The sequence below is a fragment of the Actinokineospora sp. NPDC004072 genome (assembly GCF_053604195.1).
On record NZ_JBSGHB010000009.1, the window covers coordinates 159,125 to 216,795 of the forward strand.

Below are 57,671 nucleotides of genomic sequence, written 5' to 3' on the forward strand. Positions count from 1 at the left end.
CTGCTGCCCAGGGGCAGGCGGCTGCTGCCCAGGGGCAGGCGGCTGCTGCCCAGGGGCAGGCGGCTGCTGCCCAGGGGCAGGCGGCTGCTGCCCAGGGGCAGGCGGCTGCTGCCCAGGCTGTCCGGGGCTCCCGGGCCATTGCGGGGACTGCTGCTGCCCGGGATGGCCGAGGCCCGCGGGCGGCTGGCCAGTACCCATGGGCGGCTGCTGACGGGGATGGCCAGCACCAGCGGAAGGCTGGCCCGGATGACCTGCTCCGACTGGACGTTGCCCGGGGTGGCCTGCACCAGGGACGGGTTGGGCCGGGGGGGCTGTGCCGGGGGCGGGCTGACCCGGATGGGCTGCGCCTGCGGGTGGTTGGCCGGTGCCTGCGAGGGGTTGGTTTGCGCGGGCGGGAGGTTGGCCAGCGTGGGGCGCAGGGGACTGCTGCCCGGCGTGGGGTGGGGAGGGCTGCTGGCCAGCGTGAGGCGCGGGGGGCTGCTGGCTGGCATGGAGTCCGGGGGACTGCTGGCCGGTATGGGGTGCGGGAGGCTGTTGACTGGTGTGAGGCGTCGGGGGCTGCTGGCCCCGGTGGGGTGCGGGGGGCTGCTGGCCGGGGTGGGTCGTGCCTGGGTGTGGTTGCTGGGTTGGGGGACCGGCAGCGAGGGGCTGCTGGTTCGGGTGGCCTGCGGCGAGGGGCTGCTGGGTTGGGGGGTGGGTGGGGTGGCCCGCGGGCGGCTGCTGGGGTGGCCGTCCGGGGTGGGTGGGTGGTTGTTGGGTTGGGTGGCCGCCTGTCACGGGTGGGTGTCCGGCGGGCTGCGGGGTTGGGGGCGGGGTGCCCCGCATGGGTTGGGGGTGGCCGGGGTAGGTGTCTGGTGCGGGTGGGCGCTGCTGGGCAGCGGGTGGGTACTGGCCCGGGGGCGGGCCTGCGGGGCGTGGGGTGCCGGTGGGTGGGCCGGGCGGGGCGGAGCCGTAGGCGGGTGGGCGGTTGCCTGCCGGGTTCAGCACCGGGTTGGGGCGGCCGCCTGCGGGAGGAGCGCTTGCCGGGGGAGTCGACAGGGCCGCTGGTGGGACGTTCGACCGCGGTGTCGAGCCTGTTTGGGCGGGGTGGCTCGGGGGTGCGGGTGAGGGGCCAGACGCCGGCCGGGGTGGGGTCGCGGGGCCGTTGGTGCTGGCTGGGGTCGACGGCTGGGCTGCAGCCGTCGTGGGGTTGGTTGGGCTGCCGCTGGTGGGCGGGGTTGATGAGGGGCCGTTGGTGGCCGGGCGGGGGGAGCCGTTGCCTGCGGCGGGACCCGTTGGCGTGGGGCGGGACGGGCCGTTGCTGCTGGTGGGTTGGCTCGGGCTCGCGGGGCTGGCCGGGGAGTTGGTGGGGGCGCTCGTGCGGCTGGGGGTTGCGGATGGGGTGCCCGGAGTGGAGTGGGCTGGGGTGCCGCCCGCGGTTGGGGTAGAGGTGCGGCTCGGGTTCGCCGACGGGGTGCCGGGGGTGTTGGTGCCGGTGGTGCGGCCAGGAGATGCGGAGGGGCTGGCGGGGGTGCTTCCGCCAGCGGGGGTGGAGGTGCGGCTGGAGCCTGCGGCCGGGCCAGACGGGCTGGCGGTGCTGGCTTGGCCGGTGCCGTTGGTTGCCGCGGTAGTGCGGTTTGGGGATGAGCCCGGTGGGGTGCCGGTGCCCGTGGGGGTGCCGCCGCTGGTTGGACCGGTGGCGCGGCTCGGGCCAGCGGACGGGCTGGACGAGTGGGGTCGGGCTGGGCCGCTTCCGCTGGATGGGCCAGGGCCTGCGGGTGCGCCCGACGGGGTGTTGGTGCGCGCGGGGCTGCCTCCGCCGGTGGGGCCGGTGCTGCGGTTGGGGCCGGATGCCGGGCTAGACGGTGTGTTCGTGCGCGCGGGGCTGCTGCCGCCGGTGGGGCCGGTAGTGCGGGGGCCTGCGGAGGGGCTGGATGACGGGGTGTTGGTGCGCGCAGGGCTGCTTCCGCCCGTCGGGCCGGTCGTGCGGCTGGGGCCGGATGACGGGCTGGAAGGGGTGTTGGTGCGCGCGGGGCTGCTTCCGCCGGTTGGGCCGGTGGTGCGGCTGGGGCCGGAGGTCGGGCCGGACGGAGTGTTGGTGCGGGCTGGACCGTTGCCGCCGGTTGGGCCGGTTGTGCGGGAGGGGCCGGAGGATGGGCCGGATGGGGTGTTGGTGCGGGCTGGGCCGCTGCTGCCCGTTGGGCCGGTCGTGCGGCTGGGGGCTGCGGAGGGGCCGCCGGGGGTGCTTGTGCGGGGGGAGGTGCTGCCGCTGGGGCCGGAGGGTTGGTTGCCGAGGTTGTTGCCGGACTGGCGGACTCGGCTGGCGTTGGACTGGTCGGTGTCGCGGACGGCTTGGGCGGTTTGCTTGACCTTCTGGCCGCTGGCCTCCGCTGCGCCCGCTGCTTGGTCGGCACCCTGGCGGGCTGTCTTGATTGCCTGGTCGGCCTTGACCATGGCTACCTGGCCGAAGACGCCTGCGCTGCCTGCGGAGGCGCCGATGTTGAGCTTGGCGGCTACGCCGTTGCTGATGCGGCTGCTCCGGTCGGAGATGCGGCTGCCGACCGAGTCCACCGCATCGGGGTCCATGCGGGAGCCCTGGCCCGGGGCCATGCCCGAGGAGCCGCCGCCGGTGGGTGTGCTGCTGCCACCTGGGGAGGAGCCGGACGGGCGATGGCTGCCGGATCCCCCGCTGGAGGAGGAACCGCTGCCCCTACGCGACATCTGCGGTCCAGCGGTGAGCCTTGGCGGTCCAGGGGCGAGCTGCGGTGGTCCAGCCGCGGGCCTTGGCGGTGCACGGGTGAGTCGCGGTGGTCCAGCCGCGAGCCTCGGTGGTCCAGCCGCGGGCCTCGGTGGTCCAGCCGCGGGCCTTGGCGGTGCACGGGTGAGTCGCGGTGGCCCAGCCGCGGGACTCGGCGGTCCGGCCGCGAGCCTCGGCGGCCCGGCGGCGGGCCTTGGCGGTCCAGCGGTGAGTCGCGGTAATCCCCCGGCGGGCCTTGGCAGGGCAGCGGTGAGTCGCAGTGGTCCGGCGACGGGCCTTGGCGGTGCAGCGGTGAGTCGCGGTGGTCCAGTGGTGAGCCTCGGTGGGACGGGCAGGCGTGCTCGCCGCGATGCCGGCCTGGGGGCCGGGGATCGTGGGGGCGAGATCGCCGGGGGTCTGCACGTCCTACCGCCTGTATCCCTCTGGGTGATTGACAGGCACAGGATGTCACACGAGTTCGACGAATATCCCCAGAACGGCGAAGATCGCTCACCCCGGCGATGACCAGCGGAAACGACCCCTTGTGACCGTGATCACCGGGCCGATCAGCAGGCCGGGCCGTGGGCGAGCTGGGCTTCGACGTCGATCACCCGGGAGCAGGAGTCGGCGACGACGGGGTCGTGGGTGGCGATGACGATGGTCTTGCCCGCGCGGTTGAGGGTGTGGAGGAGGGCGAGGACCGTGTCGCGGTTCTCCGGGTCCAGGGAGCCGGTGGGCTCGTCGGCCAGGACGAGGTCGCAGGGCTTGAGGAGGAGGCGGGCGACGGCGACGCGCTGCTGCTCGCCGCCCGAGAGCGAGTGGACCCGGCGCGACTCCGCCCCCGGCAGGCCGACCCGGCTCAGGGCGTCGGCGATGCGCTGGCGCTTCGGGGTCGGGTCGGGGGCGTAGGTGAGGGCGATGTCGAGGTTGTGGGCGACCGACTCGCTGTCGATGAGGGCGAAGTTCTGGAACAGGTAGCCCAGATGCGTGCGGCGCAGGCGGTTCGCGGCGCGGGTGTGCGGGCCGGGGGCCGGGCCGCCGAACAGGTGGACCTCCCCGGCGTCGGGCGCGTCCAGCAGGCCGATCAGGTTGAGCACCGTGGACTTGCCCGAGCCGCTCGCGCCGGTGAGCGCGATGAACTCGCCCGCGGCGACGCGCAGGTCGAAGCCGTCCAGCACCCGGCGCGGGCCGTACTGCTTGCGCACTCCCCGGAGTTCGCAACAGAATTCCACCACTTACAGCTCCTTCAATCGCTTGACCGCGTTCCGGCGTTCGACGATGCGCGCAGCCACCACCACGAGCAGGACCTCGACCGCGGCCGACGCGACGACCACGGCCAGCAGCTTCGGCACCTGGGCGTAGGGGTCCACCTCGACGCCGGGCATCGTCTTCGTCTGCATCCCCAGCCACACCACGACGGCGGCGGCCGCCAGGCTCTGCGCCATCCACGTCCCGCCCAGCACCGCCAGCAGCTCCCGGTAGGACCGGGCGAAGCCGATGCCGTGGAGCCTGCGCACGGTGAGCCGCCTGCGCAGCCGGTCGGACCCGATGGCCACGATCACCGCGTTCAGCACCGCCATGACCACCAGCGCGCCGACGGCGAACGCGGTGGCCTGGTTCGCGGCGCTGCGCAGCTGGTCGGCCTGGGTGCCCATCGCGTCGTGCACGCTCACCAGGTGGCGCAGGTTGTCGTCCAGCCCGAGGTCGCGCAGCAGCGGGGCCAGCTCGGCCTGCACCGCGGCCGGGTCGCCGTCGACGCGGACCTTCATCCCGGTGTCCAGGCCGCCGGTGACCGCGTTGAGCCGGTCGACCGGCAGGCTGTTCCCGGGCGTCATCACCTCGACCACCGGATCGGTGATCATGTTCCCCCGCTCGGGGTTGACCTCCGGGTCGAAGCTGAACACCTCCTGCCCCGACGCCGTCCAGATGATGCGGATCTCCTGGTCGGCGAAGCGCTCCGGGGCCCGCTCGCCGACGATGCGCGCCTGCGCCTGCACCGCGCCGGTGATCCCGCGCCCGCCGGTGCGCATGGTCTGGAACAGCTCCCGGTACCGGGCCTCGTGCGCCTTGAACCGCTCGGGCACCAGGACCACCCACGCCTGCTCGTCGTCGGCGACGGTGATCGGCCGCCGGGCCTCGTCGAGGACCGGGTAGCGCTCCAGGTAGTTGCTGTTGACCCGGATCGGCGGCGCGGGCCACGGCGAGGACGGGTCGACGGGCGCGCCTGCCTGGTAGTTGACCGAGTCGACGTAGAGCGCGCCCGCGGCCTCCAGGACCGGGTAGAGCCCACGCGCCTCGGCGACCGACGATGCGTCCCCGCCGGTCTCGAACTCCTGCTGGTCGTCGCCGAGGAGCCGGGGGTAGAAGATCGCGTAGTCGTCGACGTCGGCCCAGGGCGCCATCGCGGCCAGGCGCTCGTCCAGCTCGGCGCGCTGCTGCCAGACGAGGACCACCAGGACGGCCAGCACCGCCCCGCACACCGCCTTCACCAGCGCGGGCACCGCGATCGCCGAGGCGAAGGCCGAACGGCCGCGCCGCGTCTGCTCGTTCACTGCAGGCTTCCTTTGATGAGGTCGGAGATCCGAACGCGGTGGATGATGGCCAGGCCGACGGCCGCCGTCGCCGCGAAGCCGACCAGCGACACCTCGCCGAGGGCGGCGGCGAGGGCGCCCAGGAACGGGCGGTCGACCCCGGGGACGGCGAGCGCGACGACCGCGCAGGCGCCCAGGCCCAGCAGGAACGCGGCGAGCTGGAGCCGCCCGACCACCCGGTACCAGATCCGGGCGGCCGGGAAGCCGACCAGCCGCAGCACGCCGATGCGCTTGCCCTCGCGCAGCAGGACGAAGGCGATGACCAGCGTGGCCAGGCCGGTGAGCAGGTAGGCCAGGACGGCGAAGCGGCCGCCGCCCGCGGTGGGGACCGCGACGTGGGCGGGCGTCAGGTCGGCCACCGCCAGCTCCTCGACGCCCGCCGCGACCAGCCCCCGGTGCACGGCGGCGAGGAAGCGGGCGGTGTCGGGGGACTCGACCACGTAGCGGCCGGGGGCGGGCAGGGCGTCGAAGGCGAGCCGCAGCGGGGCGACCGTGAGCGCGTAGCGGTCGCCGAAGACCGCGGGCACGCCCACGTTGCCGGGTTCGCCCGCGCGCGCCGAGGAGACCGTCGCCGAGCCGTCGCGCGACTCGGCCGGGCTCAGCCACCGGCCGGAGGCGAGGGTGAAGGCGTCGAACAGCGCGGTGCGGTCGCCTTCGATGAGGACGTAGTGCTGGATGCTCTTGTGCTCCCCGCGCGGGGTGCTCACGCTGGTGCGCAGGACGTTCGAGCCGGTCGCCGCGGCGGCCTCGGTGAGCACGCGCAGCGTCACCTCGGGGTCGGCCGCCCGCGGGTGCTCGGGCCAGACGAACTGGGTGCCGACGCGGTAGGCCGCGGTCTCGCCCTGGGCCTCCCGCTCGTAGACGGCGTCGGCGATGACCACGGCCGGAATGGCCAGGAGCACGCCGGTGAACAGGACGACGAGGGTCAGCCGCACCGGTGCCCGCTTCCGCCGCCCGGCCTGCCCGCGCAATTCCGCAGCGGCCGGACACCGGCCCGCCCAGCAATGGATACCGACGTCAAACCAGCAACTCCCAGCGATTCCGGGGCGCGCATCGCGCGTCTGGTGATGAATTGATCAGCGATGCTAGCAGGTATCCGCGATGGCGAATTCCGGCCCCTGCCCCGCCTGCGCCGGGCCCGCGAATTCCGCGGGCCCGGCGGCTGGCTCAGGCGTCCGGGTCGTAGTAGGTGTAGCAGGTGTACGCCCAGCCCGCGGTGACGGCGGCGCTGGCCCAGTAGCCCGCGTTGGCGTACCGCTTGTCGGTGCCGCCTGCCAGCACCGCGGTCGCGCTGTGGAAGTTGCTGTTGTGGATGTAGTTGGAGTAGCACTCCTTGAGCCCGCCGTTGGGCTGGGTGCCGTGGCACCAGGTGCCGCCACCGGCGTTCTCGCAGGCCAGGACCGTCTTGGCCGGGCCGGACGGGGCAGGCGCCCGCTCCGGCGCCGACTGCGCGACCGACGCGGCCCCCGCCACCATGAACAGCGCCAGTGTCGCCACCGACGCGGTTTTCGCTGCCCTGGACTTCAGAGTTGACATGACTGCCCCCATTCCTTTCGGCCACCGCCGGTTCCCATCGACCGGGCAGATGGCGCACTTCTCGGGGGAACTGCATCAATTAGCTGAACAGGCATCCGCGTGGCATATCAGCGCACGCTCGGCACCTAATAGACATAGCCCCCCGGTTCCGACGGCCCGCAGGCGGGTCATCGCCGCCGACGGTATCAACCGGAACACGGCCGGGCAACGTCTGAGCGCCTTCCTTCACTCCAGTGGGTTACCGTTCCCCGGAAATTCGGGTTAACGCCGAATTCATTGCACGAGAAACCATTCGCGCTAACACACCGGCCCCTGCCGCGGTGACCGCCTGCAGACCGTGAAACCGGCGTGCAGGCGAGTTGAAGGCGCCGTTCGGAAGCCTCGCCCGGCAGGAGTGGCTGATGCTGGGAGGAACAGTGCGGTTACGGCGTGCGGTGGTCGCGGGGGCGGTGACCGCGCTCCTGGGGGGCGTGGTCACCGTCGTCGTGGTGCAGGGGCAGCGGGCGGAGGAGGTGGTGGTCCCGGTCGCGGAGGCGCCGGACGTGGGCAGCGCGGTGCTGGCGGCCCGGGCCCAGGGGGCGCGGGTGGAGGTGCTGGGCGAGCGCACCCCGACGCGGCTGGTGTGGGCGAACCCCGAGGGGTCGCTCACGACCGAGCTGAGCCTGGTGCCCACCCGGGTGCGCAAGGACGGGCGGTGGGGCCGGTCGACACGACGCTCGAGCGCCGCGCGGACGGCTCGGTCGCGCCGGTCGCCGCGGACGGGGAGCTGGTGCTCTCCGGCGGCGGGGACGGGCCGCTGGCCGAGCTGGGGTCGGCCGGGCGGCGCTTCAGCGTCGGCTGGCCCGGCGCCCTGCCCCGACCGGTCGTCGCCGGGTCGACGGCCACCTACCCCGACGTCCTGCCGGGCGTCGACCTGCAGATGCACGCCGAGCCGGGGGGCTACCGGCAGCACCTCGTGGTCAAGACCCGTGAGGCGGCGAAGAACCCCAAGCTGGCGGCCATCCGGCTCTCGCTCGACACCGACGGGCTGCGGGTGCGGGCGGAGAAGTCCGGCGCGCTCACCGCGGTGGACGACGCGGGCGAGGTGGTGTTCAGCTCGCCGCCCGCGACCATGTGGGACGCGGAGCGCCGCACCAAGCGCGTCGGGGTGGTGCTGGGCAAGGGGACGATGGACCTCAAGCCCGACACCGCGTTCCTGGCCGACCCGGCGACGCGGTTCCCGGTGACGATCGACCCGGACTGGGCGGGCGGCAAGCACGGCTGGACCAGCGTGCTCTCCGGCAAGCCCGGCACCGCGTACTGGAACACCAGCGGCGACGGGCCGGACAGCGCGCAGGTCGGGCAGTGCTACGAGAACGGCTACTGCAAGGGCATCGGGGAGGCGTGGTCCTACTTCCAGTGGGACACCAGCTTCCTCAACGGCCGGGAGCTCCACGGGGCGACCTTCAACACCTCGATCAAGTACAGCCCCAACTGCGACACCCGGACCCACGAGTTCTACACCGCCCACGGCGACATCTGGAACGGCGTCACTTGGAGCTCCAAGCCCGGCGGCACCCGCAGGCACGAGTACGCCGCGGCCGGGGCGAGCAGCTTCGGCGGCTGCGGCACCGGGTGGAAGCCGGTGGGGCTGGGCGTCCCGGTCGGCGACATCGACAAGACCGGGTTCTCCACCTTCCTGATCAAGGCGCAGAGCCCCACCGACCAGATCGCGTGGCGCAAGTACGACCCGGGCTCGACGACCCTGAGCATCACCCACAACCTCGCGCCGAGCACGCCCACCGACCTGCACACCACCCCGGCGCTGCCGGACCCGTGCCGGTGGTGCGACGGCAAGTCCTACTACGGCGGCGACAGCATCCAGCTCAACGCCCGCCTCGCCGACCCGGACCACACCCCGGTCAACGCCCAGTGGCGGGTCTTCCGCAACGGCGACGAGGACGTCATCCCGTGGGGCAACGGCTTCAAGCCCTCCGGCGAGCTGCACGACCACCCGCTCCCGCTCGGGGCGGAGAACGGCAAGACGATCTCCTGGGGTGTGATGGGCGGTGACGGGCTCAGCGCGAGCCCCTGGGCCGACCACCCGCGCGCGTTCGTCGTCGACCGCGTGGGCATCGACGTGCAGCCGGGGGTGGCGTCCAAGACCTATCTGGAGGACAACCGCTGGCACGGCGGTGTCGGCGTGAAGGACGTGTTCACCTTCTCCGCCAACGACAACCCGGCCGTCACCGTCTCGGACATCGACCACTACCTCTACGGCTGGCAGTACCCGCCGACCGAGAAGGTGGACGCCACCGCGCTGGGCGGCCCGGCGTCGGTGTCCACCGCCCCGCCCGGAGACGGCCCGCAGACGCTCTACGTGCGCTCGGTCGACCGCGCCGGGCACGAGAGCCCGACCCGGGCCTACCGGGTGTACGTGCGCGCGGGCAACGGCGCGCTGGCCCAGTACTCCTTCGAGGGCAAGGCCGACGACACCGCCTTCCTCGGCGACCGGCACGGCGCCCTGGTCGGCGGGGCGGGCTACACCGCGGACGGCGCGGTGGGCAGCGCGGTCGCCCTCAGCGGCGGCGGCCACGTGACCGCGCCCGCCGCGGTGCGCACCGACGGCTCGTTCTCGGTGGCGGCGTGGGTCAAGGCCACCGAGGCGCCCGGCCCGTCGGCGGTGATGAGCGCGCTGTCGCAGGACGGGCAGTCGGTCAGCGGGTACATGGTCGGCTACCGCGGCAGCGGGCACTGGGAGATCTACAGCCCGGTGGCCGACCAGCCCGGGACGAACGACGAGGTGCTGCGGTTCCAGCGCCCGCTGGCGCTGGGCGCGTGGACGCACGTGGCCGCGGTGTTCGACCAGCAGGCCGGGACGATGAAGCTCTACCTCGACGGCGAGCTGGTCGGCACCGCCCCGCGCACGCGCGGGTTCAACGCCGCGGGCCCGTTCGCCGTGGGCCGCTCGAAGTGGGCCGGGTCGCCGGGCAACCACTGGACCGGCGCGGTGGACGAGGTCCAGGTCTACGACCGCGTGCTGGGCCCGGAGGAGATCGCGGCGGCGGTGAGCACCAGCGGTGTGCAGCTCGCGCACTGGAAGCTGGACGAGAAGGCAGGCGCCACCGCGCGCAACTCCGTCGGCGGGGGAGCGGACGCGGTGCTGGAGAACGGGGCCGAGTTCACCGCCGAGGGCGCGGTGCAGGGCGGTGTGCGGCTCGACGGCGTGAACGACGTGGTGTCCACCGGTGTCCCCGTGGTGCGCACCGACCAGAGCTTCACGGTCTCCGCGCAGGTCAAGCCCGACAACTACAACGGGACGTACACGGTCCTGTCGCAGGACGGCGAGAGCTTCTGCGGGTTCTGCCTGCAGCTGCAGGACGGCAGGTGGACCTTCGTGTTCGCCGACGCCGATGCCGCCAGCCCCGCCGCGTACCACTTCGTGCGGACCCCGGCGGTGACCAAGTCCGGCTTCACGCACCTGGTCGGCACCTACGACGCGGTCACCGGCAAGATCCGCCTGTACGTCGACGGCGAGCAGGCGGGCGAGTCGAGCAGGCCGGTGGCGTGGAACGCCCAGCGGGCCTTCCGCATCGGCGCCGCCCGCATCGGCGGCGTGGTGAAGCAGCACCTACCGGGCACGGTGGACGAGGTGCGCGTGCTCAGCCGCGCCATCACCCTGGACGAGGTGCGCGGCCTGCTCAGCCGCGACAACGTCACCGCAGGCCGGTGGGCCCTCGACGGCTCGGCCGCCGAGGCCGGGGGCCGCGCGCAGCTCAACGGCACCGAGCACGGCGGCGTGGACTGGACGGCCGGGCAGGCCGACCTGCCCGACCCGGACGACCTCGCGGCCCGGTTCACCGGTCCCGCCCACATCACCGCCCCGAGCCCGATCGACACCGGGCAGAGCTACGCGGTGGCGGCGTGGGTGCGGCTCGACCGCGCGCCCACCGCGAACGCCACGGCCGTTTCCCTCGACGGCCAGACGACGAGCGCGTTCGTGCTGCGGGCGCTGGCGGGCGGCAAGTGGTCCTTCCGCGCCAACGCCGACGACACCGCCACCCCGACGGGCGGCGAGGCGGTCAGCGCGACCGCGGCGCAGCCCGGCGTCTGGACGCACCTGGTCGCCGTGCACCGCAAGGACAAGGGCCGCGTCGAGCTGTACGTCAACGGCGTGCTGGCGGGCTCGGTCGCCTACACCGCGGGCTTCAGCGCAGCAGGCCCGCTGCGGATCGGGCAGGGCAGGCACGCGGGTGCGGCGGTCGACCCGTTCCCGGGCGCGGTCGACGACCTGGTGCTCTACAGCAGGCCGCTGTACGAGGCCGAGATCAAGGCGATGGCGGGCCGGGACCTGAGCCTGGGCCACAACTGGACGCTGGACGAGGGCGCAGGCGCCACCTCCGGCGACGCGGCGGGCGCCCGCCCGGCCGCGCTGTCGGGCGGGGCGCGGTTCACCGAGGGCCGCGTCGGCGGGGCGGTGCGCCTCGACGGGGTGGACGACGTGGTGTCCGCGCCCGCGGTGGACGTGCGCACCGACGCCAGCTTCACCGTCAGCGCGTGGGTCCGGCTCGACGGCAACGACTGTGACCTCGACGTGCAGTCGCGGTGCCTGCTCAGCGCGGTCTCCCTCGACGGGGCGACCGGCAGCAAGTTCCGGCTCGGCCACGTCGTGGACGACCAGGACCACGGGGACGGCAACTGGGTGTTCGAGCTGCCCGAGCCCGACGGCACGGTGACCGAGGCCGCGATCGCGGTGCGGCCCGGCGACATCGGCAGCTGGGTGCACCTGACCGGCGTCTACGACAAGGGGGCGCGGGCGATCTGGCTCTACGTCGACGGCTCCTACAAGGACGACGGCACGCTGCTGGCGCCGTGGCACGGCGAGGGGCAGCTGCGGATCGGCCGCGGCCTGCACGGCGGCGAGCCGGACGGGCACTGGCGCGGCTCGGTCGACGACGTGCGCCTCTACAGCGGCGCCCTGGACGACGCCCGGGTCTCCGCGCTGTACGGCTCGTACCCGGCGCCGCAGGAGGCGGTCGAGCGGCCGGTCGCCGACGCGGGCCACTGGAAGCTCAACGAGAGCGCGGGCGCCACGGCGGCCGACTCCTCCGGCCTGGGCCGCACGATCACCCTCCACGGCGGGAGCAGCTGGAGCGGCGGGCGCGAGACCCGCGCGGTGCAGTTCGACGGCGCGGGCGGGCACGGCGAGACCGCGGCGCCGGTGCTCGACACCACCGGCAGCTTCTCGGTGTCGGCGTGGGTCGCGCTCACCAGCGGGGCCAACTACTCCGCGGTGCTCGGCCAGGATGGCGGCACGATGAGCACCTTCTACCTCCAGCACGACGCCACCGCCAAGAAGTGGGGCGCGGTCGTGCCGGAGTCCGACGCGCCCAACCCCGTGCTCAACCAGGTCCTGTCCGTCGAGCCCGCGCTGGTCAACGTGTGGACGCACCTGGCGGTGGTCTACCACGAGCCGCGCAAGCAGCTGCGGCTCTACGTCAACGGATCGCTGTCGGGCGTGCGCGAGGGCATCGCGCCCAAGCCCTCCAGCGGGCCGCTGAGCATCGGGCGCTGCAAGTACAACGGGGCCAAGGCGTGCTACTTCCCCGGGATGGTCGACGACGTGCGCGCGTTCGACGGCGCGCTGAGCGACGCCGAGGTCCGCATGGTGCACGACGACGTCCCCGAGGTCCCGCACGGCACCTGGCGCTTCGACGACGGCACCGTCGCCGACTCGTCCTGGCGGGCCAACCCCACGACGGCGACCGGTCCGGTGACCTACCCGCAGGGCTTGTCCGGCACCGGATTGGGCCTGGACGGGGTGTCGGCCTCGGCCGCGGCGACGCACGCGGGCATCCCGATGCGCGACAGCTTCACGGTCACGGCGTGGGCCAAGCTGGGCCGCGGTGACAAGCACGCCGTGGTCGTCGGCCAGGACGGCGCGCGGCAGAGCGGGTTCACCATCCAGTACCGGCCCGAGGTGAACCGCTGGTCGTTCGGGGCGGCGACGCACGACGCCGACAACGCGCCCGGCGTCTACGCCCACTCGACCACGCCGCCGACCCTCAACCGGTGGACGCACCTGGCCGGGGTGTACGACCAGCCCACGCGCCAGCTGCGGCTCTACGTCGACGGCCACCACGTGGGAACCCGCGACAACGTGCTGCTGTGGCAGGCCAACGGCGGGTTCACCATCGGTCGGGGCAAGGTCAACGGCGCGGCGGCCGGGTTCTTCCCCGGGGTGCTCGACGAGGTGACCACCGACCTGGGCGTCATGCCCGAGGGCGACATCGCCGAGCTGGCGGCGCACTCCACGCCGTCGGGCGGGCACTTCGGCCGGTTCATCGACGCCCAGGGCGACCACCGCTCGGCGAACGCCACCAGCGGGTTCTGGGACCGGTTCGACCCCCTGCCCGAGCGGTACCGCTACGAGGGCCCGTTCGGGATGATGCTGCCCGCCCAGGCGCCCGGCACGCACCGGCTGTACTCGTGCCAGTCCGGTTCGGACGCCTTCACCTCGGCCGACGCGGCCTGCGAGGGCGCGACCAAGCTGGCCGACCTCGGCTGGGTCTACACCGCGCCGCCGCAGGGGGTGTCCACGGTCCCGCTGCACGCCTGCCGCTTCGGGACCGAGCGGGCCGACTCGGTCGACCCGGGCTGCGAGGGCGCGGGCCCGTCCGCGGGGGTGCTGGGCCACCTGCTGGCCTACGCGCCGCTGGTGCGCTACCTCGACCAGCGGCGGGCCGACCACGCGGCCACGACCGGCGTGCTGCCGCCCGGCTACCACCGGGAGGGCACGCTGGGCCTGCTCGCCCGGTCCCCGGACGAGCCCGGCATCCAGCGGTTGCAGCTGTGCCGCAGCGGCAACGACCTCTCGCTGTCGACCGACCCGGCGTGCGAGGGGCGCACCGTGGTCAAGGTGCTCGGGGGGATCTGGACCGAGCCGCCCGCGCAGGCGCCGAGCAAGGCCCTCTACCAGTGCCGGTTGGGGGCGACCAACCACTTCGCCTCCACCAACCCGACCTGCGAGGGCCAGACCGTGGTGAGCAGGCTCGGCTACGTGCTGACCGCCGTGCCGACCGGCTGACGCAGCGGGGCAGCCCCCTCCTGGGCCGCCCCGCCGCAGGCTTCCCGACCTTCGTCCGCTGTCCTGAGGAGGACTCGTGCGCTCTGCTGTCAGAGCTCGTTCGACCAGGGGGGTCGCGTGGGCGCTGGGCGCCGTGCTCGCGGCGTCGCTGGTCCAGGCCGCGACGCCGCCGCCCGCGGCCGCGGCCGACCCCGGCCCGTCGGTGCCGCTGCCGGACATCGCCTCGGCGGCGGTGGCCCAGGAGGCGATGCAGGGCCGGGCCGCCGACGAGGCCACCGGGTCGGCCCTGACCGGCGACCAGCCAGCCGGGGTCGACCTCGACGGCACCGGCCTGCCGACCGCGACCCCGCTCGCGCCCTCGGCTGGCTGGGACGTGGCCACCCACACCGGCGACTTCACCTGGTCCTACCCGCTGCGGGTGCCCCCGGTGCCCGGCGGGCTGCAACCGGAGCTCGCGCTGTCCTACAGCTCGTCCTCAGTGGACGGCCGCACCAGCGCGACGAACAACCAGCCGTCCTGGGTGGGCGAGGGCTGGGAGCTCTCGGCCGGGTTCATCGAGCGCCAGTACGGCGGCTGCGCCGACGACACCACCGGCGGCACGACCCCGCCCAAGACCGGCGACCTGTGCTGGCGCTCGGACAACGCCACCGCCTCCTTCGGCGGGCGCGGCGGCATGCTCGTGCGCGACGACGCCACCGGCGTGTGGCGGGCCCGCAACGACGACGGCTCGGTCATCGAGCGCTTCACCGGGACCGGCAACGGCGACGACAACGGCGAGCGCTGGCTGATCACCACCGTCGACGGCACCCAGTACCACTTCGGCAGCGACCCCGCGGCCGGGTCCACCTGGACGGTGCCGGTCTACGGCGACGACGCGGGCGAGCCCTGCCACGCGGCGACGTTCGCGGCCTCCCGCTGCGACCAGGCGTGGCGCTGGAACCTGGACAAGGTCGTCGACCGCAACGGCAACACCATCCGCTACACCTACGCGCCCGAGACCAACTCCTACGGCGCCAACCTCGCCGACGCCGCCGTGCCCTACACCCGCGGCGGCACGCTGGCCCGGGTCGACTACGGCCTGCGCGAGGGCATCGCCACCCCGGCCGCGCGGGTGGTCTTCACCACCGCCGACCGGTGCGTGCCGGGCAGCGAGTGCGTCGAGGCCAAGCCGGACAACTGGCCGGACGTGCCGTGGGACGGCAAGTGCGCCGCGGCCACCTGCCCCGACAAGCACTCCGCGACGTTCTGGTCCACCAAGCGCCTGGCCTCGATCACCACCCAGGTGTGGAACGGGACCGAGCACACCCCGGTGGACCGGTGGACCCTCGACCACAGCTTCCCGGACCCCGGCGACGGGGAGAAGGCCGCGCTGTGGTTGCGGTCGGTGACCCACACCGGGCTGGTGGGCGGCGCGCTGGCCCTGCCCCCGGTCACCTTCGAGGGCACGGCGCTGCCCAACCGGGTGGATTCCGTCGAGGACGGCATGGCCCCGCTCAACCGCTACCGGGTGACCGGGATCATCAGCGAGAGCGGTGGCGTCACCGCGATCACCTACGGGTCGCAGTGCCGGGCGGGCGGGCCGATGCCCACCGCCCCGGAGACCAACGGGCTGCGCTGCTTCCCGGTGAAGTGGACCCGCAAGAACCACCAGGAGCGCACCGACCACTTCCACAAGTACGTCGTCACCACCGTCATCCAGACCGACCGGATCGCCGCCAACCCCAGCCAGGTGACCAACTACGAGTACCTCGACGGCGCGGCGTGGCACTGGGACACCTCCGAGTTCACCGCCGAGGCCGACAAGACCTGGAGCGAGTTCCGCGGCTTCGGCCGGGTGCGCGTGCGCACCGGGTCGGCGGGTGACCTCTCCGGTCCGGTCACCATGACCGAGACCCGCTACTACCGGGGCATGGACGGCGACCGCCTGCCCTCGGGCACCCGCTCGGCGTCGGTCGTGGACACCGAGGGCGGCAGCCGCACGGACTCCGAGTGGCTGCGCGGCCTGTCCTTCGAGACCGCGACCTTCGAGCGCGAGGGGCCGTCCGACCAGGCCGACCCGCCGCGCGTGGCCAAGACGATCACCGACCCGGTGTGGGCGGGCCCGACCGCCACCCGCGGGCCGTTCACCGCCTACCGGGTCCGGCAGGGCACCGTCCGCCAGTACACGGCCCTGGCCGCGGGCGGCTGGCGGCAGACCCGCACCGAGACCCGCTACGACGGCCGCGGCCTGCCCGACCAGGTCAACGACCTGGGCGACACCGCGACCGACGCCGACGACCTGTGCACCACCACCGAGTACGTGCCGGGTCACCGGGTGGCGAACCTGCCCGCGACCGTGCGCACGGTGTCGGTGCGCTGCGGCGAGCCCGCGGAGTTCCCGCGCCACGCCGTGTCCGCCGAGCGCCACACCTACGACGACGCGGGCAACCGGACCAAGACCGAGGTCGCCAAGGAGTGGACCGCGGCGGAGCCGGTCTACGCCGTCAGCAGCGTGGTCGGCTACGACGTGCACGGCCGCGTCACCGCCAGCACCGACGCCCGGGGGAGCACCAGCACGATCGCCTACACCCCGGCGACCGGCGGCCCGGTGACCAAGACTGTCTTCACCAGCCCGCCCACCGCGGCGCTGCCCGGCGGGCTCGTCACCACCCGCACCCTGGCCCCCGCGTGGGGTGTCGTGGTGCACGTCAACGACCCGAACAAGCGCAAGACCGAGGCCGAGTACGACCCGCTCGGCCGCCGCACGGCGGTGTGGCTGCCCAACCGGCCGCGCGCCGACCACCCGAACCGGCCCAGCCTGCGGATGGCCTACCTGATCCGCGCCGACGCCAGCTCCGCGGTCACCACGACGCGGATCGGGCCCAACGGCACCGACGTGGTGTCGACCACGGTCTACGACGGGCTGCTGCGCCCGCGCCAGACCCAGCAGCCCGCGCTCGGCGGGGGCAGGCTGGTCACCGACTCGCGCTACGACTCGCACGGCAGGCTGTGGAAGACCACGCAGCCGTACTACAACAGCGATCCGGTCGACACGGCCCTGCTCTCCGTCGCCGACACCGCGATCCCGGGCCACACCCGCACGCTGCACGACGGCGCGGGCCGGGTGACGGCGTCGGTGTACTTCGGCGGCGCGCACGAGAAGTGGCGCACCACCACGACCTACGGCGGCGACCGGGTGCACGTGGCCCCGCCCGCGGGCGGCACGGCGACCACCACCATCACCGACGCCCGCGGCCGCACGGTCGAGCTGCGCGAGCACAGCTCGGCCGCGGAGTTCGACGCCACCCGCTACGCCTACACCCCCGGCGGCCACCTGGCCTCGGTGACCGACGCGGCGGGCAACGTCTGGCGCTTCGAGCACGACCTGCGCGGCCGCAAGACCAAGAGCACCGACCCCGACACCGGGGTGACGACCATGACCCACGACGAGGGCGGCCTGGTCACCGGCGTCCGCGACGCCGCGGGCAACGCGGTCGCCACCACCTACGACGCCCTCGGCCGCAAGACCGGGCGGTACGCGGGCGGTCCGGACGGGCCGAAGCTGGCCACGTGGACCTACGACACGGCGAGCAAGGGCGCGGGCCAGCTGGCCTCGGCCACCCGCTGGGTCGGGCAGACCGCCTACACCCGGACCGTGCACGGCTACAACGCCCTCTACCGGCCCACGCAGGAGTCCGTCGCCATCCCGGCTGCGCAGGGCCAGCTCGAAGGCACCTACACCACTTACACCAGCTACGACCCCGACGGCAGCGTCTCGGCCGTGTCCTACCCGGCGGCCGGTGAGCTGCCGGAGGAGACGGTCAACTACGACTACACCGACCTCGGCCAGCCGACCACCACGACCGGCGGCTACGAGGGCGCGACGTTCCGGTACGCCTCGGCGACGTCGTACACCCGCTACGGCGAGCCGCAGCGGGTGCAGCTGGGCACGGGGACCAAGCGCGCGTGGCTGTCCTACTACTACGACGACCACACGCGCAGGCTCGAACGATCCATCGTGGACGCCGAGATCCCCAACCCGATGCTGGTCGACAACCACTACACCTACGACCCGGCAGGCAACGTGACCTCGCTGGCCGACCTGGCCCCCGGCCAGACCGACGTGCAGTGCTTCCGCACCGACCACCTGCGCAGGACGACCGAGGCGTGGACGCCCGCGGCGAGCACGTGGTCGGCCGAGGCGGGCTGCCAGGCGGACCCCGCCTCCGACGCGCTCGCGGGCGCGGCGCCCTACTGGCACTCCTACGCCTACGACCGCACCGGCAACCGCACCACCGAGGTCCGGCGCGACCCGACAGGCGAGGTGACCAGGACCTTCGCCTACGACGTGCCCGGCCACGCGCACGCCGTCGCCGCGGTCACCACCGACGCGGGCGCCACCACCTACGGGTACGACGCCGCGGGCCGCACCACCGAGCGCGGCGGGCAAGAGCTGGAGTGGGACGTCGAAGGCCGCCTCGCCGAGGTCACCGACGCGGGCGCGACCACGACCTTCCTCTACGACGCCGACGGCAACCGGCTGCTGCGGAAGGACCCGGGCGGCACCACGCTGTACCTGCCGGGGCAGGAGGTGCGGGTCGGGCCGACCGGCGGGCCGAAGGCGACCCGCTACTACGCCCACGCCGGGCGCGACATCGCGGTGCGGGTCGGCCGCGGCCCGCTCACCTGGCTGGCGGGCGACCACCAGGGCACCGCCCGGGTGGCGGTCGACGCCGACACCCGCGAGGTCACCCGGCGCAGGCAGCTGCCCTTCGGCGGGCCGCGCGGCGCGGCGGCGGCGTGGCCGGGCGACCGGGGCTTCCTCGGCGGGACCGCCGACGCGAGCACCGGCCTGACCCACCTCGGCGCCCGCGAGTACGACCCGGACCTCGGCCGGTTCACCTCCGTGGACCCGGTGATGGACCTGAGCACGCCGCAGCAGCTGAACGGCTACGCCTACAGCGAGAACAACCCCGTCACCTACAGCGACCCCTCCGGCATGATCAAGGTGAACTGCCCGGACGGGGAGTGCCGCGGCGGGCACTACGCGCCCGGCCAGGGACCGGCGAGCACCTACAACCCGCCGGTGGACTGGGGACCGCCCGCCCCCAGCGGGATCAGCGGGGCCGGCTGCGGCTCGCGGCCGTGCCCGGTCGGCGGGGTCGACCCCAGCACCGTCTACAAGGGATGCGGTGCGCGCCCGTGCAAGGTCGGGTCGGTCGATCCGCACAACATTGATTTCGTCCCGCCCAAGGTGCACATCCCCAGCGGACCGCAGTGCCAGGTCAGCGACGGCGCGCTGATGACCGGCGAGCTGCTGTGCGACGAGCCACCGGCGCCCGCGAACCCGAACGCCCTGTGCAGCGGCCTGTTCAACTGCGCGTGGGAAGTGGGCTGGCGGGGCGCGATGGCCACCAACCCGATCACCCTGATCGGGCAGGCCGCCGCCGACCTCAGCGGCACCAACATCACCCCGGACTACCTGACCGTCGACCTCGGCGCGGTCATCCCGACCAGCAAGCGGGCCGGGATCGCGGGCGCCTTCGGCTTCACGTTCAGCAAGCACGGCCAGCTGACGTTCAACGAGCCGCGCGCGGGCGTCGGGACGCCATCAGGGGGCATCCGGGGCAATACCGGCCTGACCCTGTCGGGCAGGCTCGGCTGGCTGGAGGACCGCGGCGCGTCGGCCGACGACGTCAACGGCTTCCTGCAGGGCGACGCCAGCAGCGTGCTGGTCGGGGTGCCGCTGCCCGCGCCGGTGGGGCTGGCCGGGGGCGCCACCTTCGCCGACGGCAACGGCCAGCGCGCCTACGAGTACGGGGTCAACCTGCCCGGGGGCTGGGGCATCACCGGCAGCAAGAGCCACGGGAAGGTGATGCTACCCGGCTGACGGCATGGCCCGGTCCGCCTCGCTGAGCAGGTCGTCGACGAGCCTGCTCAGCGAGGCCGTCTCCGGGGCGCCCGCGGCGGCGAAGAGGTCCAGCGCGCCCCGCCACCGGGTCAGCGCCGAGCAGCAGTCGCCCGCCGCCCGCTCCACCAGGCCGAGCACGTGCAGGGCGCGGGCCAGGGCCAGCCGGTGGTCGGCGCGCTCGGTCACCTCCCGCGCCCGGCGCGCGTGCTGCCCGGCCTGGTCCAGCGCGCCGAGGTCGAGGTAGGCGTGGGCGATCTCGGTCAGCGCCGGGCCCTCCAGCACCAGCATCCCCGAGGCGCGGACGCTGGTCCACGCGCGCCGGGCGTGGACCAGCGCGGTGGCCGCGTCGCCGCGCTCGCGCAGCGCCCTGGCCAGGCCGATGCGGCTGGACACCGCGCCGTAGCCGAAGCTGATCTCGGTGGCCAGGCGCAGGACCCGCTGGTAGCCGCTGACGGCCTCGTCGAGCCTGCCGCAGCGCAGCGCCACCGCGGCAGCGATCTCCAGCCCGCCCGCCTCCATCCGCCGCTCGCCGATCTCGCGGCTGCGGGCGACCGCCTCGCCTGCCAGCTCGTCGGCCAGGTCGAGTCTGCCCGCGTCGCAGTGCGCCTCGGCCAGGCACACCAGCTCCACCGCCTCGCCGTAGCGGAAGCCGAGTTCGCGGGTCAGGTCGAGGGACTGCTGGTGGTGGGCGATCGAGCGGTCCAGCCTGCCCAGCGTCCAGTACGCCAGGCCGAGGCCGTTGAGCGCGCGGGCGGTCGTCGGGCGGTTGCCGGTGGCCCGGCTCAGCGCCAGCGCCCGCTCGTGCCAGCCGATCGCCAGGTGCGCGTCGCCGAAGGACAGGTGCGCGACGCCGACGTAGTTCAGGGCGAGCGCGATCGCGTCCTGGTCGCCGGTGCGCTCGCTGACCGCCAGCGCGTCGCTGTGCGCCCGCATGGCCAGGTCCGGCTTGCCCAGCTGGGCGTGCACCCGGCCGATGTTGTGCAGGCAGTTCGCCTCGGCGTCGAGGTCGCCCGCCTGCCTGGCGATGCGCAGGGCCCGCTCGTGGGCGGAGATGGCCAGGTCGTAGTCGCTGGCGTTGAACGAGACCAGGCCCAGCACGTCGAGCACCGACGCCTGGGCGCGCCGGTCGCCTGCGGCCTCGGCGGCGGCCAGGACCTCCTCGCACGCGGCGATGGCCTGCACGGCGTGCCCGCGGGCCTGCAGGTAGCCGCGCAGCACGTCGATCAGCTGCCAGCCGCGCGGGTCGCCCGCGACGGCGACGGCCAGCAGGTTCTGCCGCTCCTCGTCCAGCCAGCGCAGCGCGTCGGCCTCGGTGGCGAACTCCGCGGCGGGCCCGGCGGCGGGCAGCGGGACGCGCAGCGGCACCCCGGGGTAGAGCCTGCGCGTGGCCGCCGCGGCGCTGCGCAGGTAGAAGTCCAGCAGCCGGGCGGCGGCCGCCGCGGTGCCCGCGCCGTCCTCGGCGCGGCCGCGGTCGCCCGCGTACTCCCGGATCAGGTCGTGGAACTGGTAGGCGCCCGCCGCGGGCTGCTGCAGCAGGTTGGCCCTGGCCAGCCGGTCCAGCGCACGGACGGTGTCGGGCGCGGGGCGGTCGGCGGCGGCCGCCGCGGTCGCCACCCGGAACTCCGCGCTGGGCAGGACCGCGCCCAGCAGCCGGAACAGCGCCTGGTCCGCGGGGAGCAGGCGCAGGTAGGACAGGTCGAAGGCGGTGCGCACCGCGGACTGCTCGTCGCCGTCGACGGCCAGCCCGGCCACCCGGCCGTGCCGGGCCAGCTCGGCGGTGTAGTCGGCGACCGGGCGGTGCGGGGAGGCGGCGAGGTTGGCCCCGGCGATGCGCAGCGCCAGCGGCAGGTACGCGCACGAGCGGGCCAGCTCGGCCACGGCGGCGGGCTCGGCCCGCCCGCCCAGCAGGTCGGCCAGCACGCCCGCCGACTCGGCCTCGGTCAGCACCCCGACCGGCAGGTGGTCGACGTCGTGGGTGGCCGCGAGCCCGCGCAGGTCGTCGCGGCTGGTCACCAGGACCGCGCAGCCCGGCGTCGCGGGCAGCAGCGGGCGGACCTGGTCGGGGTGGTGGGCGTTGTCGAGCACGACGAGGAACCGGCGCCCGGCGAGCAGGCTGCGGAAGAGGGCGGCGCGGTCCTCCACGTCGACCGGCTGCTGCCCGGTGGGCACGCCGAGGTCGCCGAGGAAGCGGGTGAGGGCCGAGCACGCGCACACCGGCGGCTCGGCGGAGAAGCCGCGCAGGTTGAGGTAGAGCTGGCCGTCGGGGAACCGGTCGCGCAGCCGGTGGGCCACGTGCAGGGCCAGCGCGGTCTTGCCCACCCCGGGCGGCCCGGAGATCGCGACGACGGGCGTCACCGCGTCGGCGGTGAGCAGCTCGGTCAGCCGCGCGATGTGCTCGGCGCGCCCGACGAAGCGGCGCACGCCCAGCGGGAGCTGGGAGACGGGGGCGGGGTTCGGTGGCGGCGCGGCCGCCTGCTCGGGCTCGGCGTCGGCGAGCAGCGCCTGGTGCGCCCGGCGCAGCCGCTCGCCCGGGTCGACGCCCAGCTCGGCGCGCAGCAGGTCGCGGACCTTGCGGTAGGCCGCGTGCGCGTCGGCCTGCCTGCCGCAGCGGTGCAGCGCGGTGACGAGCTGGGCCCACAGCTCCTCCCGCCACGGATGCTCGCCGGTGAGCCGGACCAGCTCGGCCACCACCTCGCGGTGCCTGCCGAGCCGCAGCTGCAGGTCCACCCGGTGCTCGATGGCCAGCAGCCGCTCCTCGGCCAGCCGGGGCACGACGTCGCGCTGCAGCGCGTCGGACCGCAGTCCGCTCAGCGCGGGCCCGCGCCACAGCTCCAGCGCCTCGGCGAGCAGGTCGGCCGCGGTCGCGTGCCGGCCTGCGGCGTCAGCGGCCGCGGCCTCGGCGCGCAGCCGCTGGAAGGCGGTGAGGTCGAGGGCGTCCGGGGCGACCTCGATGGAGTAGCCGTCGGGGTGGGTGTGCACCAGCCGCGGGGCGCTGGCGTCGTCGCCGAGGGCCCGGCGCAGCCGCACGGCGTAGACCTGGACCGTGCGCCGGGCCTCCGCGGGGGGATCGGCGCCCCACAGCGCGTCGGCGAGCTGGTCGATGGTGACGACCTGGTTGGCGTTGACCAGCAGCGCGGCCAGCATCACGTGCAGCTTGCCCGCGCTGAGCCGCACGGGCCGCCCGCCTGCGAGCACCGCCAGCTGGCCGAGCACCCGGAACCGCAGGGCGGCGACGTCCCCCAGCACCCGGCCTCCCGTTGATTCCCCCAAGCCCCGGTTGACCATTCAACCGAGCCGGAAACCCCGGTGTCAAAGGGTCATTTCGCGGACCGGGACGCGCGGGATCACGCGCCCCGCAGCAGGGCCTCGAAGGAGGGCGTGCCGCCGAACGGGCCGTCGAGCGCCTGCTCGGGAGCCGCCTGCTGCCTGCCGCTGACGAGGCCGGCGAGCTCGTCCGCCGCGCGCTCGATGCGGGTGGCCAGCGCGCGGTCGACGCCGCCGTCGCCGCCCCAGTCCTCCGGGGCGGCGAAGACGCCGGTGGGCACGGCGATGGCGCGCAGGTAGGCGAACAGCGGCCGCATGGCGTGTTCGAGCACCAGCGAGTGGCGCGCGGTCCCTGCGGTGGCCCCGAGCAGCACCGGCTTGCCGACCAGCGCGTCCTTGTCCAGCACGTCGAAGAACGTCTTGAACAGTCCGCTGTAGGAGGCGGAGAACACCGGGGTGACGGCGATCAGGCCGTCGGCGGCGGTCACCGCGTCGATCGAGCCGCGCAGCGCCTGGTTGGCGAAGCCGGTCACCAGGTTGTCGGCCAGGTCGCGGGCGTGGTCGCGCAGTTCGACCTGGACGATGGCGGTGTCCTCGCCCCGCTCGCGCAGGGCGTCGGCGGTCGCGGCGGCCAGCCGGTCGGCCAGCAGCCTGCTGGACGAGGGCACGCCCAGCCCGGCGCTGACCACGGCGATGGTGCGGTCGGTCATCAGGCGTCAACCTCGTCTCGGACCTGTCCGGTCACGTCGTCGGCGGGCGCGTGGACGGTGGCGTCGACGGCGCCGCCGCGGGCGGCCACGCGCGCGGCGTGGGTCGGGGCGTCGGGCACGTGGGCGGGCTTGAGCGCGGCGAACTCCTTGCGCAGCACCGGGACCACTTCCTCGCCCAGCAGGTCGAGCTGCTCCAGCACGGTCTTCAGCGGCAGGCCCGCGTGGTCGATGAGGAACAGCTGGCGCTGGTAGTCGCCGACGTACTCGCGGAAGCCGAGCGTGCGCTCGATGACCTGCTGGGGGCTGCCCACCGTCAGCGGCGTCTCCCGGCTGAAGTCCTCAAGCGACGGGCCGTGGCCGTAGACGGGCGCGTTGTCGAAGTAGGGCCGGAACTCCGCGACGGCGTCCTGGCTGTTCTTGCGCATGAACACCTGCCCGCCCAGGCCGACGATGGCCTGGTCGGCCGCGCCGTGGCCGTAGTGCTCGAACCGGCGGCGGTAGAACTCCACCATCCGCTGGGTGTGCTCGGCGGGCCAGAAGATGTGGTTGTGGAAGAAGCCGTCGCCGTAGTAGGCGGCCTGCTCGGCGATCTCGGGCGAGCGGATCGAGCCGTGCCAGACGAACGGCGGCACGCCGTCGAGCGGGCGCGGGGTCGAGGTGAAGCTCTGCAGCGGCGTGCGGAACTTGCCCGACCAGTCGACCACGTCGTTGTCCCACAGCTTGCGCAGCAGCGCGTAGTTCTCGATGGCCAGCGGGATGCCGTTGCGGATGTCCTGGCCGAACCAGGGGTAGACCGGGCCGGTGTTGCCGCGGCCGAGCATCAGGTCCACCCGGCCGTCGGCCAGGTGCTGGAGCATCGCGTAGTCCTCGGCGATCTTCACCGGGTCGTTGGTGGTGATCAGCGTCGTGGCCGTCGACAGCCGCAGCCGCGAGGTCAGCGCCGCGATGTGGCCCAGCGTGGTGGTGGGCGAGGAGGAGAAGAAGGGCGGGTTGTGGTGCTCGCCGAGGGCGAAGACGTCCAGGCCGACCTCCTCGACCTTCTTCGCGATCGCCACGATCGCCTTGATCCGCTCCGCCTCCGACGGCGTGCGGCCGGTGGTGGGGTCAGTCGTGATGTCACTGACCGAGAAGACGCCGAACTCCATCTCACCCTCCAACTGCTGGCCGGTACGCTCGGTTCAACTTAAGTGACGTGTCAACTATTCCGCCCACCGGGGTGGCGTCGACCGCGTTATCTCACATTGCGGAAAGGCTTCCTACATCCCGCGGTGGCGCGTCGCGCCTGCGGGGAGGCCCTGGCCTGGGGCTTCCCGGAGACCAGGGTGGCGTAACACGGGCGTAACAAACGGCCCGCCGGTTTCGGCACAGACTGTCGCCGTGAGCAGCCCGCGGATCGTCGACGCCCGGCGCCTGCGCGCCGACCGGGCGCGGCAGGTCGCCGACGTGGTGCGCAGGCAGGTGCTGGGCCGGGCCTACCCGGACGGCGTCCTGCCGGATGAGCTGTTCCTCGCCGCGGAGTTCTCCGTCTCCCGCAACACCGTGCGGGTCGCGCTGGACCTGCTGCGCGACGAAGGGCTGATCGAGCGCTCGCCCGGCGTGGGCACGGTCGTGGTGTCGGAGAAGTACCCGCACGGGCTGGACCGGCTGATGGGGCTGGCCGAGACGCTGCGCGAGCACGGCGAGATCACCAACGACGTGCGCGCCGCAGGCCCGGTGCGCCCGCCGACGGCGGTGGCGCAGCGGCTCGGCGTGCCCGAGGGCGCCGAGGTCGTCTACATCGAACGGCTGCGCAGGCTCGACGGCCTGCCCCTCTCGCTCGACCAGACCTACCTGCCGATGGACATCGGGGCCCCGCTGCTGGCCGCCGACCTCGCCGGGCGCGACCTGTTCTGGCTCATCGAGCAGCACACCGGCCAGGCGCTCGGGTCGGCGTCGGTGGCGCTGGAGGCGGTCAACGCCGACCCGCACAGCGCGGCCGTGCTGAACACGCCCAAGGGCGCGGCGCTGATGGTGCTCGAACGCCTGACCCGCCTGGCCGACGGCCGCCCGATCGACCTGGAGTACATCCGCATGCGCGGTGACCGCATCACGATGGCCGCCGAGCTGCACCGGGGCCTGCGGTGAACGCCGCGCCCCGCTTCCGCCTGCACGTGGACCTGCGCAGGCAGGCCAGCGCGCTCTGTCGCTGAGTCCCGCCCGTTCCCCTCCCGAACAGCGCGCCGCCCTCCCGCAGGCGCGCCGCCCGCCCCTGCCCGAAAGGACCCGCCGTGGCCCTGGTCAACCACCGCGCCGACGTGCCGGTGACGATCGACGAATCGCTGTGCATCACCGGGTGCAGGCTCTGCGTCGACATGTGCCCGCTGGACTCGCTCGCCATCCACCCGGAGACCGGGAAGGCGCACATGCACGTCGACGAGTGCTGGTACTGCGGCCCGTGCGCCGCGCGCTGCCCCACCGGGGCGGTCGAGATCAACATGCCGTACCTGCTGCGCTGAGAGGACACCCGGAGTGAAGCGCGCCTTAGCCGCCGCCCTGGCGGCGACCACCGCCCTGGCGGGCTGCTCGGCCGAAGCGGCCGGGTCCGCGGTCGAGATCGTGATCGGCTACCAGTCCAAGACCATCAACACCGTCACCGCGGGCACGCTCCTGCGCGACCTCGGCTTCTTCGAGAAGCGGCTGGCCGAGCTGAGCGCCCGCACCGGCGTCGACTACACCGTCACCTGGCAGGACTACGACACCGGCGCGCCCATCACCGCGCAGATGGTCGCCGGGAAGGTCGACATCGGATCGATGGGCGACTTCCCCTTGCTCATCAACGCATCCCGGGCGCAGGAGCTCGGCGACGAGGGCACCCAGATGGTGTCGGTGACCGGGTACAACGCCCGCGGCGGGCTCAACATGGTCGTCGTCGCCCCGGACTCGCCCGCCACCACGCTGGCCGACCTCGCGGGGACGACCGTCTCGGCCAGCGTCGGCTCAGCCGGGCACGGCACGCTGGTCCGCGCGCTCCAGCGCGCAGGCGTCGAGGGCGTGACCGTGGAGAACCAGCAGCCCCCGGTCGGCGCGAGCGCGCTGCGGGCCGGGTCGGTGGCGGCGCTGGCCCAGTTCGTCGCCTGGCCGGGCATGCTCGTGCACGACCGGCAGGCCCGCCTGCTCTACGACGGCTCGGCGCTGGGCATCCCGACCCTGCACGGGGTCGTGGTGCGCAAGCCGTTCGCCGCCGAGCACCCCGACCTGCTCGCCGAGTTCCTGCGCGCCCAGCTCGACGCGACCGAGTACCTGCACGCCAACCCGCTCGCCGCGGCCGAGAAGGTCGCCGCGGCCACCGGGATCGCGCCCGAGGTGGTCTACCTCTACAACGGACCCAACGGCATCTCCACCTTCGACCTCGACATCAAGCCCCAGCTGCGGCAGGCGCTGCGCGAGGACGTCCCGCTGCTGGAGCGCATCGGCGACATCGCGCCCGTCGACGTCGACGCCTTCATCGACGACTCGGCGCTCACCGCGATCACCGGCCCTCCCGACGACGACACCACCAACCCGGCGCGCATCACCGGGCAGGACCGGGTCTGCGGCGTCGCCGTCGAGGACCCGGCGACGGCAGGCGAGGTGTGGCTGGCGGGGGAGGGGACCACCCGCCCGGCCGCCACCCCCACCTGCCTGCTGAAGCACGTCAACGCGGCGGGCGGCACGGTGCGCGCGGCCTACGTGCCCGACGCCGAGACCGGCACCCGCTGGTTCGCCGAGCACGCCGTCTGGGTGCGCGACGGCGCGGACTTCCTGCCGTTCACCACCGCCGACGGCGCCCGCCGCCACCTCGCGGCCCACCCGGGCGCGCAGGTGCTGGACTACCCGGCCGCGGTGCAGGCGGCGGGCCGGTGAGCGCCCGCTGGCCGCTGCGCGCCCTGTCCCTGCTGGCCTGCCTCGGGCTCTGGCAGCTGCTCACCGCGACCGGCGTCGAGCTGTGGCTGCGGTTCGACCACCTGCCGACCGCGGTTGAGGTCGGTCAACGGCTGATCGAGCAGCTGGGCACCGCCGACTTCCTCCGCGACCTCGGGCAGAGCCTGCAGCGCATCCTGACCGGCTTCGCCATCGCCGCCGTGCTCGGCGTCGCGCTCGGCGTGGCCGTGGCCCGGTCCCGGCTGCTCGGCGACCTGCTGCGCCCGCCGCTGGAGGTGCTGCGGCCGATCCCGGCGATCGCGCTGGTCCCCATCGCCATCCTGCTGTTCCCCACCAACGAGCAGGGGATCGTCTTCATCACCTTCGTGGCCGCGTTCTTCCCGGTGCTGGTGAGCACCCGCCACGCCGTGCGGGCGCTGCCGACCATCTGGGAGGACGCGGTGCGCACGATGGGCGGCAGCCGCGCGCAGGTGCTGGTGCGGGTCGTGCTGCCCGGCACGCTGCCCGGGGTGTTCGGCGGGCTGTCGGTGGGCATGGGCGTGGCGTGGATCTGCGTCATCTCCGCGGAGATGATCTCCGGGCAGTTCGGCGTCGGCTACCGCACCTGGCAGGCGTACACGGTGGTGGACTACCCGGGCGTCGTGGTCGGCATGGTGACCATCGGCGCCCTGGGCTACCTCACCTCCGCCGGCGTGGAGCTGCTGGGCAGGCGGGCCACCCGCTGGCTGCCGAGGCAGGCGCCATGACCGTCGAGATCAGGGACCTGACCCTGCGCCACGGCAGCACGACCGTGCTGTCCGGGTTCGACCTGCGCGTCGCGGCGGGGGAGACGCTGGTGGTCGCGGGCGCGTCCGGGTGCGGCAAGTCGACGCTGCTGCGCGCGATGGCCGGGCTGCTGCCCGCGGCGGCGGGCAGCATCGCCGTCGACGGCGAACCCGTCACCGGCCCGTCGGCGCAGCGGGCGCTGGTCTTCCAGGACGACGGGCTGCTGCCGTGGCGGACCGCCCGGCGCAACGTCGAGCTGCCGCTGGCGCTGGCGGGCGTGCGCCGGGCGCAGCGGCGCGAGCGGGCGGAGGCCTGGCTGGCGCGCGTCGGCCTGGCCGGGGCGGGCGGGCTGCTGCCGCGCGAGCTGTCCGGCGGCATGCGCCAGCGGGTGCAGCTGGCCAGGACGCTGGCGCAGAACCCGCGGCTGGTGCTGATGGACGAGCCCTTCGGCGCGCTGGACGCCCAGACCCGCGCCGCGATGCAGCGGCTGCTGGTCGACGTGCTCGCCGAGGCCGGGACGACGACGGTGTTCGTCACCCACGACGTGGACGAGGCCGTGCTGCTCGGCGACCGGGTGGTCGTCATCGGCGCGGGCGAGGTGGCGGTGCGGCGCGAGGCGATCCTCGCGGCGCTGGGCGGTGCAGGCCAGGTTGGGAAGGTGGCAGTCTGAGATGGACATCCCGGACCCGCGCGAGCGGATCGAGCTGAGCTGCGACGTGCTGGTCATCGGCGGCGGCACGGCCGGATCGATGGCGGCGATCACCGCGGCCGAGGCGGGCAGGCGCGTGCTGCTGCTGGAGAAGGCGCACGTGCGCCACTCCGGCGCGCTGGCGATGGGCATGGACGGGGTCAACAACGCCGTCATCCCCGGCAAGGCCGACCCGGCCGACTACGTCGCCGAGATCACCCGCGCCAACGACGGCATCGTCGACCAGCGCACCGTGCTGCGCACCGCCACCCTCGGCCACGACATGGTGCGGCGGCTGGAGGGCTACGGCGTCAAGTTCGAGAAGGACGCCCTCGGCGGGTACGCGGTGCGGCAGGTGCACCGCTCGGGCAGCTACGTGCTGCCGATGCCCGAGGGCAAGGACGTCAAGAAGGTGCTGTACCGGGTGATGCGCGAGCGCAGGCTGCGCGAGCGGCTCACCATCGAGAACCGGGTGATGCCGGTGCGCGTGCTCACCGACGGCGGCCGCGCGGTGGGCGCGGCCGGGTTCAACACGCGCACCGGGGAGTTCGTCACCGTGTCGGCGGGCGCGGTCATCCTCGCAACCGGCGCGTGTGGACGGTTGGGCCTGCCCGCCAGCGGATACCTGTACGGCACCTACGAGAACCCGACCAACGCGGGCGACGGGTACGCGATGGCCTACCACGCGGGCGCGGAGCTGTCGGGGATCGAGTGCTTCCAGATCAACCCGCTCATCAAGGACTACAACGGCCCCGCGTGCGCCTACGTGGCAAACCCGTTCGGCGGCTACCAGGTCAACAGCGCAGGCGAGCGGTTCGTCGACTGCGACTACTGGTCCGGGCAGATGATGGCCGAGGTCGCCGCCGAGATCGCCTCGGCCCGCGGGCCGATCTACCTCAAGGTCACGCACCTGCCCGAGGAGTCGCTGAGCGCGCTGGAGACCATCCTGCACACCACCGAGCGGCCCAGCCGCGGCCGCTTCCACGCCAACCGCGGGCACGACTACCGCACCCACGACATCGAGATGCACATCTCCGAGATCGGCCTCTGCGGCGGGCACTCCGCGTCCGGGGTGTGGGTGGACGAGAACGCCGCGACCACCGTCCCGGGGCTGTACGCGGCGGGCGACCTGGCGTGCGTGCCGCACAACTACATGCTCGGCGCGTTCGTCTTCGGCGACCTCGCGGGCGCGCACGCCGCCGCCCACCTCGGCACGCCCGGGCCGCTGCCGGAGGACCAGATCGCCGCCGCGCACGAGCTGGTCTACCGGCCGCTGCGCAACCCGGACGGGCCGCCGCAGCCGCAGGTGGAGTACAAGCTGCGCCGCTTCGTCAACGACTACGTCGCCCCGCCCAAGAGCGGGACCAAGCTCGCCATCGCGCTGGAGACCTTCCGCCGCATGGAGGGCGAGATCGCCGAGATGGGCGCGCGCACCCCGCACGAGCTGATGCGCTGCGCGGAGGTCACCTTCATCCGCGACTGCGCCGAGATGGCCGCGCACGCCTCGCTGGTGCGCGCGGAGAGCCGGTGGGGCCTCTACCACGACCGCGTGGACGCCCCCGAGCGCAGCGACGCCTGGTTCCACCACCTCAACCTGCGCCGCGACGCCGCGGGCCGCATGGAGTTCGTGCGCCGCCCGGTCGCGCCGTACCTGGTGCCGGTCGAGGGGTTCGACCCGCCCGCCGTGCCGGTCGAGGTGATCCCGGGCCACGAGGTCGCCGCGGTCGGCCGGGCCGCGGCCGCCGCCACCGCGGTGGCCGCGCCGCACTCGCCGCGGCTGCTGGCGGTGCTGGCCCTGACCGAGGAGCGGGCCCCGCTGGCCGAGCTGGTCCCGTACCTGCGCGACGAGGACGCCGAGGTGCGCAGGGCCGCCGTCGAGGCGCTGGCCGAGACCACCCCGGCCGGGTTCGCGCCCGCCGTCGTCGGTGCGCTCGGCGACCCGTCGGCGCGGGTGCGGTCGGCGGCGGTCGCCGGGCTGCGGGAGCTGGTCGAGGTGCTGCCCGCAGGCGACGACCTGCGCGGCGCGCTGCTGGCGCACGTCGCCTCGGCCGACCCGGCGGTGCGCGAGGTCGTGCTGGAGACGCTGTGGGCCCGCCGCATGGGCGATGCCGACGCCTTCGCCACCACCGCGGCCGACGCGCCCGGCGTCCGCATCGCGGCGGTGCGCGGCCTGGTCGCGCTGGGGGCGGCCGACCCGGTGGCCGCGGTGGCCGCCGACCCCCGGCGCGAGGTCCGCGTGGCCGCCGCCCGCGGCCTGGGCGAGCTGGGCGCGGGCGGGCCGCTGCTGGCGCTCGCGGGCGACCCGGACCCGCTGGTGCGGGCGGCCGCGTTCGCCGCCGCCCCAGGGGGTGCGCTGGCCGAGCAGGCCGAGGCCGCGCTCGCCGACCCGTCCTGGCAGGTCAGGGCCGCCGCCGTGGGCGCGGTCGGGCAGGCGGCCGCGGCCATCGCCGCTCTGGCCGACCCCAACCTCGACGTGCGCAAGGCCGCCGTCCGCGCGCTCGCCCGCTGGGCGGACCGGGTGGAGGTCACCGACGCCCTCCAGGCCGCCACCAAGGACAGCGACGCCGACGTCCGCGCCTACGCCCGGATCGCCCTGGATTCCACATGATGGATGCGCTTGCCGCATTGTGGCGGACGGCCGATGCTGGGAGCCGAGCCACCCAGCAGAGGAGCCGCAGATGACCGTCCACACCGGATTGAACGACGTCGACCTGGCCGCCGTCGGCGCGTTGGCGACCGCGATCCAGGACGACCCCGCCAAGGCGGGCACGACGTGGGCCGCGCACGTGAGCTGGCACGGCGGGTTCCGCTCCAGCGCCCGCGTGCGCGGCTTCGCCCCGATCCCCTCCGACGAGCCCACCGCCCTCGGCGGCGGCGACAGCGCCCCCAACCCGGTGGAGCAGCTGCTCGCCGCGCTGGGCAACTGCCTGGCCGTCGGCTACGCCGCCAACGCCGCCGCGGCGGGCATCCGCATCGACGCCCTGAACGTCGACGTCAAGGGCGACATCGACCTGCGCGTCTTCCTCGGCCTGGCCGAGGGCCACGCGGGCTTCGGCTCGATCACCGCCGAGGTGTCGATCACCTCCCCCGCCCCCAGCGCCGACCTGGCCGCCCTGCACGCCAAGGTGACCGCGTCGTCCCCGGTCGGCCACACCCTCGCCGCGCCCGTCCCGGTCGCCATCGAGCTGGTCGAGCGGCGGCAGGCGGGTGAGGTCACCCGCTAGTGGGGTGATGATCACCGGACGGCGGAAGGGGAGGACGACCGAGAGCAGCGCGCGACGCCACTTCTCGCTGAACCTGCGTTGATCGAGTGCGCCGGGCCCCGCGGCCCTGGGCTAAATGGACCGCGGCAGGGCGACGACGAGGTTCGAGGAGGGCGCGTGCGCAGGTGGGGCAGGGACGCCGCGGCGGCCGTGGTGGTCGTCGGTCTGGCGGTCTCCGGTGTGGTGGCGGGATCGGGGCAGGCCGCGGCGGCGGTCGGGGTCGACCGGTACCTGGATTCCGTCCGCGACGACCCGCGTTCCGGGCTGAGGTGATCGCGGCCTGGTCGATGGCGGTTCCAATCTGGCGGCGGGAGAGCGGGCACGACCACTTCTTCGCCGCGTTCGGCAAGACCGCGGCAATCGCGGGCCCGCACCGGCCCGAGCTGCCGGCCGACGTGCTGGACCGCGACGAGGCCCGCTACCGCGAGCTGCAGCACCGCGCACGCCTCGCCAGGCTTACGACGCGGACGCCGTCCGCGACTACCGGCTCCACATGCGGATGCTGGACTACCTGCGCGGCCAGTACGGCGAGGCGCACATCGCGCTGCACGCGGGCGAGATGGTCCCCGGCTTGGTCAAGCCCGAGGAGCTGACCTACCACATCCGCGAGGCCGTGGTGACCGGGCACGCCGAGCGCATCGGGCACGGCGTCGCCGTGCGCCACGAGAGCGGCTGGCCGCAGCTGATGCGTCGGTGGTGGCCCGGCGGTACTCGTGGGTGAGGTCGATGTGGGAGATGACTTCACCCCCGCAGCCCCCTGCGCCCGCGACCGCCTGGGTGCCCCCGCGCCGAGCGCGGCGTGCCGCGCCTTCCTCGACGCCAACCCCCCAGTGGGAGCAGGAAGCGGACTTCGCGGGCCTTCGAGCAGCGCTACCGGTAGCCGCACCCGAAGAGCGGATTGGGCGGGTCGGCGGGGCATCGATAGGCTGGCGGTGCCCCGCATCCCCGGCGGCGGGAGATGGCGATGAGCGTGATCCGGATGATCCACGGGTGCGCGCCGCCGTGGGAGCCCGGGGCGCAGGTCGTGCGGAACTACGTCGGCGAAGGGGCGTTGACGCGCCATCTGCTCGCGCGGGAGACCCCGTACGGGCCGCTGGGCGAGGCCGACGCGCTGACCGTGGACGACTCGACCAACGGCGCCGCGCGGGCGTGCGTGCTGGCGCGGGAGGCGGGCAGCGAGGTGACGCTCTTCGTCAACCCCGCCCAGGTCGAGCGCGGGCGGACCTACTGGTTCAGCCTGCTCGACGCGATCCTCGACCAGCGGCAGGCGGCGACCGCCACCTTCGACGGGCGGGTGTTCGACCTGAGCCCGGGCGGGCCGCTGCGGGCCTTCCGGCTGGCCGCCAAGAGCAGGCTCATGGCCCTGCCCGAGGCCGAAGTGGACGGTCTGCTGGACGACCTCGCCGCCGCACTGGGCGCAGCGCCGGTCGTCGTCCCCGAGCACGCGCAGACCATGAGCGCCGACACCCTCAAGGACCTCATCGGCCGAGGGGTCGCCATCGGCAGCCACGGCTGGGACCACCGCGACATCGCGTCGATGACGACCGGTGAGGTCGCCGACGACCTGCGCCTGGCCCTCGACTGGTTCCACGCCCTGGGCGTCCACCCGATCCACTACGCCGTCCCGTACGGCCTCGTCCCCCTGCCGGAAGCGGCCGTCGCGGCGGTGGACGGCATGGTCCTGCTCGCCAACCCGGCCCTGCCCGCTGACCGCCTGCCCCCGCGGCACCGCAACCGCGAGCCCATCACCGGCCCGCTCCGGGACCTCGCTCCGTGACGACCGCGCACATCCTGACCGACGCATTCCCCCCGCAGCCCGGCGGGTTGCAGGCCTGGACCCGCGACCTCGCCACCGCCTTGACGCGCGCCGGGGTCTGCCCCATCGTCTACGTGCTCGGCAACCAGGACGGCGTGGCGCGGCAGCCCTTCGAGGTGGTCGACGTCGGGGAACTGCGCACGCCCTGGGAGGCGCCGCTGCTCGCCGCCCGCGCCAACCCGCTGCGCCTCGACCAGGAGCGGTCGCGGCTGACGACGGCCTGCACGCTCGCCGCGGTCGCCAAGCGGCGCGGCGGCGGGGCCGAGGTCATCGTGTCCACCTTCGTCACCACCGCGGGGTTCACCGCGCACCTGGTCGCCGACGCGCTCGGCATCCCGCACGTGGCCGCGATCGCGGGCTCCGACTTCACCCGCGACTTCCGGGGCCGCTTGGACCGCCAGGTCTTCCTGGAGGTGTGCGGGGCCGCGCGGGTGGTCGTCGCCCGCAACGCCGAGCACGTCAGCGCGCTCGACCGCCACCTGCCCGGCACCCCCCACCGGCTCATCGAGACCTCGGTGGCGATCCCGCCGGGGCGGTGGGCCAAGCACGCCGGGGACGGGATCACCGTCTTCTCCGACACCGGGTTCGACTTCAAGAAGGGCACCGGCGTCCTGATGGACGCCTTCGCCGCGCTGCGCTCCAGCGGCCTGCCGGTGCGGCTGGTGATCTGCGGCGGCGACCAGCCCGGCCAGGAGGGCTACTGGCGCGAGCGCCGCCGCCTCCTGCACGTCCAGTGCGGCCCCGCCGTCGCCTTCCCGGGCCACCTCGACCGCGCCGAGGTCACCGCGCACCTGGGCGCGGCCGACATCTACGCCTCGGCGTCGCTGGGGGAGGGGTCGTCGGCAGCCCGCGCCCGGGCCCTGTGCCTGGGCATCCCCGCGGCGCTGACCGCGTGCGGGGAGCTGACCACCGACCCCGGCGCCTCCCACGTCCGCCTGGCCCCGGTGGCCGACGCCGACGCCTTCCGCGACGTCCTGCGCGCCCTGGCGGCGGACCTGCTCTCCGGCGCCCTCGCCGTCGACGAGGAGGCGGTCGCCGCCTTCCGCCGCCGCTTCGACCCGCGGACGGAATGGTCGGCCTGGGTCTCCCTGCTCCACGAGGTCGGCGCGCCCCGACGGTGAGTCAGCGGAGGATGCCGGCCGCCTCCCGCCGCAGGTCGGCGATGCTCGCGCAGCCGACAAGCCGCATCGCCGTGCGCAGCTCGTCTGCGAGGAGGGTGAGCGCGTCGACCACCGCAGGCGCGCCGCCCGCGGCCAGCGCCCAGAGCACCGGCCTGCCGAGCAGCACCGCGTCGGCCCCCAGCGCGAGGGCCTTCAGCACGTCCGTGCCCCGGCGGAAGCCGCTGTCGACCAGCAGCGGGAGCCGGCCCGCCGCGGCCGCGGCCACCTCGGGCAGGGCCCGGATCGCGGAGACCGTCGTGTCGAGCTGCCTGCCGCCGTGGTTGGACACGACCAGCGCCGACGCGCCGACGTCGAGGGCGGGGCCGACATCGCGGGGGTTCACGATCCCCTTGAGGACCACGGGCAGGTCGGTCGCGGCCCGCAGGCGCTCGACATCGGGCCACGTGGCCGAGGGGTCCAGGGCGGCCCCGTCGAAGGAGTGGATGGGGTTGTTGTGGTCGACCCGGTTCCGCTGCGCGAAGTTCGCGGCCGACACGCCCGGGGGGAGGGTGAACCGGTTGCGGATGTTCTTGTCCCGCTTCCCGGCGACCGGGCAGCCGACGGTCAGCACGACCGCCCGGTAGCCCGCCTCCTCCGCCCTGCGCACCAGGTCCAGGGTGACGCCGCGGTCCTCGAAGAGGTACGTCTGGAGCCACAGCCGGGTGTGGTGCTCGGCGACCTCCGCCAGCGCGACGCTGGACATCGCGCTCACCACCATCGGCACCCGCAGCTGCGCCGCCGCCCGGGCCGTGGCGACCTCGCCCTCGTCGGCGACGAGCCGGTGCAGCGCGGTCGGGCTGATGCCGAGGGGGAGCGGGCAGGTCTGGCCGAGCACCGCCGTCGTCAGGTCGACCTCGCGCACGTCCCGCAGGCACAGGGGGGACAGGGCGATCGCGTCGAAGTCGCGCCGGTTGGCCGCGAGGGTGATCTCGTCGCAGGCGCCGCCGTCGATGTAGTCGAACACGTCCTGCGGCAGCCTGCCCCGCGCCGCGGCCCGGAAGTCGTCGAGGGACGCCGGGGTGCTCATCCCGCCGCCCCGCTGCCGAGCCTGCCCAGCAGCCGCTGCCGCACGGCGGGCCACTCGGCGGCGATGATGCTGAACAGCACCGAGTCGCGGACCCGGCCGTCGGGGTAGACCATGTGGTCGCGCATGACCCCCTCCTGCACCGCGCCGAGGATCTTCATCGCCGCCCGGGAGCTGAGGTTGGCCGGGTCGGTGATCAGCTCGACGCGGTTGACCGCCAGGGCCTCGAAGGCGTGGGTGAGGGTCAGCAGGCGGACCTCGGAGTTGACCAGCGTGCCGCGGGCGGCCTTGGCGTACCACGTCGAGCCGATCGCCAGCCGCCGGTGGTCGGGCACCAGGTCGTAGAACCGGGTCGTGCCGATCACCCGGCCGTCGGCGCGGTCCAGGACGGCGAACGGGTGGTGCTCGCCGGCGGCGGAGCGGGCCATCGTGTAGTCGAACCAGGCGTCGAAGCGCTCGCCCGCGCCGTTGTAGTTGATCGGGAAGTACGTCCAGATGGACTCGTCCTCGGCTGCGGCCGCCCGCAGCGGCTCGCGCAGGTCGGCGACCAGCGGTTCGAGGACCACGCGCAGGCCCACCAGCCTGGGCGGTCGGTCGAAGGGCACGCTGCCTCCCGGGAGCTAGGTCGCCTTGCGGCGGTCGAGTGATCCCCTGATCGCGGCGAGCAGGCCGTCGACGTCCCGGCACGCCACGTCCGGGTGGATGTAGAAGTAGGGCTGGCCGCCGCCGGGCAGCACGTCGTCGGCGTCGCGCACCCGCACCGGCACGGCCCCGACCCCTTCGAGGGCGAGCACGGGCAGCGTGCACAGCTTGATCCGGTTCTTCCGGGTGCCGCGGAAGACCGCCGCGCCAGCCCAGGGGAGCACGGTCATCCCCGCCGCGGTCGGGGCGAGCAGGGCGAGCTGGCCCGCCTTGGCGTGGATGGTCCAGCGGATGTGGTCGGGCAGGCAGGTCAGGATCGGGTCCTGCGGCAGCTCCCGGTCGCTCTTGATCTCGGCGAGGTAGTCGATCGCGGCCGTCCACACCTCGCTGAGCATCGCCTGCCGCAGGCACTCCTTGACCTCGGGCGCGGGCGCGGCGTCCCGCACGGCTTCGGCGTCCGCCCGCAGCGCGGCCAGCTGCGGCGGGGTGAGCGCGGCGTAGGGGCGGAAGATGTTCGCGGTGAGGTCGCGGTAGAGCGCGCGGTACTCGTCGGCGGGGAGCCGCTTGAGGTGGGCCAGCGCCCGGTAATCGATGGTGAAGACCAGCGACTTCAGCAGCGAGGCGAACCGGCCGTCGCGGTTGGCGCTCTCCGGGTCGGGCTCGACCTGCGCGGCGGCGCGCATCGTGGTCGCCATCGCGTTCGGGTCGAAGATGGGCCCCAGCACCGCCCGGTAGTCGATGCGGGCTTGGCGGGCGATCGCGGCCTTCTGGGCCTGGACGGGCGCGGGCAGCCGCTCGCGCAGGAGCGTGCGGTAGTCGAGCAGCTCGATGTGCCCGTCCAGCCGCAGCCGCCGGACCAGCGCCGCCAGCCGGAGCCGGTAGGTCTCCACCGCGCTGTCCCGCTCGTTGATCACCGCGTTGAACCGGCTGCCGTCGGAGACGACGGTGAACCGGGCCAGCGCGCCCGGCAGGTCCGGCCTGGCCTCCCGGTAGACCAGCTCGACGGTCGCGGCGATCTCGTAGAGCCCGAGGATGAAGTTCAGCTCGGCGAGGTCGGGCAGGCGTCCGCGCGTCTTGAGCGGGGAGAAGAATTTCAGCGGCAGCGCGGGAATGACCATCTTTATCGGCGCGCCCGCGCGAATCCGGTCGCGCACGTGGCAGCACAGCTGTTCCCGCGAGCACCGTTCCCGCGGGCCGCGCAGGTACTGCTGGTCGAACATGACCTCGGTGACGAACTCGGCCGTCCCGACGCCTGCCGGGTCGGCGATGCCGTACCTGTGGCAGTTGGTGCGCGCCCGCGACTTGGCCGCGAGCGCGCGTTCCCGGCAGAAGGCCGAGCAGGCGTCCATAATGGACGGAATCAGGCGCTCGTAGACGGTGCGCGCGTCGATGTCGACGCACTTGGCGGCGAACTCCTCGGCGGAGTAGGTGTCGAGGTCGGGGTTGCCCGCCAGCCGCTGCATGAAGTGCGAGCTGACCACGGCTTCGCGCACGCGGTCGAGGCCGGTCGTGTAGACCAGGCGTTCGGCTGCGCCGCCCCGGTCGGCCGTCATGGCGTCTTCTCGGCTGCACGGCAGCTAGGCACGGAAGTCCCCATTCGGCTGATGGTGCTCGATGAATGGTCACGCGGACGCCGCTGATCCGAACACCGGGACGTTAGCACGGCGGCAGTTCGCCCTACATCGTCCACCGCGTTGCCCTTTGGGGCGTACTTTGGTCCGCTATCGCATTTCCGGCAATCGAACCGCGCTATCCGCCTGCGGTTCACCCGGTTTGGGCCGCCCTGTCCCGTTGGCGCGGCGGTATCGGTGTGCGGCAGGATATCGGTATGGAGCAGCGGCGGGCGCCGCATTCGCCGCGGAGGAGCCGCTGGCACGCGCCGGGCGGTCGGCCGCCGGAGGTGGGCCTGCCGCCCGCGGAGGTCGCCCGGGTCTTCGCCGACCAGCGGCGCGGCACGTGGCCGCCGCCGTTCCCGTTGGCCCTGCAACCGCTGGTGCTGGCCAACGCCGCCTTCCACGAGTTGTTGCGCGCCACCGCCGACCTGGTGGCGCTGCTGCGGAAAGCGGCCTGGCACTGCGGTTCCGACCGCGACGCGCGCATCGCGGCGCTGGGCATCGATCCGGCCGGCCTGCCCTTCTTCGTCGCCGACGAGGACTTCGAGTGGCGCCACTGCGCCGACCTGGCCAGGGCCGACGTGGTGATCGGCCGGGACGGGCCGAAGTTCGTGGAGGTCAACGTCAGCGGGGCGATCGGCGGCATGGCCGACTGCGCCTTCTTCCTGCGCGGCTGGCGCGCGGTGGCCGACCGGGCGGGCGTGGCCCCGTTCCTCGGCGTGGACATCTGGAGCAGGCTCGCCGCCCTGGTCGAGCGGACGTGCGCGGAGCTGGGCGTGCTGCCGTCCGCGGTGCTGGTCGACCACCCGAGCTTCGTGGACCGCGCGACCACCGCCGACACCCTGCGCTGGCAGGTCGACGGCCTGCGCGCGCACGGCATCCGCGCCCGGCACGTCGAACCGGCCGACCTGCTGGCCGAGATCGGCCTGCCCGGCCCGCTGCGGGAACCGCTGGGCCTGGCCGAGTTCGACCAGGACGACGCCAAGGCCTCCGGCTGCGACCTGACCCCGGTGCGCGCCGCGCTGGACGCAGGGCTGGTGCTGGTCCCGACGCAGACCGCCCGGCTGCTGCACTCGAAGAAGACCCTGGCCCGGCTGTCGGAGGGGCAGCCGTGGATGGACGCCGCGGAGCGCGCCTTCGTCGACCGCTACGTGCCGTGGACGCGGGTGGTCGGCGATCGCCCGGTGTCCTGGCGCGGACAGCGCCACGACCTGCCCCGGCTGCTGCTGGAGCGCCGGGAGGCGTTCGTCCTCAAAGGATCGATGGGCTGCGCAGGCCGGGAAGTCGCCTTCGGCGCGCGGACCGAGCCCACCGCGTGGGCCGCGCTGGTGGCTTCGGCGGTCGAGACCGGCTACGCCGTCGCTCAAGAGGTTGTCGAGGCCGACCCGGTGCCGGTCGACGTGCTGGCCGAATCCGGCGAGATCACGCGCCTGGCGGCGAACGCGGTGGTCAGCCCGTTCTGCGCCGGTGGCGCGCCCGCAGGCTGCCTGGCCCGCTTCCTGCCCGCAGGACCGCCGGGCCTGGTGCGTCGGGCGGACGGCGCGGTCCTCGGCTGCGCGATGGGCAGCGGTTGAGGGCTCAGCCCCAGTCGGCCTCGACCCGGACATGCGGCGGGGACGGCCGGATGGTGCGCAGGTCGTGCTCCAGCAGGAGGGTGTCGCCGTCCGCGGCGATCTCGCGGAAGCCGTGGAACTTGTAGGTGATGTACATCATCCGGTTGCGGCCGGTGGTCACGAAGTCGGCGAGCAGCCGCACGCCCGCGCGCTCGGCCTGGGCCAGGATGTGGTTGATCATGATGCCGCCGACGCCGCGGCTGATGACCCGGCAGGACATGATGAACAGCTGCACCAGCCAGGTCCCCGGGTCGCGCTTGATCAGGGCCAGGCCGACGGTGCCGCTGGTGCCGTAGCGGTCCCGCAGGTCGGCCACCACCAGCAGGTGGTCCGGCGAGGTGGACAGCCGCCGCAACTCGTCGTAGGAGTAGGTGCGCCCGGTGGTGTTCAGCTGGTTGGTGCGCACGGTCAGCTCCTCGGCGCGGCGCAGGTCCAGCTCGCCCGCGCGGCGGATGCGCAGCCGCATGTCCAGGGTGGCCAGGAACTCCGCGCTGGTCCCCGGGAACGCGGCCGCCTGCTCGTCGCGGCGGATGTCGGACTGGTAGATGCGCCGCCGCAGCGCCGACTCGTCGGTGATGAACCGCGGCCGCATGCCGTCGGCGGCCAGCAGCCCGCCGATGTCGGCGGCGTCGACCACGCGCACCTGCGGCAGGGCGAAGCGCACCTCGTCGCGCTCGAAGGGCTGGTCGTCGACGAAGACCACGGTGTCCGCGCCGATGCCGAGGCGCTCCACGATCGCCTTGACCGAGGTCGACTTGCTCGCCCACCCGATCTGCGGGTGCAGGAAGTACTCGGCCAGGCCGAAGGCGGTCAGCCGCTCCCACGCGGGCGCGAACTCGTTCTTGCTGGCGACCGACTGCAGGATGCCCCGCCGGTCCAGCTCCGCCACGATCGGCACGATCCCCGGCGTCAGGACAAGCTCGTCGCCTTCGAGCAGGGTGCCCTGCCACAGCGTGTCGTCGAGGTCCCAGATGACGCACTTGACGCCCGGTCGCATGTCGCCGCCCATCAGCGCAGGTACGGTCGTTGGAAGGCGTAGTCGGACAACGCCAGCTGGTGGATCTCCGCCGTCCCCTCGATGACCCCCATGACCGTGGCGTCCCGCAGGTACCGGCTGACCGGGTGGTCGGCGGCGCAGCCGTTGGCCCCGTGCAGGTGGACGGCGTCGGTGGCCACCCGGACCGCGGCCTCGGCGGCGAAGTACTTGGCCGTGCAGGTCTCCATCACCGCGCGCGGGTCGTGCTGCTCGTGCAGGCAGGCGCTGCGGTGGCAGAGCGCGCGGGCGGCGGTGTGGGCGACCAGCATGTCGGCCAGCTTCCGGCGGACGAGCTGGTGCTCGCGCAGCGCGCGCCCGCCCTGCCAGCGCTGCTCGGCGTAGGCGACGCAGGCGTCGAGGCAGGCGTGGATGATGCCGGTCGTCCCCCAGGCCACCGAGCGGCGCCCGTGGTCGAGGGCCAGGTTGGCGACGAAGGCCGCGCCCATGCCCCGCTGCCCGACCTGGTGAGACGCGGGCACTGGGACGGCGTCCATGCGCAGCTCGGCCAGCATCGCCCCGCGGGTGCCGATCACGTCGCCGATCGGCAGCACCGCCAGGCCCTCGCTGCCGCGCTCCACGATGAAGGCGGTGGGCTTGCCGTCGCACCGGGCGAAGACCAGGAACAGGTCGGCCACCTGCCCGTAGGTGATCCACTTCTTGGTGCCGGTGAGCAGGAACGCGCCGCCGCGGTCGACGGCCTCGGTCGCCACCTCGTGCGCCGCGCTGCCGACCCCGGGCTCGCTGAGGGCGAAGCCGATGATCCGCTCGCCCGCGCACAGGGCGGGCAGCCACCGCTCCCGCTGCTCGGGGGTGCCCAGCCGGGCCAGCGCCTGGGCGGCCATGTTGTGCACGGTCATCAGGCTGCGCACCGACGAGCACGCCTTGCCGACCTCCTCGGTCACCAGGCCGTAGCTGACCGGGTCGAACCCGCCGCCGCCCCACAGCTCGGGCAGGCCCGCCCCCAGGTAGCCGCCCGCCCGCACCGCGTCGAGCACCGAGCGCGGGGTCCGCTGCTCCCGGTCGATGCGGTCGGCCCACGGCGCGATCTCCCGGCTGGCGAAGCGGCGCGCCTGCTCGCGGCGCTCGGCCTGCTGCTCGGTCAGCGCGGTGCTCACGCGCCCGCCGTCTTCCTGGTGACGAACGCGGTGAGCGCGTCGATGGAGGAGAAGTTGGCGATGTCCAGGTCGTCGCGCTCGGCGGTGATGGCGAACTCCTCCTCCACGAAGGCGACCAGCTGGACGGCGAACAGGGAGTTGACCATGCCCAGGTCGAAGATGTCGTCGTCGTCGCGCAGCGGCCCGGGGACGGCGCCCTCGAAGTACCGGCGGATCCTGGTTCGCACGTCCACGGCCGCTCCCGCTAACGGTTCGGATAGTCGTAGAAGCCCTTGCCCGCCTTGCGCCCCAGCTGCCCGGCGTCGACCATCCGCCGCAGCAGCGGGCAGGGGCGGAACTTGTCGTCGGCCAAGCCCTGCCGGAGCACGTCGAGGGTGCGCAGCACGGTGTCCAGGCCGATCAGGTCGGCCGTGGCGAGCGGGCCCATGCGGTGGGCGAAGCAGCGCACGAAGATCTCGTCGACCTCGCGCGCCCCGGCGACGCCGTCCTGCACGACGTGGACGGCCTCGTTGATGGTCAGCATGAGCACCCGGTTGGAGACGAACCCGGGGGCGTCGTTGACCACGATGCCGCGCTTGCCCATCTGCTCCAGCAGCGCGGCGGCGGCCGCCTCCGTCGCCGCGCTGGTGCGCTCGCCCCGGATCACCTCCACCACGTCCTTCTGCGGCACCGGGTTCATGAAGTGCATCCCGATGACCTGCTCCGGCCGCCCGGTGACCGCGGCCAGCCGGGTGATGGAGATGGCCGAGGTGTTGGCCGCCAGGACCGCGTCGGCCGCGCACACCCGGTCCAGGTCCCGGTAGACCGCCTCCTTGGTCGCCCAGTCCTCGGTCGCGTTCTCGATGACGAACTCGGCCTCGCCGAGCCGGTCGAGGTCGGTGGTCAGGTCGATGCGGGCGAGGATCTCGCCGTGGTCGGCCGCCCGCAGCCGCGGGTCGAACAGGGCAGCGGACTTCAGCCGCCGCGCGATGGTCTCGCCCGCGCAGTCCAGAATGGACTGGTCGAGGTCCACCGCGACGACGCGGTGGCCGGTCTGGGCCAGGCTCTGGACGACGCCGACGCCGATGACCCCCGTCCCGACGACACCGACGTTCCGGAACCTCATGGGTCTTTCCTCCGTCGCAGGGGCCGCCGCGGCTCAGACCGGGGCGAGGTCGTCGGTGAGCACCCGCTCGATGGCCGCCGCGCCGTCGCAGGCCAGCTCCCCGCGCCGGTCGGTCGACCCGAGCCCGCGGATCGCCCGCTCGAACAGGCCGGGCAGCTCGTGCGGGGTCAGCGACACCTCGATGTCGGCGAACGCCCGCAGGCAGGTGGCGTGGCGGTACTGCTCGTCGCGGGTGTCCCGCCGGTAGGGGAAGCAGAGGATCCGGGCGTCGCCCTGCAGGGCTTCCAGGAGGGAGTTGTAGCCGCCCGAGGAGATCACCAGGTCCGCGCTGGCGTGCAGGTGCGGCAGGTCGCGGTGTTCCTCGTGCACGCGGGTGTTGTCCGCCGAACCGTCCTCCCACCGCAGCCGGGACTTGGGGCCCAGCACGATGTCGAAGGCGATGTCGCCGTGGTCGCGCGCGAGGTCGATGCAGCGCTGGACCAGCTCCTCGCCCCGCTGGCCGCTGCCCGCCGACGCCACCACCCAGGTGTCGCCGTCGCGCAGCCCCCGCTGCGCGCGGGTCGCCTCGATCGCCGCCCGCGGCACGGCGTCGACCACATAACCGGTGTGCACCGCCTTCTCGCTGATCCCCGGCACCGGGTAGTGCGCCGCGAAGTCGAACACCCGCTGATCCACGGCCACCAGCACCCTGCGGTAGCGGGTCTCGATCGATTCGCGGGCGGCGCCGCCGAACACCAGCCGCCGCAAGTCCTCGGTCTCGTTCTGCACGCCGCGCGTTACCAGGTACTTGGGGCAGTCCGCGCCGCTGACGACCTCGGCCAATTCCTCGTGCATTCCCAAGGGCAGGTGGTCCACGAGGATGACGTCCGGCTCGAAGGCGGCCACAATGCCCGCGATCAGGCGTTTGCGGAACCGGGTCGACTCGTGGAGGTCGAGGTCGATGAACGGCGCGCGCCCCCAGTAGCCCGCTTTGCCGGGCAGCAGGCTGTCCCAGCCGGGCAGGTGGACGTATTCGCATTCGGCGGGCACCAGCCAGCCCGCCGCCGACCGGTGGCTGGTGACCAGCAGGCAGGCGAAGCGGCCCTGGAGCCTGCGCGCGATGCCCGCCAGCCGCCGCAGGTGGCCGATCCCGGTGCCGCCGTCGAAGGAGAACAGGAGCGCCCTGCGCTGCGGCGCGCCCTGACCACCAGAGACCATGAGTGACCCCCCACAATGGGCCGTGTCGGTGTCGTCGTGCCGGGGGTTCGCGGGAATTGCGCGTGCGCCGAATGCTAGCGCCCGCTGATCCGCCTTGTCGAGGCGTTTCCCTTGGGGCTGCTCGATTGCCGGACCGGCGGCCGACGGGGTGAACGCCAGCGCCCCGAATGACCAGTTTGCGGAAATGCGCTGCCCGAAGGTGCGGACGTCGGGGCAGTGTCGGCGCCCGCGCCCGATCCACCGGGCGCGGGAGCGCCTATTCTGGCGTGGCCGGGATCAGCGGAGCTGCCCGACGCCGTTCGCTGAGCAGCAAATTCGGCCCCGCTGCCGCATTTCGCCGGTCGGCGCCGGATTCTCCGGATCGGCGGTGGGAGCGCTGGCGCGCCGCTGGTTCCCGGTGCCGCGTGTGGTGACGTTTGGCCTGCCGTCTGTGTTCGACCCGTCGCGGGCAAGGAAGGCGCGGAATGCTGTCCCACATCGAGACGCTGGTCGTGGCGAACGCGCTGGCCCGGTACGACCAAGAGATCAGGGCCGCGCTCGCGGAGCTGGCGGTCGCCGACGACGGCGCCGAGTTCGGCCCCGGGTACGGCCTGCCCCCGCCGGGCCCGGCGCTGGCGGCCTTCTCCGCCGCGTCCGACCTCGGCTTCGCGCGGCTGGGCGACTACCGCGGCAAGCGGCTGACCCTGCTGGACCTCACCCGCAACCCGCGGACCCGCACCACCAAGACGTGCGCGTCGCTGGTGATCGTCGCGCGGGCCGTCGAGCACATCCGCCGCACGGGCGGCAGGCTGATGATCGTGTCGCCGTCGTCGGGGAACAAGGCGACCGCGCTGCGCGACGCCGTGCTGCGCGCCTACGAAGCCGGTCTGGCGTCGGCCGACGAGCTGCGCATCCTGGTCATCGTGCCGAGCACAGCGGGCCCCAAGCTCTGGGCGTCGCGTTTGGACGGTGATCCCGGGCTGCGCGCCCGCAACCCTGTCGTCACCTACGACGGCGCGCAACCCGGTGACGTCAAGGCGTTGGCCCGATCTCTCGTCACCGACTACGGCCCGGTGGCGCGGGACCGCCACGGCGCGGACCTCTGGTACACGCTCGCCATCGACAACTACAAGGTCGCCGACGTGGTGCGCGCCTTCGCCGAGCAGGAGTTCCTGCCGCCCGCCGCGGGCAGGCTGCACGTGCACGCGGTGTCCAGCGGTTTCGGCCTGCTGGGCCACAACCTCGGCGCGACCCGGCTGGCCGCCGCGGGCCACGGCGAGCCGACCGCGCGCTACTTCCTCGTCCAGCACCTCGACACGCCCGACATGGTGCTGAGCCTGCACTTCGGCTCCACCTCCCGCGACCACCTCCCGCCCTACCGCTTCGACAGCGCGACCGGCCTCTACCGCCAGGACAGCGATCCGCGCTTCCCGACCACCACCTACGACCCGCGCGAGGTGCTCGACCCGACCTTCTACACCCGCGACCCGGTGACCTCGGCGGAGATGAACGCGCTGATCCGGGCCAGGGGCGGCGGCGGGATCGTGGTGTCGCTGCACGAATGCCTCCAGCGCTACCCGCGGCTGCGGGCGCTGCTGGCCCCCGCCGGGATCGCCCTGCCCGCGGACCCACGCGACCTGCGCGAGTGGTCGCTGGTGATGGCCCTGACCGGCATCACCAACGCGATCGACCGGGGGCTGGTCGCCGAGGACGACATCCTCGTCCACGGCTCCGGCAGCTACCAGCGCGCGGAGTTCGAGCCGATCCCGGCCGCGCACCTGACCCCGGTCACCGGGCTCGCCGAGGTGGCCGAGGTCGTGGCGCGCAGCTGGTCCGATGTCCGCTGAGGACCTCGCGGCGGTGGGCCCGCCGCGGACCCGGGCCGCGGGACCGCTGCGCCGCCTGGGCGCGCGGGCCGCCTACGCCTGGGACCACAGCGCCTTCCCGCCGCTGGCCGCCGCGCGCGGCTGGCACGACACGCGGCTGCGGTCCCCGGTCGGGGTGGTCTCCAGCGCGGGGCCGCACCTGCCGACCATCGCGTACGCAGGCCCGCCCCACGGCGTCGTCAAGATCCACCAGCTGCTGGAGGAGCGCAGGGAAGCCCTCGGCGGCAGCACGACCGAGCGCGAGCGGGGCGGGCTGCCGCGCGGCGAACTGCCCGCTGCGGACCTGGTGGCGGTCGGGTGCACGCAGCGGCAGGCCGAGCGGTGGGCGGGGCCTGCGGCCCTGACGCTGCCGTACCGGGTGCACCTGGTGGTCGACCTCGACGGCGACTGGCGCCGCGCGCTGTCGCGGCGGGAGCGGCAGTGGTTCGCCGCGGCGCGCCGCTCCCGCGCCTGGGCGCTGGAGCAGGCCGACGACGACGGCTCCTTCGCCTACTTCTACGACCGGATGCACGAGCCGACCATGCGGCTGCGGCACGGGGAGCGCGCCCGCAGCGAGGCGCGCGAGCGCGCGTACGAATGCCTGTTCCGCGCGGGCGTGCTGGTCTTCGTGACCCTCGACGGGGTTCGGGTGGCGGGCGCGCTGTGCCGGGCCGACCGGGCCACGCTGACGATCCGCCTGGTGGGCGTCGCCGACGGCGCGCGGCAGCACTACACCGACGGCGCGCTGCGCGCCGCGGACCACCTGCTGCTGGAGTGGGCCGCGGGCAACGGCTACCGGCACGTCGACTTCGGCGGCGTGGAGCCGTTCCTGAGCCAGGGGATCTTCCAGTGGAAGCGCAAGTTCGGCCCGCGCGCGGTGCGCCCGCGCACCCACCTCGGCCGGTTGGCGCTGCTGTGGTGCGCCAAGCGCGACACCCCGCCGGTGCGCGACTTCCTGGTCGCCAACCCGGTGCTGGAGCTGGCGGGCGACGGCGGGTTCTGCGCGGTGTACTTCCACGACGCCGAACGCCCGGCGCGCACCCACCTGTCCCACGTCTGCGCGAATGTCCAGCGGTCGCGCGTGGTCGACCTCGACGTGTTCCTGGCGGGCCTGCCCGGGCGCGGGGCGGACCCGTGACCGCGACCCGCTCGCAGCCCGCGCGCGGGCGCGCCCACTCGGGAAAGGTGCGGCCCATGTGCGGGATCGTCGGCTGGCTGGACTTCTCCCGGGACCTGCGCCGGGAGGGGCCGACCGTTGCGGCGATGACCGCGACCATGCGCGCCCGCGGGCCCGACGGCGGCGGGACGTGGCTGGGCAGGCACGTCGGCCTCGGGCAGCGGCGGCTGGCGGTCATCGATGCCGCGGGCGGCGCCCAGCCGATGACCGCGGCGGTGGGGCCGGACCGGCAGCCGGTGGTCCTGGTGCACGGCGGCGAGGTCTACAACTTCCCGGAGCTGCGCGGGCTGCTGGCCGGGCTCGGGCACCGGTTCAGCACCCGCTCGGACACCGAGGTCGTCCTGCGCGCCTACCTGGAGTGGGGCGCGGGCTGCGTGGAGCGGCTGGACGGGATGTTCGCCTTCGCGGTCTGGGACGGCGCGCGGCAGCGCCTGCTGCTGGCCCGCGACCGGCTCGGCGTCAAGCCGCTCTACTACCTGCCGCTGCCCTCGGGCGTGCTGTTCGCCTCCGAGCCCAAGGGGCTGCTCGCCAACCCGGTGTTCCACCCCGAGGTCGACGAGCAGGCCCTGCCGATCCTGTTCAGCCCGCGCCTGGCCCTGCCGGGGGAGACGCCCTACCGGGGCGTGCGCGAGGTCCGGCCGGGCTGCGTCGTGCGCGTCGACCGGCGGGGCTGCCGCGAGCAGCCGTACTGGCGGCTGGAGAGCCGGGAGCACACTGACGACCTGCCCACCACGGTGGCGGCGGTCCGCGAGCGGCTGGCGGCGGCGGTGCGGCGGCAGCTCGTCGCCGACGTGCCGGTGGCCGCGCTGCTCTCCGGCGGGCTCGACTCCAGCACCCTGGCCGCCCTCGCCGCCCGGGGCGTCGAGCGGCTGACCACGTTCGGGCTCCAGTTCACCGGCGACGAGCAGGCCTTCCGGCCCACGGCGCTGCGCCCGGAGCGCGACGCGCCCTACGCGGCGCTGGCCGCCCGGCACATCGGCAGCGAGCACGTCGCGGTCGAGCTGGACCCCGCCGCGGTGGCGGCGGTCGGGCGGGTGCCGCTGCGGGCGCGCGACCTGCCTGCGCTGGGCCAGTTCGACGCTTCCACCTACCTGCTGTTCAAGGCGCTGCGGGAGCGGGTGACCGTCGCGCTCTCCGGCGAGGCCGCCGACGAGGTCTTCGGCGGCTACCCGTGGTTCCACGACCCGCGCACCGTCTGGCGCGACACCTTCCCCTGGCTCGGCGACGCGCCCCGGCTCACCGACTGCCTCGCCCCGGACGTGCGCGCCCGGGTGCGGCCCCGCGACGACGAGCGCGACCGCTACGCGACGCTGCTCGCCCGCGTGCCCCGCCTGCCCGGGGAAGCCGGGCTGGACGCGCGGATGCGCGAGGTCCTGCACCTGAGCCTGCAAGGCCCGCTGGCCTACCTGCTGGACTGCGCCGACCGGATGGGCATGGCCGTCGGCTTGGAGGTGCGCGTGCCGTTCTGCGACCACCGGCTGCTGGAGTACGTGTGGAACGTCCCCTGGTCGATGAAGTCCGCGGGCGGCCGGGCCAAGGGCCTGCTGCGCGCCGCGGCGGCCGACCTGGTGCCCGCGGCGGTGCTGGAGCGGCCCAAGTGCGGCTACCCGGCGCTGCACGACCGCGGGCACGACGCCGCGCTGCGCGCCGCGGCCCTGGCCATCGCCGACGACCGCTCCTCGCCGCTGCACGGCGTGCTCGACGGCGCCCGCGTGCGGGCGCTGGCCGAGGGCGCGGGCGCGACCATGACCCACGTCAGCGTGGCGCACCTGCTGTGCCCGCTGCTGGAGGTCGACGCCTGGATGCGCGAATACCGGCTGGCCCTGCGGTGACCGGGGGCAGCCAGGACCGCGCGGCGGGGTTGTGCGCCGCGCTGACCGCCTGCGGCTTCGGCCCCTTCTACGGCACCCCGTGCGGCATCCTCGCGCCGCTGTACCGGGTCGCCGAGGAGCGCGCCGCCCTGCTCACCGTGCCGCGCGAGGACAACGCCGTCGGCATGGCCGCGGGCGCGGCGCTGGCGGGCAGGCGCCCGGTGGTGCTGATGCAGAACTCCGGGCTCGGCCACTCGGTCAACGCGCTGGCGTCGCTGGTCATCCCGTACCGCCTGCCGATCCTGCTGGTGATCAGCCTGCGCGGGGTGGCGGGCGACCCCACCGAGGAGAACCAGGTCATGGGCCGGGCCACCGCGCCGCTGCTGGCCGCCCTCGGCGTCGGCTCGGCGGTGGTCGACCCCGCGGACCCCGCGCCGCAGGTGGCCTGGGCGGCGCGCGCGGTGCGGCAGGGGGGCCGCGCCGCGGCGCTGCTGATCACGCCGAGCGGGTTCGGGTGGCGGGCGTGAACAAGACCGACGCGGTGCGCGAGGTCATCGCGGCGACCGGGGACGAACCGGTCGTCTTCACCACCGGCTACGCCTGCCGGATCGCCCGCGGCATCGCCGACCGGCCCAACCACTTCTACATGACCGGCTCGATGGGGCTGGCCTCGTCCATCGGCGTGGGCATCGCCCAGGCGACCGGGCTGGCCACGGTCGTGGTCGACGGCGACGGCAGCGTGCTGATGAACCCCGTCGGCCTGGTCGTCGCGGGGGCGCTGGGGCCGCTGCCGCTGGTGCACGTCGTGCTCGACGACGGCCGCTACGACTCCACCGGCGGCCAGGCCGTGCCGTCGGCGACCGACCTCGGCGCGCTCGCGCTGGCCTGCGGCTACCGGGAGGTCCACCGGCTGGCCGACGCGGCGGCGCTGCGCTCGGCGCTGGCGCGCGGGCTGGGCGCCCGCGGCGGGCCGGTGTTCCTGCACTGCGTGCTCACCGACCCCGACCTGCCGATCACCGCGCGGGTGGGCGCGGGGCTCGGCGCGCACGCCGAGCGGTTCAGCAGACACCTGCGCGGGCTGGTCCGATGACCCCGCGGGTCGGCGCGCTGGTGCTGCCCGAGCACGCGGGCACCGACGTCTGGCGGCGCGTGGAAGACCTCGGCCTGCACCACGCCTGGACCCTCGACCACCTGTCCTGGCGCACGACGGCCGGGCGGCCCTGGTTCGACGCGATGACCACGCTGGCCGCCGCGGCCGCGGTAACCAGCCGCATCGAGCTGGGCACGCTGGTCACCACGCCCAACTTCCGGCACCCGGTCGTCACCGCCCGGCAGGCGATGTCGCTCGACCAGCTCAGCGGCGGGCGCTTCGTGCTGGGCATCGGCGCGGGCGCGGCGGGCCAGGACGGCACGGCGCTGGGCGGGCCGCCGCTCGCGCCCGGGCAGCGGGCGGCCCGGTTCGAGGAGTTCGCGGTGCTGCTCGACCGGCTGCTCTGGGCCCGGCGCACCACCTTCACGGGGGAGTGGTTCACCGCGCGGGAGGTGTGGATGGTCCCCGGCTGCGTGCGCGGGCCGCGGCTGGCGGTCGCGGCCGCGGGCCCCCGGGGCATGCGCCTGGCCACGACCCTCGCCGAGACCTGGGTGACCATCGGCGACCCCGCCCACCCCGGCGCGCAGGACGAGGCCGCGGCCTTCGCCACGCTGCGCCGCCAGGTGGACCGCCTCGCCGACATCTGCCTGCGCCACGGCAGGCGCCCGGAGACGCTGCGCAAGCTGGTCAACCTCAGCCGGGTGGCACCCGACCCGTACGCCTCCCCGGACCGCCTGGCCGAGCTGGTCGGGCGCTGCGCCGACCTCGGCTTCACCGAGGTGGTCCTGGCCTACCCGCGCCCGCACGGCGTCTTCGCGGGCGACCCCGCCGCCTTCGACCGGGCGTTGTCGAATCTGCGGTGAGGCAGGCCCCGCGCCGCTACTGTCGCCGTCGTTGTTGATCGGTCGACCGCCTCCCGCGCGCGGAGGCGGTCTGGCAAGGGAGCCACCGCATGGAACTGAACAAGGCCACCACCGCGTTCCTCGCCTGTCACTGGGAGAACGACATCGCGGGGGCCGACGGGGCCTTCGCGCCCTTCTTCCGCGCCGAGGTCGAGCGCCGCGGCGTCATCGCGGTGGCCCAGCGGCTGCTCGCCGGGGCGCGGGCGGCCGGGGTGCGGGTCGTCTACACCCGGGTCGCCTACCAGCCCGGGCACAGCGACCTGGTCACCAACGTCCCGCTGCTGGCGGTCGTGGGGCAGCAGGGCAGCCTGCTCGACGGCACCCCGGCCACCGAGATCCTCGACGAGCTCAAGCCCGAGCCGGGCGAGCTGGTGGTCACCAGCCCCAAGGTCGGCGCCTTCGCCGCCAGCGACCTCGACGCCCAGCTGCGCGCCGCGGGCATCGACACGGTGGTCCTGTTCGGCGTCGCCACCAACCTCACCATCGAGAGCACCGGCCGCGCCGCAGGCGACCTCGGCTACCGCGTGGTGGTCGTCGAGGACGCCTGCGCCGCGGGCTCCCAGGAAGCCCACGACGCCAGCATCGCCACCTTCACCCTCCTCGGCGAAGTCACCACCGCCGACGAGCTCCTCGCCGCCCTCTGACGCCCGGCTACGGCTCGCCGCCCTCCGGCAGGGGCGGCGAGTAGGCCGTCTCGACGCGGGTGATGCCGTGTTCGAGGAGCGCTCCCTGCACGAAGAGGTACACCACGTGCATGCCGGTGCGCGTGGTGTCGATGTGCATCGCGTTCTCCCGGCGGGGCGGGTCCAGCCGGATCTGCGACACCCGCGCGCCGCCGATGCCCGGCAGGGTCCGGCGCAGGGACTGCGCCAGCTGGTAGAAGCGCCCGCGGGAGATCAGGTCGGTGCACTCGACCGTCACCGTCGCCGGGTCGTCGGGTTCGCCGCCCGGGGACCACGTCACCACCACCCGGGCCTCGTGGCGGTCCCGCTGGCGCAGCTCCCGCCGGAGCACCAGCAGGGGCAGCAGGGCGAACAGCAGGCCGAAACCGCCCACGACCAGCGCGGTCGTGGTGTCGATCCCCTCCCACGGCCGGAACACCACCAGCGCGGGCGCCCCGACCAGGACGACGGCGAGCGCGATCGCCCGCAGCCCGATCCGCGGCTTCCCGCCCGGCTCCTGGTGATCCATTCGCCCAGTATCGGGCACGGGCGCCGCCCGACTTGACGCCGATACCCCCTAGGGGTAACTTGAAGATACCCATACGGGGTTATGGTGCAGACGGAGGGAGGAGCGGCATGAACGGCTACGCGCAGGACAAGGACGCCTACCTGAAGCGGCTCAAGCGCATCGAAGGGCAGGTGCGCGGGTTGCACCGGATGGTCGAGAACGACGAGTACTGCATCGACGTGCTCACCCAGATCTCCGCCGTCACCAAGGCCCTGCAGGCCGTCTCGATCGGCCTGCTCGACGAGCACCTCAAGCACTGCGTGACCGAGGCCATCACCCAGGGCGGGGAGACCGCCGAGGCCAAGGTCAACGAGGCCAGCGCCGCCATCGCGCGCCTGGTGCGGTCCTGAACAACCGAGGGAAAGAGGGAACGACATGACCGAGACCACCTACACCGTGACCGGCATGACCTGCGGCCACTGCGCGGCGTCGGTCCGCGAGGAGGTCGGGACGATCGACGGCGTGCAGAGCATCGCCGTGGACGTGCCCACCGGCAAGGTCACCATCACCAGCGCCCAGCCGCTGGACCGCGAGCGCGTGCGCGCCGCGGTCGAAGAGGCCGGGTACCAGCTCACCGCGTAGCGCAGAGGATCTGGGAACACCATGAACACAGCAGGTAAGCTCGCCGCCTACGGTGCGGCCGTCGTCCTGGTCGCCGCGGGCGCCTGGGTCGTCGGCTCCGCTGTCGGTCCCTTCCCCGGCGCGGCCGGGGTGCCCGAAGCCGAGGGCTCCGGGCACGGGGACGGCCACAGCGACACCGTCGCGGCAGCACCGCACGAGCCCGCCGGGCTCGCGTCGTCCAGGGGCGGTTACACCCTCACGCCCGTCTCGACGACGCTGACGGCCGGGCAGCAGCAGCCCTTCTCCTTCCGCATCACCGGCCCCGACGGCGCGCCCGTCACCGGGTTCGACGTCGAGCACGACAAGCGGATGCACCTGATCGTGGTGCGCCGCGACCTCACCGGCTTCCAGCACGTCCACCCGGAGATGTCCGCCGACGGCGTCTGGACCGTCCCGCTGGCGGTCGACCAGCCGGGCGTCTACCGCGCCTTCGCCGACTTCGCCCCCACCGGCGGCGAGGGGCTCACCCTCGGGGTGGACCTGTTCGCCGACGGGACCGCCGAGCGCGTCGAGCACGCCGACTCGCGGGTCGCCGAGGTCGACGGCTACCAGGTCCGCCTGGACGGCGACCTGGCCGCGGGCCGCTCGGCCGCGGTCACCGCCACGGTGACCAAGGACGGCGTCCCCGTCACCGACCTGCAGCCCTACCTGGGCGCCTACGGGCACCTGGTCGCGCTGCGCTCGGGGGACCTGGCCTACCTGCACGTCCACCCCGACGGCGAGCCCGGCAGCACCCCGGCAGGCCCGGAGATCGGGTTCGGCGTGGAGATCCCGACAGCGGGTACCTACCGGTTGTTCCTGGACTTCCAGCACGGGGACGTGGTCCGCACGGCGGCGTTCACCGTGACCGTGGGCGGCCAGGCCGACGCGGGCGGCCACGGCGAGCCCGGACACGGGCACTAGGAGGAGGGCGACATGGCTTCCGACATCCGCGCGCTGCCCGGCGAGGTCGAACTCGCCATCAGCGGGATGACGTGCGCATCGTGCGCCAACCGCATCGAGCGCAAGCTGAACAAGCTCGACGGCGTGACCGCCACGGTCAACTACGCCACCGAGAAGGCCAAGGTCACCTTCCCGGCCGACATGGACCCGTCGGTCCTGGTCGGCCAGGTCGAGGCCGCCGGGTACGCGGCGACCCTGCCCAAGGCCGCCGCCGACGAGCCCGAGCAGGCCGCCGACGAGGACCCGACCCGCGCGCTGCGGCACCGGCTGATCGGCTCGGCCGTGCTCTCGGTGCCGGTGATCGCGCTGGCGATGGTCCCCGCCCTGCAGTTCACCTACTGGCAGTGGATCTCGCTGGCCCTGGCCGGTCCGGTGGTCGTCTGGGCGGCCTGGCCGTTCCACAAGGCCGCGTGGGCCAACCTGCGCCACGGCGCGGCGACGATGGACACGCTGATCTCGATGGGCACGCTGGCGGCCTTCCTGTGGTCGCTGTACGCGCTGCTGTGGGGCACCGCGGGCACGCCCGGGATGACCCACCCCTTCGAGCTGACCATCCAGCGGATGAGCGGCGAGGCCAACATCTACCTGGAGGTCGCCGCCGGGGTGACCACGTTCATCCTGGCCGGGCGCTACTTCGAGGCGCGGTCCAAGCGCCGGGCCGGCGCGGCGCTGCGGGCGCTGCTGGAGCTGGGCGCCAAGGACGTCGCCGTGCTGCGCGACGGGCGGGAGACCCGCATCCCCGTCGACCAGCTCGCGGTGGGCGACCGGTTCGTCGTGCGGCCCGGCGAGAAGATCGCCACCGACGGCGTGGTCGAGGACGGCTCCTCCGCGGTCGACGCGAGCATGCTCACCGGCGAGTCGGTCCCGGTCGAGGTCGGGCCGGGCAGCGAGGTCGTCGGGGCGACGGTGAACGCGGGCGGCAGGCTCGTCGTGCGCGCCACCCGGGTCGGCTCGGACACCCAGCTGGCGCGGATGGCCAAGCTGGTCGAGGACGCCCAGACCGGCAAGGCCGAGGTCCAGCGGCTGGCCGACCGCGTGTCGGGCATCTTCGTCCCGATCGTGATCGCCCTGGCCGCCGGCACGCTGGCCTTCTGGCTGGGCGCGGGCGGCAGCGTGGCCGCGGCCTTCACCGCCGCGGTGGCGGTGCTGATCATCGCCTGCCCGTGCGCCCTCGGCCTGGCCACGCCGACCGCGCTGCTGGTCGGCACCGGGCGGGGCGCCCAGCTGGGCGTGCTGATCAAGGGCCCGGAGGTGCTGGAGTCGACCCGGCGCGTGGACACCATCGTGCTGGACAAGACCGGCACGGTGACCACCGGCCAGATGTCGCTGGTCGAGGTGCACGTGGCCGACGGCGTCGACCGGGCCGAGGCGCTGCGCCTGGCCGGTGCGCTGGAGGACGCCTCCGAGCACCCCATCGCCCAGGCGATCGCCCGCGGCGCCCGCGACGAGGTGGGCGAGCTGCCCGCGGTCGAGGACTTCGGCAACGTCGAGGGGCTGGGCGTGCAGGGCGTGGTGGACGGCCACGGCGTGGTCGTCGGCCGCACGGCGCTGCTGGAGCAGTGGTCCCAGCACCTGCCCGCCGACCTAGCCGAGGCCAAGGCCGCGGCCGAGCGGCGCGGGCACACCGCCGTCGCGCTCGGCTGGGACGGCGCCGCCCGCGCGGTCCTGGTCGTCGCCGACACGGTGAAGCCGACCTCGGCCGAGGCGATCCGCGAGCTGCGGGCGCTGGGCCTGACCCCGGTCCTGCTCACCGGCGACAACACCGCGGTGGCGGAGTCGGTGGCCGCCGAGGTGGGCATCGGCGAGGTCATCGCCGAGGTGCTGCCCGAGGACAAGGTCGCCGCGGTCAAGCGCCTCCAGTCCCAGGGCCGAGTCGTGGCGATGGTCGGCGACGGCGTGAACGACGCAGCCGCCCTGGCCCAGGCCGACCTCGGCCTGGCGATGGGCACCGGCACCGACGCCGCCATCGAAGCCGCCGACCTCACCCTGGTCCGCGGCGACCTGCTGGCCGCCGTCGACGCCATCCGCCTGTCCCGCCGCACGCTGAGCACGATCAAGGGCAACCTGTTCTGGGCCTTCGCCTACAACGTGGCCGCCCTCCCGCTGGCCGCGGCGGGCCTGCTGAACCCGATGCTCGCAGGCGCGGCGATGGCCTTCAGCTCGGTGTTCGTGGTGACCAACAGCCTGCGCCTGCGCAGCTTCCGCGGAATCCGCCCCGAAGCCACCGCAACCCCGCGCCAGGCCAACCACGACAACCGAGAACTCACCAAGGTCGGCTGACCCGCACGCGCGAAGACCCGCGTCCACATCGGACGCGGGTCTTCGCGCGTGCTAGCAGTTCCACTCCGGACTGACTCACCCTCGCCGGGGTGGCAAATGTGATCGCCGCCACGGTGTTGATCATCCATTCCGGCACTTGCAACGCTGACCGCCGCTCGGCCTGTCGTTTGAATACTGTGAATGTGCCTGATAGTGCCTGCTTGTGTCGTGACAGCGACGCGCTGCAGGCGCTGAGCCGCAACCTTTGCGAAAGTTCTCGCTCGGTTTGGCAAAGTTAGTTGTATCACTCAAGGATTTCGCGCGAAGCACCGGTAGGCTGCCGGGCGCGGGCATTCGGGGTGACCCCGTGTGCCGTATCGGCATGCTCGCTGACTGGCACGTCACCGGCGATGTGTGGTCCCGCTTCCGTCGTCACCGCTTCGGCTGGTTGTGCGGCGGAGCTCAGCAGGTCACGGTAGGAGGTTGAGTTGCACGCGCGTTCTATTGCCGTGTCCGCGACAAGGGGAGGCGTTCTGATGGTCCCGTGTCCACCTCTGCCCCGCCTCGCAGCCCGAAGGCGGCGAGCGCGGTGAGGGAGCGCCCGGTGGAACGAGATCCAAGATCCGACGTGGTGATGCGTGCCGTCGGGATCGAGTTGAGGCTGGCGAGGCAATCGCGGGGGATGACGCTCTCGCAGGTGGCCGAGCAACTGCCGTCCGGAATCCGCGTGCCTACCCTGTCAGGGTACGAGACCGGAACCAAGTCATTCCACGTTGGACGTTTTGTTGAGATCTGCATTGCCCTAGGCGTTTCGGCACCCAACCTCCTGACCGCAGCGCTGCACCGTGCCGGGATGGGTCTTGCTGCCGTGGGGGTGGTTATCGATCTCCGGTTGATGGCCGACAACGCGCCGCAGGAACTGGAGCCGCTGCGCCGTTGGGCGCAGTGGAAGCTTGAGGGGAATGCCGAGGCTGTGACGATGGTCGAACCGGCGTTGATCCGGGACATGGCTGGCTTCTGCGGCCTGTCGGTTTCCGCGATGGCCGCCGAGTTGGAGCGGTTCGCCCCGACGTAGGGGCGAACCG

The 57,671-nt window shown here is 74.1% G+C and carries 42 protein-coding genes and 1 pseudogene; 26 read left to right on the plus strand and 17 right to left on the minus strand.

Going from position 1 to position 57,671, the window contains the following annotated elements; all coding sequences use genetic code 11:
- The 5 genes and pseudogenes from ACWEPX_RS16055 to ACWEPX_RS16075 form a co-directional block, all read right to left on the minus strand.
- Positions 1 to 491: pseudogene (locus tag ACWEPX_RS16055) on the minus strand (hypothetical protein); the annotation flags it as partial.
- A gap of 2,791 nt (positions 492 to 3,282) precedes the next feature.
- The gene (locus ACWEPX_RS16060; RefSeq protein ID WP_451897928.1) at positions 3,283 to 3,948 is read right to left on the minus strand and encodes an ABC transporter ATP-binding protein; all 666 of its coding nucleotides are present in this window, start codon (positions 3,946 to 3,948) and stop codon (positions 3,283 to 3,285) included.
- A gap of 3 nt (positions 3,949 to 3,951) precedes the next feature.
- Positions 3,952 to 5,268 carry a hypothetical protein gene (locus tag ACWEPX_RS16065; protein ID WP_451897929.1) on the minus strand — a complete coding sequence of 439 codons (1,317 nt, stop codon included), beginning with the start codon at positions 5,266 to 5,268 and terminating at the stop codon, positions 3,952 to 3,954.
- Entirely contained in the window at positions 5,265 to 6,242 is a 978-nt protein-coding gene (locus tag ACWEPX_RS16070; protein WP_451897930.1) for a hypothetical protein, read from the minus strand. The genes ACWEPX_RS16065 and ACWEPX_RS16070 overlap by 4 nt, the downstream gene beginning before the upstream one ends.
- 232 nt (positions 6,243 to 6,474) lie before the next feature.
- Entirely contained in the window at positions 6,475 to 6,804 is a 330-nt protein-coding gene (locus tag ACWEPX_RS16075) for a lactococcin 972 family bacteriocin (protein ID WP_451897931.1), read from the minus strand.
- Between the two features lie 733 nt (positions 6,805 to 7,537).
- On the opposite strand from ACWEPX_RS16075, the gene ACWEPX_RS16080 reads away from it, so the two are divergent.
- Both ACWEPX_RS16080 and ACWEPX_RS16085 read left to right on the plus strand, forming a co-directional pair.
- Positions 7,538 to 13,909, plus strand: a complete 6,372-nt coding sequence (locus ACWEPX_RS16080; protein WP_451897932.1) for a LamG domain-containing protein — start codon at positions 7,538 to 7,540, stop codon at positions 13,907 to 13,909.
- A gap of 76 nt (positions 13,910 to 13,985) precedes the next feature.
- Complete coding sequence (locus ACWEPX_RS16085) at positions 13,986 to 19,778, plus strand: RHS repeat-associated core domain-containing protein (protein ID WP_451897933.1); 5,793 nt, start codon at positions 13,986 to 13,988, stop codon at positions 19,776 to 19,778.
- On the opposite strand, the gene ACWEPX_RS16090 is transcribed toward ACWEPX_RS16085, so the two are convergent.
- The 3 genes from ACWEPX_RS16090 to ACWEPX_RS16100 form a co-directional block, all read right to left on the minus strand.
- Positions 19,767 to 23,045: a BTAD domain-containing putative transcriptional regulator gene (locus ACWEPX_RS16090; protein ID WP_451897934.1), complete on the minus strand. Its 3,279-nt coding sequence runs from the start codon at positions 23,043 to 23,045 to the stop codon at positions 19,767 to 19,769. The genes ACWEPX_RS16085 and ACWEPX_RS16090 overlap by 12 nt on opposite strands.
- 98 nt (positions 23,046 to 23,143) lie before the next feature.
- Positions 23,144 to 23,773 (minus strand): FMN reductase, encoded by a 630-nt coding sequence (locus ACWEPX_RS16095; RefSeq protein ID WP_451897935.1) that lies wholly within the window; start codon positions 23,771 to 23,773, stop codon positions 23,144 to 23,146.
- A complete protein-coding gene (locus ACWEPX_RS16100) occupies positions 23,773 to 24,918 on the minus strand; it encodes an LLM class flavin-dependent oxidoreductase (protein WP_451897936.1) in 1,146 nt (381 codons plus the stop codon). The genes ACWEPX_RS16095 and ACWEPX_RS16100 overlap by 1 nt, the downstream gene beginning before the upstream one ends.
- Before the next feature lie 232 nt (positions 24,919 to 25,150).
- Between ACWEPX_RS16100 and ACWEPX_RS16105 the strand changes: the two genes are divergently transcribed.
- The 11 genes from ACWEPX_RS16105 (at position 25,151) to ACWEPX_RS16155 (ending at position 35,326) form a co-directional block, all read left to right on the plus strand.
- Positions 25,151 to 25,897: a GntR family transcriptional regulator gene (locus ACWEPX_RS16105; RefSeq protein WP_451897937.1), complete on the plus strand. Its 747-nt coding sequence runs from the start codon at positions 25,151 to 25,153 to the stop codon at positions 25,895 to 25,897.
- 143 nt (positions 25,898 to 26,040) lie between these two features.
- Positions 26,041 to 26,268 carry a 4Fe-4S dicluster domain-containing protein gene (locus tag ACWEPX_RS16110; RefSeq protein ID WP_451897938.1) on the plus strand — a complete coding sequence of 76 codons (228 nt, stop codon included), beginning with the start codon at positions 26,041 to 26,043 and terminating at the stop codon, positions 26,266 to 26,268.
- A gap of 13 nt (positions 26,269 to 26,281) precedes the next feature.
- Positions 26,282 to 27,655 carry an ABC transporter substrate-binding protein gene (locus ACWEPX_RS16115; protein ID WP_451897939.1) on the plus strand — a complete coding sequence of 458 codons (1,374 nt, stop codon included), beginning with the start codon at positions 26,282 to 26,284 and terminating at the stop codon, positions 27,653 to 27,655.
- Positions 27,652 to 28,419, plus strand: a complete 768-nt coding sequence (locus ACWEPX_RS16120; protein ID WP_451897940.1) for an ABC transporter permease — start codon at positions 27,652 to 27,654, stop codon at positions 28,417 to 28,419. The genes ACWEPX_RS16115 and ACWEPX_RS16120 overlap by 4 nt, the downstream gene beginning before the upstream one ends.
- Positions 28,416 to 29,108 carry an ABC transporter ATP-binding protein gene (locus ACWEPX_RS16125; RefSeq protein ID WP_451897941.1) on the plus strand — a complete coding sequence of 231 codons (693 nt, stop codon included), beginning with the start codon at positions 28,416 to 28,418 and terminating at the stop codon, positions 29,106 to 29,108. The genes ACWEPX_RS16120 and ACWEPX_RS16125 overlap by 4 nt, the downstream gene beginning before the upstream one ends.
- A 1-nt stretch (position 29,109) precedes the next feature.
- Positions 29,110 to 31,734 carry a fumarate reductase/succinate dehydrogenase flavoprotein subunit gene (locus tag ACWEPX_RS16130; RefSeq protein ID WP_451897942.1) on the plus strand — a complete coding sequence of 875 codons (2,625 nt, stop codon included), beginning with the start codon at positions 29,110 to 29,112 and terminating at the stop codon, positions 31,732 to 31,734.
- 70 nt (positions 31,735 to 31,804) lie between these two features.
- The gene (locus ACWEPX_RS16135) at positions 31,805 to 32,350 is read left to right on the plus strand and encodes an OsmC family protein (RefSeq protein WP_451897943.1); all 546 of its coding nucleotides are present in this window, start codon (positions 31,805 to 31,807) and stop codon (positions 32,348 to 32,350) included.
- A gap of 156 nt (positions 32,351 to 32,506) precedes the next feature.
- Positions 32,507 to 32,662 carry a hypothetical protein gene (locus ACWEPX_RS16140; protein WP_451897944.1) on the plus strand — a complete coding sequence of 52 codons (156 nt, stop codon included), beginning with the start codon at positions 32,507 to 32,509 and terminating at the stop codon, positions 32,660 to 32,662.
- A gap of 220 nt (positions 32,663 to 32,882) precedes the next feature.
- Positions 32,883 to 33,110 (plus strand): hypothetical protein, encoded by a 228-nt coding sequence (locus ACWEPX_RS16145; protein ID WP_451897945.1) that lies wholly within the window; start codon positions 32,883 to 32,885, stop codon positions 33,108 to 33,110.
- A gap of 243 nt (positions 33,111 to 33,353) precedes the next feature.
- A complete protein-coding gene (locus tag ACWEPX_RS16150; protein ID WP_451897946.1) occupies positions 33,354 to 34,166 on the plus strand; it encodes a polysaccharide deacetylase family protein in 813 nt (270 codons plus the stop codon).
- Positions 34,163 to 35,326 (plus strand): glycosyltransferase family 4 protein, encoded by a 1,164-nt coding sequence (locus ACWEPX_RS16155; protein ID WP_451897947.1) that lies wholly within the window; start codon positions 34,163 to 34,165, stop codon positions 35,324 to 35,326. The genes ACWEPX_RS16150 and ACWEPX_RS16155 overlap by 4 nt, the downstream gene beginning before the upstream one ends.
- Position 35,327: 1 nt before the next feature.
- Here the strand turns inward: ACWEPX_RS16155 and ACWEPX_RS16160 are convergent, their stop codons facing one another.
- The 3 genes from ACWEPX_RS16160 to ACWEPX_RS16170 are packed head-to-tail and all read right to left on the minus strand — an operon-like array spanning position 35,328 to position 38,584.
- The gene (locus tag ACWEPX_RS16160) at positions 35,328 to 36,392 is read right to left on the minus strand and encodes an alpha-hydroxy acid oxidase (RefSeq protein ID WP_451897948.1); all 1,065 of its coding nucleotides are present in this window, start codon (positions 36,390 to 36,392) and stop codon (positions 35,328 to 35,330) included.
- Positions 36,389 to 36,994: a GNAT family N-acetyltransferase gene (locus tag ACWEPX_RS16165; protein WP_451897949.1), complete on the minus strand. Its 606-nt coding sequence runs from the start codon at positions 36,992 to 36,994 to the stop codon at positions 36,389 to 36,391. The genes ACWEPX_RS16160 and ACWEPX_RS16165 overlap by 4 nt, the downstream gene beginning before the upstream one ends.
- Positions 36,995 to 37,009: 15 nt before the next feature.
- A complete protein-coding gene (locus ACWEPX_RS16170) occupies positions 37,010 to 38,584 on the minus strand; it encodes an L-tyrosine/L-tryptophan isonitrile synthase family protein (RefSeq protein ID WP_451897950.1) in 1,575 nt (524 codons plus the stop codon).
- A gap of 275 nt (positions 38,585 to 38,859) precedes the next feature.
- On the opposite strand from ACWEPX_RS16170, the gene ACWEPX_RS16175 reads away from it, so the two are divergent.
- Positions 38,860 to 40,218, plus strand: a complete 1,359-nt coding sequence (locus tag ACWEPX_RS16175) for a hypothetical protein (RefSeq protein WP_451897951.1) — start codon at positions 38,860 to 38,862, stop codon at positions 40,216 to 40,218.
- Positions 40,219 to 40,222: 4 nt separating this feature from the next.
- On the opposite strand, the gene ACWEPX_RS16180 is transcribed toward ACWEPX_RS16175, so the two are convergent.
- From ACWEPX_RS16180 to ACWEPX_RS16200, 5 genes are read right to left on the minus strand one after another with little or no spacing between them, the layout of a single operon-like run.
- A complete protein-coding gene (locus ACWEPX_RS16180; RefSeq protein ID WP_451897952.1) occupies positions 40,223 to 41,254 on the minus strand; it encodes an HAD-IIIC family phosphatase in 1,032 nt (343 codons plus the stop codon).
- 11 nt (positions 41,255 to 41,265) lie between these two features.
- On the minus strand, positions 41,266 to 42,408 hold the full coding sequence (locus ACWEPX_RS16185; protein WP_451897953.1) for an acyl-CoA dehydrogenase family protein: 1,143 nt from the start codon (positions 42,406 to 42,408) through the stop codon (positions 41,266 to 41,268).
- Entirely contained in the window at positions 42,405 to 42,641 is a 237-nt protein-coding gene (locus ACWEPX_RS16190; RefSeq protein WP_451897954.1) for an acyl carrier protein, read from the minus strand. The genes ACWEPX_RS16185 and ACWEPX_RS16190 overlap by 4 nt, the downstream gene beginning before the upstream one ends.
- 11 nt (positions 42,642 to 42,652) lie before the next feature.
- Positions 42,653 to 43,513, minus strand: a complete 861-nt coding sequence (locus ACWEPX_RS16195; protein WP_451897955.1) for a 3-hydroxyacyl-CoA dehydrogenase family protein — start codon at positions 43,511 to 43,513, stop codon at positions 42,653 to 42,655.
- A gap of 33 nt (positions 43,514 to 43,546) precedes the next feature.
- Positions 43,547 to 44,710: a glycosyltransferase gene (locus ACWEPX_RS16200; protein WP_451897956.1), complete on the minus strand. Its 1,164-nt coding sequence runs from the start codon at positions 44,708 to 44,710 to the stop codon at positions 43,547 to 43,549.
- 464 nt (positions 44,711 to 45,174) lie between these two features.
- On the opposite strand from ACWEPX_RS16200, the gene ACWEPX_RS16205 reads away from it, so the two are divergent.
- The 7 genes from ACWEPX_RS16205 (at position 45,175) to ACWEPX_RS16235 (ending at position 52,178) form a co-directional block, all read left to right on the plus strand.
- Positions 45,175 to 46,536 (plus strand): DUF6002 family protein, encoded by a 1,362-nt coding sequence (locus ACWEPX_RS16205; RefSeq protein WP_451897957.1) that lies wholly within the window; start codon positions 45,175 to 45,177, stop codon positions 46,534 to 46,536.
- Positions 46,526 to 47,692: a hypothetical protein gene (locus tag ACWEPX_RS16210; RefSeq protein WP_451897958.1), complete on the plus strand. Its 1,167-nt coding sequence runs from the start codon at positions 46,526 to 46,528 to the stop codon at positions 47,690 to 47,692. The genes ACWEPX_RS16205 and ACWEPX_RS16210 overlap by 11 nt, the downstream gene beginning before the upstream one ends.
- 56 nt (positions 47,693 to 47,748) lie before the next feature.
- Positions 47,749 to 49,563, plus strand: coding sequence for an asparagine synthase (glutamine-hydrolyzing) (asnB, locus tag ACWEPX_RS16215; RefSeq protein WP_451897959.1), 1,815 nt, complete (start codon positions 47,749 to 47,751; stop codon positions 49,561 to 49,563).
- On the plus strand, positions 49,560 to 50,069 hold the full coding sequence (locus ACWEPX_RS16220) for a thiamine pyrophosphate-binding protein (protein WP_451897960.1): 510 nt from the start codon (positions 49,560 to 49,562) through the stop codon (positions 50,067 to 50,069). Before asnB ends, ACWEPX_RS16220 begins: the two co-directional genes overlap by 4 nt.
- Complete coding sequence (locus ACWEPX_RS16225) at positions 50,066 to 50,632, plus strand: thiamine pyrophosphate-dependent enzyme (RefSeq protein WP_451897961.1); 567 nt, start codon at positions 50,066 to 50,068, stop codon at positions 50,630 to 50,632. Before ACWEPX_RS16220 ends, ACWEPX_RS16225 begins: the two co-directional genes overlap by 4 nt.
- Positions 50,629 to 51,495: an LLM class flavin-dependent oxidoreductase gene (locus tag ACWEPX_RS16230; protein WP_451897962.1), complete on the plus strand. Its 867-nt coding sequence runs from the start codon at positions 50,629 to 50,631 to the stop codon at positions 51,493 to 51,495. Before ACWEPX_RS16225 ends, ACWEPX_RS16230 begins: the two co-directional genes overlap by 4 nt.
- Positions 51,496 to 51,584: 89 nt before the next feature.
- Positions 51,585 to 52,178: a cysteine hydrolase family protein gene (locus ACWEPX_RS16235; protein WP_451897963.1), complete on the plus strand. Its 594-nt coding sequence runs from the start codon at positions 51,585 to 51,587 to the stop codon at positions 52,176 to 52,178.
- A gap of 7 nt (positions 52,179 to 52,185) precedes the next feature.
- On the opposite strand, the gene ACWEPX_RS16240 is transcribed toward ACWEPX_RS16235, so the two are convergent.
- Positions 52,186 to 52,725 (minus strand): hypothetical protein, encoded by a 540-nt coding sequence (locus ACWEPX_RS16240; RefSeq protein WP_451897964.1) that lies wholly within the window; start codon positions 52,723 to 52,725, stop codon positions 52,186 to 52,188.
- A 107-nt stretch (positions 52,726 to 52,832) separates the two neighbouring features.
- On the opposite strand from ACWEPX_RS16240, the gene ACWEPX_RS16245 reads away from it, so the two are divergent.
- From ACWEPX_RS16245 to ACWEPX_RS16265, 5 genes are all read left to right on the plus strand, one after another.
- Entirely contained in the window at positions 52,833 to 53,114 is a 282-nt protein-coding gene (locus tag ACWEPX_RS16245; RefSeq protein WP_451897965.1) for a metal-sensitive transcriptional regulator, read from the plus strand.
- A 25-nt stretch (positions 53,115 to 53,139) separates the two neighbouring features.
- Positions 53,140 to 53,346: a heavy-metal-associated domain-containing protein gene (locus ACWEPX_RS16250; RefSeq protein WP_451897966.1), complete on the plus strand. Its 207-nt coding sequence runs from the start codon at positions 53,140 to 53,142 to the stop codon at positions 53,344 to 53,346.
- Between the two features lie 21 nt (positions 53,347 to 53,367).
- The gene (locus ACWEPX_RS16255; RefSeq protein WP_451897967.1) at positions 53,368 to 54,288 is read left to right on the plus strand and encodes a hypothetical protein; all 921 of its coding nucleotides are present in this window, start codon (positions 53,368 to 53,370) and stop codon (positions 54,286 to 54,288) included.
- Positions 54,289 to 54,300: 12 nt separating this feature from the next.
- The gene (locus ACWEPX_RS16260) at positions 54,301 to 56,607 is read left to right on the plus strand and encodes a heavy metal translocating P-type ATPase (protein ID WP_451897968.1); all 2,307 of its coding nucleotides are present in this window, start codon (positions 54,301 to 54,303) and stop codon (positions 56,605 to 56,607) included.
- A gap of 613 nt (positions 56,608 to 57,220) precedes the next feature.
- Positions 57,221 to 57,661 carry a helix-turn-helix domain-containing protein gene (locus ACWEPX_RS16265; protein WP_451898056.1) on the plus strand — a complete coding sequence of 147 codons (441 nt, stop codon included), beginning with the start codon at positions 57,221 to 57,223 and terminating at the stop codon, positions 57,659 to 57,661.
- Positions 57,662 to 57,671: the final 10 nt, after the last annotated feature.

What these genes read in the sequence shown, in the direction of transcription:
- ACWEPX_RS16260 (WP_451897968.1), top strand. Translation starts at nt 54,301, where the DNA reads ATGGCTTCCGACATCCGCGCGCTGCCCGGCGAGGTCGAACTCGCCATC.
- ACWEPX_RS16150 (WP_451897946.1), top strand. Translation starts at nt 33,354, where the DNA reads ATGAGCGTGATCCGGATGATCCACGGGTGCGCGCCGCCGTGGGAGCCC.
- ACWEPX_RS16160 (WP_451897948.1), bottom strand. Translation starts at nt 36,392, where the DNA reads ATGAGCACCCCGGCGTCCCTCGACGACTTCCGGGCCGCGGCGCGGGGC.
- ACWEPX_RS16235 (WP_451897963.1), top strand. Translation starts at nt 51,585, where the DNA reads ATGGAACTGAACAAGGCCACCACCGCGTTCCTCGCCTGTCACTGGGAG.
- ACWEPX_RS16095 (WP_451897935.1), bottom strand. Translation starts at nt 23,773, where the DNA reads ATGACCGACCGCACCATCGCCGTGGTCAGCGCCGGGCTGGGCGTGCCC.
- ACWEPX_RS16255 (WP_451897967.1), top strand. Translation starts at nt 53,368, where the DNA reads ATGAACACAGCAGGTAAGCTCGCCGCCTACGGTGCGGCCGTCGTCCTG.
- ACWEPX_RS16175 (WP_451897951.1), top strand. Translation starts at nt 38,860, where the DNA reads ATGGAGCAGCGGCGGGCGCCGCATTCGCCGCGGAGGAGCCGCTGGCAC.
- ACWEPX_RS16210 (WP_451897958.1), top strand. Translation starts at nt 46,526, where the DNA reads ATGTCCGCTGAGGACCTCGCGGCGGTGGGCCCGCCGCGGACCCGGGCC.
- ACWEPX_RS16240 (WP_451897964.1), bottom strand. Translation starts at nt 52,725, where the DNA reads ATGGATCACCAGGAGCCGGGCGGGAAGCCGCGGATCGGGCTGCGGGCG.
- ACWEPX_RS16200 (WP_451897956.1), bottom strand. Translation starts at nt 44,710, where the DNA reads ATGGTCTCTGGTGGTCAGGGCGCGCCGCAGCGCAGGGCGCTCCTGTTC.
- ACWEPX_RS16195 (WP_451897955.1), bottom strand. Translation starts at nt 43,513, where the DNA reads ATGAGGTTCCGGAACGTCGGTGTCGTCGGGACGGGGGTCATCGGCGTC.
- asnB (WP_451897959.1), top strand. Translation starts at nt 47,749, where the DNA reads ATGTGCGGGATCGTCGGCTGGCTGGACTTCTCCCGGGACCTGCGCCGG.
- ACWEPX_RS16135 (WP_451897943.1), top strand. Translation starts at nt 31,805, where the DNA reads ATGACCGTCCACACCGGATTGAACGACGTCGACCTGGCCGCCGTCGGC.
- ACWEPX_RS16100 (WP_451897936.1), bottom strand. Translation starts at nt 24,918, where the DNA reads ATGGAGTTCGGCGTCTTCTCGGTCAGTGACATCACGACTGACCCCACC.
- ACWEPX_RS16180 (WP_451897952.1), bottom strand. Translation starts at nt 41,254, where the DNA reads ATGCGACCGGGCGTCAAGTGCGTCATCTGGGACCTCGACGACACGCTG.
- ACWEPX_RS16170 (WP_451897950.1), bottom strand. Translation starts at nt 38,584, where the DNA reads ATGACGGCCGACCGGGGCGGCGCAGCCGAACGCCTGGTCTACACGACC.
- ACWEPX_RS16245 (WP_451897965.1), top strand. Translation starts at nt 52,833, where the DNA reads ATGAACGGCTACGCGCAGGACAAGGACGCCTACCTGAAGCGGCTCAAG.
- ACWEPX_RS16130 (WP_451897942.1), top strand. Translation starts at nt 29,110, where the DNA reads ATGGACATCCCGGACCCGCGCGAGCGGATCGAGCTGAGCTGCGACGTG.
- ACWEPX_RS16205 (WP_451897957.1), top strand. Translation starts at nt 45,175, where the DNA reads ATGCTGTCCCACATCGAGACGCTGGTCGTGGCGAACGCGCTGGCCCGG.
- ACWEPX_RS16265 (WP_451898056.1), top strand. Translation starts at nt 57,221, where the DNA reads ATGCGTGCCGTCGGGATCGAGTTGAGGCTGGCGAGGCAATCGCGGGGG.
- ACWEPX_RS16145 (WP_451897945.1), top strand. Translation starts at nt 32,883, where the DNA reads ATGCGGATGCTGGACTACCTGCGCGGCCAGTACGGCGAGGCGCACATC.
- ACWEPX_RS16125 (WP_451897941.1), top strand. Translation starts at nt 28,416, where the DNA reads ATGACCGTCGAGATCAGGGACCTGACCCTGCGCCACGGCAGCACGACC.
- ACWEPX_RS16250 (WP_451897966.1), top strand. Translation starts at nt 53,140, where the DNA reads ATGACCGAGACCACCTACACCGTGACCGGCATGACCTGCGGCCACTGC.
- ACWEPX_RS16230 (WP_451897962.1), top strand. Translation starts at nt 50,629, where the DNA reads ATGACCCCGCGGGTCGGCGCGCTGGTGCTGCCCGAGCACGCGGGCACC.